The organism is Salipiger sp. PrR003, assembly GCF_010500785.1.
GTDB classification, from domain to species: Bacteria; Pseudomonadota; Alphaproteobacteria; order Rhodobacterales; family Rhodobacteraceae; genus Salipiger; species Salipiger pacificus_A.
This window is the reverse complement of record NZ_JAAGOV010000036.1, coordinates 1-53,895: the sequence shown is the minus strand read 5'-3', so window position 1 is coordinate 53,895 and position 53,895 is coordinate 1. Positions and strand designations below refer to the sequence as shown.

General features: G+C 59.5%; 62 protein-coding genes and 1 pseudogene (1 of these 63 only partly in view). 20 read left to right on the top strand and 43 right to left on the bottom strand.

Going from position 1 to position 53,895, the window contains the following annotated elements:
* Positions 1 to 133: the beginning of a hypothetical protein gene (locus G0D83_RS11035; protein WP_164193377.1), read on the bottom strand. Its footprint begins 635 nt before the window's first position; the window shows 133 of its 768 coding nt (coding positions 1-133); it begins with the start codon at positions 131 to 133; the stop codon falls past the left edge of the window.
* Between the two features lie 219 nt (positions 134 to 352).
* Between G0D83_RS11035 and G0D83_RS11030 the strand changes: the two genes are divergently transcribed.
* Positions 353 to 547, top strand: coding sequence for a hypothetical protein (locus G0D83_RS11030; protein WP_164193374.1), 195 nt, complete (start codon positions 353 to 355; stop codon positions 545 to 547).
* 106 nt (positions 548 to 653) lie between these two features.
* Here the strand turns inward: G0D83_RS11030 and G0D83_RS11025 are convergent, their stop codons facing one another.
* From G0D83_RS11025 to G0D83_RS10935, 19 genes are all read right to left on the bottom strand, one after another.
* A complete protein-coding gene (locus G0D83_RS11025) occupies positions 654 to 1,334 on the bottom strand; it encodes an Abi family protein (protein WP_164193370.1) in 681 nt (226 codons plus the stop codon).
* Positions 1,335 to 1,506: 172 nt separating this feature from the next.
* A complete protein-coding gene (locus G0D83_RS11020) occupies positions 1,507 to 1,737 on the bottom strand; it encodes a hypothetical protein (protein WP_164193367.1) in 231 nt (76 codons plus the stop codon).
* A 38-nt stretch (positions 1,738 to 1,775) separates the two neighbouring features.
* Entirely contained in the window at positions 1,776 to 2,015 is a 240-nt protein-coding gene (locus G0D83_RS11015; protein ID WP_164193364.1) for a hypothetical protein, read from the bottom strand.
* 168 nt (positions 2,016 to 2,183) lie between these two features.
* Positions 2,184 to 2,363, bottom strand: a complete 180-nt coding sequence (locus G0D83_RS11010; protein WP_164193360.1) for a hypothetical protein — start codon at positions 2,361 to 2,363, stop codon at positions 2,184 to 2,186.
* A gap of 126 nt (positions 2,364 to 2,489) precedes the next feature.
* Entirely contained in the window at positions 2,490 to 2,762 is a 273-nt protein-coding gene (locus G0D83_RS11005; protein WP_164193357.1) for a hypothetical protein, read from the bottom strand.
* 4 nt (positions 2,763 to 2,766) lie between these two features.
* A complete protein-coding gene (locus G0D83_RS11000) occupies positions 2,767 to 2,949 on the bottom strand; it encodes a hypothetical protein (RefSeq protein WP_164193354.1) in 183 nt (60 codons plus the stop codon).
* The gene (locus G0D83_RS10995) at positions 2,946 to 3,290 is read right to left on the bottom strand and encodes a hypothetical protein (protein ID WP_164193351.1); all 345 of its coding nucleotides are present in this window, start codon (positions 3,288 to 3,290) and stop codon (positions 2,946 to 2,948) included. The genes G0D83_RS11000 and G0D83_RS10995 overlap by 4 nt, the downstream gene beginning before the upstream one ends.
* Positions 3,291 to 3,300: 10 nt before the next feature.
* Positions 3,301 to 3,549 (bottom strand): hypothetical protein, encoded by a 249-nt coding sequence (locus G0D83_RS10990; RefSeq protein ID WP_164193346.1) that lies wholly within the window; start codon positions 3,547 to 3,549, stop codon positions 3,301 to 3,303.
* Between the two features lie 13 nt (positions 3,550 to 3,562).
* Positions 3,563 to 4,201 carry a hypothetical protein gene (locus tag G0D83_RS10985; protein ID WP_164193343.1) on the bottom strand — a complete coding sequence of 213 codons (639 nt, stop codon included), beginning with the start codon at positions 4,199 to 4,201 and terminating at the stop codon, positions 3,563 to 3,565.
* 299 nt (positions 4,202 to 4,500) lie between these two features.
* Positions 4,501 to 4,980: a uracil-DNA glycosylase gene (locus G0D83_RS10980; protein ID WP_203595592.1), complete on the bottom strand. Its 480-nt coding sequence runs from the start codon at positions 4,978 to 4,980 to the stop codon at positions 4,501 to 4,503.
* 337 nt (positions 4,981 to 5,317) lie between these two features.
* Positions 5,318 to 6,265, bottom strand: a complete 948-nt coding sequence (locus G0D83_RS10975) for a hypothetical protein (RefSeq protein WP_164193336.1) — start codon at positions 6,263 to 6,265, stop codon at positions 5,318 to 5,320.
* 81 nt (positions 6,266 to 6,346) lie between these two features.
* Positions 6,347 to 7,279 (bottom strand): IS5 family transposase, encoded by a 933-nt coding sequence (locus tag G0D83_RS10970; protein ID WP_038149006.1) that lies wholly within the window; start codon positions 7,277 to 7,279, stop codon positions 6,347 to 6,349.
* A gap of 74 nt (positions 7,280 to 7,353) precedes the next feature.
* On the bottom strand, positions 7,354 to 8,145 hold the full coding sequence (locus G0D83_RS10965; protein WP_164193333.1) for a hypothetical protein: 792 nt from the start codon (positions 8,143 to 8,145) through the stop codon (positions 7,354 to 7,356).
* Positions 8,146 to 8,202: 57 nt separating this feature from the next.
* Positions 8,203 to 9,000, bottom strand: coding sequence for a hypothetical protein (locus G0D83_RS10960; RefSeq protein ID WP_164193330.1), 798 nt, complete (start codon positions 8,998 to 9,000; stop codon positions 8,203 to 8,205).
* 87 nt (positions 9,001 to 9,087) lie between these two features.
* On the bottom strand, positions 9,088 to 9,468 hold the full coding sequence (locus tag G0D83_RS10955; protein WP_164193327.1) for a hypothetical protein: 381 nt from the start codon (positions 9,466 to 9,468) through the stop codon (positions 9,088 to 9,090).
* 99 nt (positions 9,469 to 9,567) lie between these two features.
* Complete coding sequence (locus G0D83_RS10950; RefSeq protein WP_164193323.1) at positions 9,568 to 9,825, bottom strand: hypothetical protein; 258 nt, start codon at positions 9,823 to 9,825, stop codon at positions 9,568 to 9,570.
* Between the two features lie 18 nt (positions 9,826 to 9,843).
* On the bottom strand, positions 9,844 to 10,080 hold the full coding sequence (locus G0D83_RS10945; protein WP_164193320.1) for a hypothetical protein: 237 nt from the start codon (positions 10,078 to 10,080) through the stop codon (positions 9,844 to 9,846).
* 29 nt (positions 10,081 to 10,109) lie between these two features.
* Positions 10,110 to 10,307: a hypothetical protein gene (locus G0D83_RS10940; protein ID WP_164193316.1), complete on the bottom strand. Its 198-nt coding sequence runs from the start codon at positions 10,305 to 10,307 to the stop codon at positions 10,110 to 10,112.
* Between the two features lie 40 nt (positions 10,308 to 10,347).
* On the bottom strand, positions 10,348 to 10,539 hold the full coding sequence (locus G0D83_RS10935) for a hypothetical protein (RefSeq protein WP_164193312.1): 192 nt from the start codon (positions 10,537 to 10,539) through the stop codon (positions 10,348 to 10,350).
* Between the two features lie 147 nt (positions 10,540 to 10,686).
* Between G0D83_RS10935 and G0D83_RS10930 the strand changes: the two genes are divergently transcribed.
* The 4 genes from G0D83_RS10930 (at position 10,687) to G0D83_RS10915 (ending at position 12,980) form a co-directional block, all read left to right on the top strand.
* A complete protein-coding gene (locus G0D83_RS10930) occupies positions 10,687 to 11,316 on the top strand; it encodes a hypothetical protein (RefSeq protein WP_164193308.1) in 630 nt (209 codons plus the stop codon).
* A 65-nt stretch (positions 11,317 to 11,381) separates the two neighbouring features.
* The gene (locus G0D83_RS10925; protein WP_164193305.1) at positions 11,382 to 11,945 is read left to right on the top strand and encodes a hypothetical protein; all 564 of its coding nucleotides are present in this window, start codon (positions 11,382 to 11,384) and stop codon (positions 11,943 to 11,945) included.
* A 75-nt stretch (positions 11,946 to 12,020) separates the two neighbouring features.
* On the top strand, positions 12,021 to 12,374 hold the full coding sequence (locus tag G0D83_RS10920; RefSeq protein WP_164193302.1) for a DUF2200 domain-containing protein: 354 nt from the start codon (positions 12,021 to 12,023) through the stop codon (positions 12,372 to 12,374).
* 81 nt (positions 12,375 to 12,455) lie between these two features.
* Complete coding sequence (locus G0D83_RS10915; protein WP_235958049.1) at positions 12,456 to 12,980, top strand: DUF6088 family protein; 525 nt, start codon at positions 12,456 to 12,458, stop codon at positions 12,978 to 12,980.
* 445 nt (positions 12,981 to 13,425) lie between these two features.
* Here the strand turns inward: G0D83_RS10915 and G0D83_RS10910 are convergent, their stop codons facing one another.
* Positions 13,426 to 14,670: an AAA family ATPase gene (locus G0D83_RS10910; RefSeq protein ID WP_164193296.1), complete on the bottom strand. Its 1,245-nt coding sequence runs from the start codon at positions 14,668 to 14,670 to the stop codon at positions 13,426 to 13,428.
* Positions 14,671 to 14,737: 67 nt separating this feature from the next.
* Complete coding sequence (locus G0D83_RS10905; RefSeq protein ID WP_164193292.1) at positions 14,738 to 14,878, bottom strand: hypothetical protein; 141 nt, start codon at positions 14,876 to 14,878, stop codon at positions 14,738 to 14,740.
* Between the two features lie 116 nt (positions 14,879 to 14,994).
* On the opposite strand from G0D83_RS10905, the gene G0D83_RS10900 reads away from it, so the two are divergent.
* Positions 14,995 to 15,354 (top strand): hypothetical protein, encoded by a 360-nt coding sequence (locus tag G0D83_RS10900; RefSeq protein WP_164193289.1) that lies wholly within the window; start codon positions 14,995 to 14,997, stop codon positions 15,352 to 15,354.
* Between the two features lie 8 nt (positions 15,355 to 15,362).
* On the top strand, positions 15,363 to 15,710 hold the full coding sequence (locus tag G0D83_RS10895) for a hypothetical protein (RefSeq protein ID WP_164193286.1): 348 nt from the start codon (positions 15,363 to 15,365) through the stop codon (positions 15,708 to 15,710).
* 15 nt (positions 15,711 to 15,725) lie between these two features.
* Here G0D83_RS10895 and G0D83_RS10890 read toward each other — a convergent pair whose 3' ends face one another.
* Positions 15,726 to 16,376, bottom strand: a complete 651-nt coding sequence (locus G0D83_RS10890; protein WP_164193282.1) for a hypothetical protein — start codon at positions 16,374 to 16,376, stop codon at positions 15,726 to 15,728.
* Positions 16,377 to 16,580: a hypothetical protein gene (locus tag G0D83_RS10885; protein ID WP_164193278.1), complete on the bottom strand. Its 204-nt coding sequence runs from the start codon at positions 16,578 to 16,580 to the stop codon at positions 16,377 to 16,379.
* Between the two features lie 963 nt (positions 16,581 to 17,543).
* Between G0D83_RS10885 and G0D83_RS10880 the strand changes: the two genes are divergently transcribed.
* Positions 17,544 to 18,938, top strand: a complete 1,395-nt coding sequence (locus G0D83_RS10880) for a sensor histidine kinase (protein WP_164193274.1) — start codon at positions 17,544 to 17,546, stop codon at positions 18,936 to 18,938.
* A gap of 30 nt (positions 18,939 to 18,968) precedes the next feature.
* Here the strand turns inward: G0D83_RS10880 and G0D83_RS10875 are convergent, their stop codons facing one another.
* Together G0D83_RS10875 and G0D83_RS10870 are read right to left on the bottom strand one after the other, a co-directional pair.
* Positions 18,969 to 19,433: a hypothetical protein gene (locus tag G0D83_RS10875; RefSeq protein ID WP_164193271.1), complete on the bottom strand. Its 465-nt coding sequence runs from the start codon at positions 19,431 to 19,433 to the stop codon at positions 18,969 to 18,971.
* Positions 19,434 to 19,566: 133 nt separating this feature from the next.
* Positions 19,567 to 20,493: a Fic family protein gene (locus G0D83_RS10870; protein ID WP_164193266.1), complete on the bottom strand. Its 927-nt coding sequence runs from the start codon at positions 20,491 to 20,493 to the stop codon at positions 19,567 to 19,569.
* Between the two features lie 243 nt (positions 20,494 to 20,736).
* On the opposite strand from G0D83_RS10870, the gene G0D83_RS10865 reads away from it, so the two are divergent.
* The 3 genes from G0D83_RS10865 (at position 20,737) to G0D83_RS10855 (ending at position 24,836) form a co-directional block, all read left to right on the top strand.
* Positions 20,737 to 21,561, top strand: a complete 825-nt coding sequence (locus G0D83_RS10865) for a metallophosphoesterase (RefSeq protein ID WP_164193263.1) — start codon at positions 20,737 to 20,739, stop codon at positions 21,559 to 21,561.
* A gap of 373 nt (positions 21,562 to 21,934) precedes the next feature.
* On the top strand, positions 21,935 to 22,237 hold the full coding sequence (locus G0D83_RS10860) for a helix-turn-helix transcriptional regulator (RefSeq protein WP_164193629.1): 303 nt from the start codon (positions 21,935 to 21,937) through the stop codon (positions 22,235 to 22,237).
* A gap of 1,450 nt (positions 22,238 to 23,687) precedes the next feature.
* Complete coding sequence (locus G0D83_RS10855) at positions 23,688 to 24,836, top strand: hypothetical protein (protein ID WP_164193260.1); 1,149 nt, start codon at positions 23,688 to 23,690, stop codon at positions 24,834 to 24,836.
* A 72-nt stretch (positions 24,837 to 24,908) separates the two neighbouring features.
* On the opposite strand, the gene G0D83_RS10850 is transcribed toward G0D83_RS10855, so the two are convergent.
* Entirely contained in the window at positions 24,909 to 25,307 is a 399-nt protein-coding gene (locus G0D83_RS10850) for a hypothetical protein (RefSeq protein WP_164193256.1), read from the bottom strand.
* 229 nt (positions 25,308 to 25,536) lie between these two features.
* On the opposite strand from G0D83_RS10850, the gene G0D83_RS10845 reads away from it, so the two are divergent.
* Together G0D83_RS10845 and G0D83_RS10840 are read left to right on the top strand one after the other, a co-directional pair.
* On the top strand, positions 25,537 to 26,232 hold the full coding sequence (locus G0D83_RS10845) for a hypothetical protein (protein WP_164193252.1): 696 nt from the start codon (positions 25,537 to 25,539) through the stop codon (positions 26,230 to 26,232).
* A 154-nt stretch (positions 26,233 to 26,386) separates the two neighbouring features.
* Complete coding sequence (locus G0D83_RS10840) at positions 26,387 to 26,899, top strand: hypothetical protein (RefSeq protein ID WP_164193247.1); 513 nt, start codon at positions 26,387 to 26,389, stop codon at positions 26,897 to 26,899.
* 114 nt (positions 26,900 to 27,013) lie between these two features.
* Here G0D83_RS10840 and G0D83_RS10835 read toward each other — a convergent pair whose 3' ends face one another.
* From G0D83_RS10835 to G0D83_RS10825, 3 genes are all read right to left on the bottom strand, one after another.
* Positions 27,014 to 27,634: a hypothetical protein gene (locus G0D83_RS10835; RefSeq protein WP_164193243.1), complete on the bottom strand. Its 621-nt coding sequence runs from the start codon at positions 27,632 to 27,634 to the stop codon at positions 27,014 to 27,016.
* Between the two features lie 292 nt (positions 27,635 to 27,926).
* On the bottom strand, positions 27,927 to 30,347 hold the full coding sequence (gene ligD, locus G0D83_RS10830; RefSeq protein ID WP_164193240.1) for a DNA ligase D: 2,421 nt from the start codon (positions 30,345 to 30,347) through the stop codon (positions 27,927 to 27,929).
* Position 30,348: 1 nt separating this feature from the next.
* Positions 30,349 to 31,218, bottom strand: coding sequence for a Ku protein (locus G0D83_RS10825; RefSeq protein WP_164193237.1), 870 nt, complete (start codon positions 31,216 to 31,218; stop codon positions 30,349 to 30,351).
* Between the two features lie 693 nt (positions 31,219 to 31,911).
* Between G0D83_RS10825 and G0D83_RS10820 the strand changes: the two genes are divergently transcribed.
* On the top strand, positions 31,912 to 32,235 hold the full coding sequence (locus G0D83_RS10820; RefSeq protein WP_164193233.1) for a hypothetical protein: 324 nt from the start codon (positions 31,912 to 31,914) through the stop codon (positions 32,233 to 32,235).
* On the opposite strand, the gene G0D83_RS32740 is transcribed toward G0D83_RS10820, so the two are convergent.
* Entirely contained in the window at positions 32,222 to 32,818 is a 597-nt protein-coding gene (locus tag G0D83_RS32740; RefSeq protein ID WP_370457225.1) for an H-NS family nucleoid-associated regulatory protein, read from the bottom strand. The two genes, G0D83_RS10820 and G0D83_RS32740, sit on opposite strands and share 14 nt — an antisense overlap.
* Complete coding sequence (locus G0D83_RS10810) at positions 32,815 to 35,073, bottom strand: FG-GAP-like repeat-containing protein (RefSeq protein ID WP_164193230.1); 2,259 nt, start codon at positions 35,071 to 35,073, stop codon at positions 32,815 to 32,817. Before G0D83_RS10810 ends, G0D83_RS32740 begins: the two co-directional genes overlap by 4 nt.
* Positions 35,074 to 35,656: 583 nt before the next feature.
* Here G0D83_RS10810 and G0D83_RS10805 point away from each other — a divergent pair.
* From G0D83_RS10805 to G0D83_RS10795, 3 genes are all read left to right on the top strand, one after another.
* The gene (locus G0D83_RS10805) at positions 35,657 to 37,798 is read left to right on the top strand and encodes a VCBS repeat-containing protein (protein WP_164193226.1); all 2,142 of its coding nucleotides are present in this window, start codon (positions 35,657 to 35,659) and stop codon (positions 37,796 to 37,798) included.
* 708 nt (positions 37,799 to 38,506) lie between these two features.
* On the top strand, positions 38,507 to 38,776 hold the full coding sequence (locus G0D83_RS10800; RefSeq protein ID WP_164193223.1) for a hypothetical protein: 270 nt from the start codon (positions 38,507 to 38,509) through the stop codon (positions 38,774 to 38,776).
* The gene (locus G0D83_RS10795) at positions 38,773 to 40,134 is read left to right on the top strand and encodes an APC family permease (protein WP_370457224.1); all 1,362 of its coding nucleotides are present in this window, start codon (positions 38,773 to 38,775) and stop codon (positions 40,132 to 40,134) included. Before G0D83_RS10800 ends, G0D83_RS10795 begins: the two co-directional genes overlap by 4 nt.
* A gap of 30 nt (positions 40,135 to 40,164) precedes the next feature.
* Here the strand turns inward: G0D83_RS10795 and G0D83_RS10790 are convergent, their stop codons facing one another.
* From G0D83_RS10790 to G0D83_RS10760, 7 genes are all read right to left on the bottom strand, one after another.
* The gene (locus tag G0D83_RS10790; protein WP_164193219.1) at positions 40,165 to 41,478 is read right to left on the bottom strand and encodes a cytochrome c; all 1,314 of its coding nucleotides are present in this window, start codon (positions 41,476 to 41,478) and stop codon (positions 40,165 to 40,167) included.
* Positions 41,479 to 41,490: 12 nt separating this feature from the next.
* Positions 41,491 to 43,260 (bottom strand): GMC family oxidoreductase, encoded by a 1,770-nt coding sequence (locus tag G0D83_RS10785; RefSeq protein WP_164193216.1) that lies wholly within the window; start codon positions 43,258 to 43,260, stop codon positions 41,491 to 41,493.
* Positions 43,261 to 43,263: 3 nt separating this feature from the next.
* Entirely contained in the window at positions 43,264 to 43,956 is a 693-nt protein-coding gene (locus tag G0D83_RS10780) for a gluconate 2-dehydrogenase subunit 3 family protein (RefSeq protein ID WP_164193213.1), read from the bottom strand.
* Positions 43,957 to 44,162: 206 nt separating this feature from the next.
* Positions 44,163 to 46,352 (bottom strand): xanthine dehydrogenase family protein molybdopterin-binding subunit, encoded by a 2,190-nt coding sequence (locus G0D83_RS10775; RefSeq protein WP_164193209.1) that lies wholly within the window; start codon positions 46,350 to 46,352, stop codon positions 44,163 to 44,165.
* Positions 46,349 to 47,320, bottom strand: a complete 972-nt coding sequence (locus G0D83_RS10770) for a xanthine dehydrogenase family protein subunit M (protein WP_164193206.1) — start codon at positions 47,318 to 47,320, stop codon at positions 46,349 to 46,351. Before G0D83_RS10770 ends, G0D83_RS10775 begins: the two co-directional genes overlap by 4 nt.
* A complete protein-coding gene (locus G0D83_RS10765; protein WP_164193202.1) occupies positions 47,317 to 47,817 on the bottom strand; it encodes a 2Fe-2S iron-sulfur cluster-binding protein in 501 nt (166 codons plus the stop codon). Before G0D83_RS10765 ends, G0D83_RS10770 begins: the two co-directional genes overlap by 4 nt.
* Before the next feature lie 311 nt (positions 47,818 to 48,128).
* The gene (locus G0D83_RS10760) at positions 48,129 to 48,614 is read right to left on the bottom strand and encodes a ferritin-like domain-containing protein (RefSeq protein WP_164193198.1); all 486 of its coding nucleotides are present in this window, start codon (positions 48,612 to 48,614) and stop codon (positions 48,129 to 48,131) included.
* A 165-nt stretch (positions 48,615 to 48,779) separates the two neighbouring features.
* On the opposite strand from G0D83_RS10760, the gene G0D83_RS10755 reads away from it, so the two are divergent.
* Positions 48,780 to 49,229, top strand: a complete 450-nt coding sequence (locus tag G0D83_RS10755; protein ID WP_164193195.1) for a LysE family translocator — start codon at positions 48,780 to 48,782, stop codon at positions 49,227 to 49,229.
* Between the two features lie 185 nt (positions 49,230 to 49,414).
* Here the strand turns inward: G0D83_RS10755 and G0D83_RS10750 are convergent, their stop codons facing one another.
* Together G0D83_RS10750 and G0D83_RS10745 are read right to left on the bottom strand one after the other, a co-directional pair.
* Entirely contained in the window at positions 49,415 to 49,597 is a 183-nt protein-coding gene (locus G0D83_RS10750) for a DUF3008 family protein (protein ID WP_164193192.1), read from the bottom strand.
* A gap of 207 nt (positions 49,598 to 49,804) precedes the next feature.
* The gene (locus G0D83_RS10745) at positions 49,805 to 50,212 is read right to left on the bottom strand and encodes a CBS domain-containing protein (RefSeq protein WP_164193189.1); all 408 of its coding nucleotides are present in this window, start codon (positions 50,210 to 50,212) and stop codon (positions 49,805 to 49,807) included.
* 617 nt (positions 50,213 to 50,829) lie between these two features.
* On the opposite strand from G0D83_RS10745, the gene G0D83_RS10740 reads away from it, so the two are divergent.
* The gene (locus tag G0D83_RS10740) at positions 50,830 to 51,324 is read left to right on the top strand and encodes a ferritin-like domain-containing protein (protein WP_255455836.1); all 495 of its coding nucleotides are present in this window, start codon (positions 50,830 to 50,832) and stop codon (positions 51,322 to 51,324) included.
* 154 nt (positions 51,325 to 51,478) lie between these two features.
* Positions 51,479 to 52,897, top strand: a complete 1,419-nt coding sequence (locus tag G0D83_RS10735; protein ID WP_164193185.1) for a dihydrolipoyl dehydrogenase — start codon at positions 51,479 to 51,481, stop codon at positions 52,895 to 52,897.
* Positions 52,898 to 52,906: 9 nt separating this feature from the next.
* Here the strand turns inward: G0D83_RS10735 and G0D83_RS10730 are convergent, their stop codons facing one another.
* Both G0D83_RS10730 and G0D83_RS10725 read right to left on the bottom strand, forming a co-directional pair.
* Entirely contained in the window at positions 52,907 to 53,176 is a 270-nt protein-coding gene (locus G0D83_RS10730; RefSeq protein WP_164193615.1) for a cytochrome o ubiquinol/quinol oxidase subunit IV, read from the bottom strand.
* Between the two features lie 440 nt (positions 53,177 to 53,616).
* Positions 53,617 to 53,895 (bottom strand): annotated as a pseudogene (locus tag G0D83_RS10725) (siderophore-interacting protein); the annotation flags it as partial.

Below are 53,895 nucleotides of genomic sequence, written 5' to 3'. Positions count from 1 at the left end.
GCGGATGCTTGAACCACCATGTCGTCGTCCCCGTCTCTTCGGGCGACTGGCAGTAATGCCGCAAGCTCACGGGCAGGTCGCTGGGCGCCTCGTATAAGGTCAGCTTCAGTTCAGGTGCTGCGAGTTCGGTCATCTAATTCTCTGCTCTTGTGCTTCCCTTTTACCATTCGCCCAGCGGACGCGAAACTGGGTTTGTGTGATATCGCTGCAATGCAGCAAGCGCAAAGCGGGTCTTCGGCATCGTCGGTGGTCCCGCGGCAAGGACGTCCCTATTTTCAGCGATGTAGCACGACGGGGCCGAAGAAATGGTCCCACACCGGCAGATGGGCTGCCGAACAGAAAGGACCAAGCTATGACCGCAACTGCAACGAACACTCCGAGCGCATCCACCACCCATGGCCTGGGCGCTGCTCTTCGCCGCTTCGGCCGCAAGCTGATGATCACCCGGGAACTGACCGTACTCAGCTCGATCCCCTCGCACCTGGTGGATCGCGAGGTGATCACAGCGCGCCAGAAGGCGCTCTGCGACGAGTTCCAAGCTCTCTGATTTTTCGCTGGTCGTTTCGAGCCCGTTTCGGTCCTCCGAACACCACACATGGAAAGGGCCGGCGCAAGTGCCGGCCTTTTCCATGTGTGGTGTGGTAGCGAAAAGTTCAGATCACTACGGGAGGTGACATGTTGCGCAGACTGGCGATCTGCCCAGAGAGCCGCCGCTGATACCAGGCAGCACTTTCCGGCGTGATCTGTCTGAAGCGATCCCAAATTATGTCTGCCCGTCCATGCCAGCCGTCGGCCACGATTGGCTCATGGTGGGCGATCCGGTTTCTCAGGTCGCGCACCTTGATGAGGTCTCGATGCACCGACTTAATGTTCTCCCCCGGCGGCCAGAGCTTGTGGAGATGAGGTGTCCATATCAGGTCACGATACTTCTTCTCGTGCATCGAGACCCAAAAGTGAAACGTCAAGCCCGCAACGACCCGACCTGGCCGCTCCGGCCGGGAGGCTGCCTTGAGCCGGTCTCTGACCTCGCGCACATTGGCCCGGCGATCTGAAGAGAGCTTCATCATGAAGCGGCGGCACCGATACCAGTCATCACGCTTGAGATGGCTCGCGAGGGACTTCGCTACGAGGTTGCGCAGGGCAATCTCGAACCCGCCGATGACTTCGTGAACATGCTTCGAGAGGTCACCGTTCACTTGGTACAAGGAAAGTGCCTCACGGTCCGAGTCGGTTTGTGCCAAGTAGTAAGTCAGGCGTTCCCGTCCGATGGTCTCAATGATCGTCGCAACTTCGGTGTCAGACAGACCGGACGAGTATTGATTCAACAGGACCATTAGACTATATCTCAACTCGAATGCCCCGGTGCGTCCCTGTCAGTTCTCTGACATATGCCCGGGGCGAAGCATTTCTGGGGTTATGTTTCAAGCAACATAGGTGCCCAACTGGTTGACCCGCAACAGTTCTGGTGCGGTTTTTTCTTGTCTCGCCGGTCCTGTTGCAGCTGTCCTAGACCGCGACACGATGCGCGAGGCTTTGCGCTCCGGCCGTCGCGAGTTGACCGTAGTTCTGCGCGCCTGCCGTCGCCTTCTTCGCCCCGACCGCGGCCGCACGGCCCGCAGCACTCGTGACCGTCCTTTTCGCGGCCATCGAGGCGAGATCGCCGGCACCAGCGGCGGCCAGCGTGGCTTGCGTATCGACCGAAAGACCGCGCTGGCCGCCCTCAAGGGGGGCGCTCAAGTTGCTTTCTGAGGTGTTTGAGATCAGGCGGCCCTAAGTCAAGCTCCAGGGCGCGGCGGCAGGCTCGCCGTCACCCGGGACATTCGAGCCTCTTGGAGAAGCTTCTCCAGCTTCTCCGCATCGGTCCCTCCCCCGTTTACCGTCTCCTCGATCAGTTCGATCATTTCCTCGAGGTGGAACGCCCGTCGCGTCAGAAGTTCTAGCGGGCCTTCGAGGTTGTCGATCTGCTCACGGATTTCCCGCGCGGCTGCGCGGCTTCCCTTTTTCACGGTATTCATTGCCTTTTTGGGCTCCTCTCTCGTTCCTTTGTGTGAAGCTCCAACTGAAACTTCCTGATTTCTGTATTCCCGCTGTTTTCCAGTTTGCTATGGGTGCGCACCGGTCCGGCTTCTCCGCGCCAAGTGAACCTCACGGGACGCAGATCGCGGGGCTCCGAAGAAGACTTTCTACGCTTCCGACTTCCAGGCAAGAACCGTGCGCATTGCCAGGTCAGCAACCTCTTCTCGGCTCAGCAAGCCGGTCTCCATCGCCTCATCCAGGTCCTCTCTGAGCAGGCGCTCCGTGGTCTCTTCCGCGGTCTCCCGGAGCCGACGTGCGGTTGCCTGCTCGCGAATGTAGTCACTCATGTCTTCTTCTCTCATATTGGTGGCCTACTCACCGGCAACAGTGAACGATTGCCAGCTGACTGCCCTTTTCAGGACGCCCGCACCGATTTCTCGGCTGCACAGTGCCAGCGGTTTCGGCCGTGATCTCTATTCAGATGCCGGTCGCGATAGCTCTCCAGCATCGGGCTCGTCTTGCGAATGGGCCTGCGATGCCGCCCTGGCTTCATCATCTGCAACGTCCCGGCGGATCGATGCCGCCGCCCGCTCAAGCCGCGATGCAGCATCCAGGGCCTCGAAACGCATCACATCAGCGTGCCGACTGGGATATCCGATAGCCCCACCGAGCGCGCCGCACGCGCCCAAGGCTTCCTGGAGATCACGCGCAAGTCGGTGGTGCAGGGTTTCGCTCGCTTTCGTCATTGGCTCACTTCTTCTTCTCGTTTTCGGGGCGCAGCTCGCTCGCCCGGGTCTGAGCAATCTCGAGCATTTGACGCTTCGTGGTTCCGCCTCGCATGAGGTGAAAGACCTCATCCCATACTGCTGCCTGCGCCTCACGCCGGTCGCGTCCGGCTGCAGAAAGCATCTCGCCGACATTCGATCCGATCATCTTGTCGTCACTCCGTCCTTTCGTGCGTCCGGCAATGTCGGCGGGATAATCGGCATGAACCAAACGCCGCCGCAATGCTTGGGGTCCCGAGAGAAGCCGTGAGGAATGACGTCGACGGATGGACCGGAAGGAGTCCGCTTCCCATCCACCCATTTCCACGCCTGCTTCCCCTCCAAGGCAACTGGCACGTTCGAGGCCTCGATCCAGCCACTTTCGGCCTCATCATTCTGCAGACGCTCAAGCTCGTCTGCAATGTCCTCCAAGTCATATGCTTCGATGGTCGCGGCGCCCATCGAGCGAATAGTCTTGGCCTTCTCTCTCAGTTGTTCAACAGAAAGCATCAACTTCTCCTCATTGGCCGTGCTGCGGCGCGTTACGCTTCGCCGGGCCAGAAATCGCCGGGGCGATGAAGCGGATGGCTTCTACCCCGGCACGCCAGGCATCACACTCGGCCATGGTCCGCAGGCACGCCGACTGCGGCATGTCGCGGGACTCGGGCTCGGTGATCTTCCACAGTCCACCTGTCCGATCGATCAGGTAACCAAGGTCAAGCAGTTCACTGTGAATGCAGATCGCTTCTGCTTCTTTCTTTGCGTCCATGGTCTCCCCCTATTCAGTAGACGTAGGTTTTCAGGGAGGCATACTCACCCGTAAAGATACCGCCGGTTTCCGGATCGTAGGGAGAGAGCTTCTTCACGATATCGGTGTGACACCCACGTTCGTCCTTGCCATCTTCGATCTCGGCGACGACCAGTTCGGCCGGCATCCGCGTCGGGCCGACAGACAGGTCGATTGCCCCAGTCCTCGAGGCGCGATCCCAGTAGTCCCGCGGAAGCAGGTTGTCGGCAGCATTCCACAGGACGTCTCGGGGCTCTTTTTCCCAGCCATCCTGGAAGCAAGGCCAGTGGCTGCCCGTCATCTTCCAGTTCTGGTCCTCTCTGGCCTCGGTGATCGAGGTCCAGTGCGTTCCGCTTGGCGTGAAAAGCGTGTCGACATAGAAGGTCTTGTGGTTGGCGTCCCACAGCTGCTCGTTGCCGTCGTCGCCGAAGCCCCAGAAGCTCAGACGGAAGTCAAAGCCGAGCCAGGCGCAGACGGGTTTACCATCGACACCTTTGCCGGAGTACGCTGCCCGGTGCGCAAGCTGCAGGCGATGCATGACCATCCCGATCAGGCGGAGCTCGTCGTTGATGCGGTGCGCGAGGGGTTCCCGGATCTTGAGGCGATCGGGGATAGTGGCTTGTGCTACGGTCACGTGCAATCCTTTCTGTTATGGATAGATTGCCGCTCAAGAGGAGCAGTGTCAACATTAAAGAATAGTTTGCACTCTCCTATTTCTTGAGCATACCCGATGGCTGCCACGATCGGTGCCCTATCCGGTTTGGCGAACATTGGAGAGATGCCTACAACTGAGCGGGTTTCTAGAGCCACCACCTGAACAGGACCTTCTCCCCAAGTTCTCAACGTGGAGTTGCTCACTGGCGCTTCTGACTACCAGTGAGCGGAAATTCAGAGTTTTCTGAAGCCACCAAGATAGCGATCGGCTCGGAGAAACTAGAGGTAGCGCTTCGCTTCTGCCCATTGGGCCGGGATGCCTTCCCAGACCGCCGGGCGCGCCGCACGATTGATTGGGGATGGGTGCGCGGAAAGGATCAGATGCAGGCCTCTCGATTTGACGAAACTCGAAGCTTTGGATGCTCTGCCTCCGACCGCGACCACTGCCTTGAGCCCGGGCAGCAAATCCAGAAGTGAACCCAGCCGGTTCAAACCCGCAGTCATCTCCTCCCCCGCGATTTTCCTCGTACCGTTCCACCAGGGAACGGTGTTCCATAGAATGCTCTGCCGCCGATCTATGCCCGCTTGTTGCATAAAGCTAAAGGTGGCAGCCGCAGTCGGGTCGTCATTGTCGCGAGAGATGAACCCTGAACCTACCCGTCCGGCGATGGCGGTATCGTCTGTCATAGGACCAGGCTTCTCCATGAGGAAAAGGATGGTTGCCTCGATCCCGCCGTCCAGCGGATCAAAGTCTGGCACCGCGCCCCTCCCTTCACCTCTGAGCGTCTCAACAAACTCAGTGAGAGGCGCCATGTGAGGGGCCGTGAGAAGCTGACGGCGTTCTGTGATTGCTCGAGGGTTACTTAGTGAACGGGGGGCGGCCGGCGTCATCTTCACTCCTCTGTCGCTTTAGGCAGCTTCGAAGCTACCATTGCGGTCGAGCATACCGCCAGAGCCGAACCACCGCGAGCTTACGGTCCTGATAGCAAGATCGCTCCTACTGCGACTGAGCGGGATTTTCACAGACTCGGAACACGAAAGCCGCGCCCAAGACAGGACGCGGCTGACCGTTACCACGGTAACGCTTGCCAGAGGATCACAGTCCGAGGCTGCTTTTGCTTTCCGCCGCCAACCGGTTTGAGGCTTCCGTCACCGCCTGGGACAGGGCTTCACTGAGGGGATTCATGGGAACCTCTTCCCCCGCCCCCATGCGAATGCGCTCTAGTGGCGTATCGGCAGGCATCTTGTCTCGATTGGAAATTCTGATCCTGACGTTGTCGATCCAATCACGGACATCTACGCCGGAGGCGGGAATATCGATGCCATCACGCAACGTGATCCCTGTCCTGTCCCATTCGGAGTTCAAGCGAACGCGCTGGAGGGCAACGCCGGCTTCGATTGCCCGGTCCAGCACGCCATCGAGGTGATCTTCGAGGATGCGCGGCGGGTTGACCGACAGCGTGCTGTCACAGAGTGGCGTGCCGTCAGAGACCATCACTAGCGCTGCCGGTTCCTCGTCCCCATCTGCACGAGACAGTGCCCATTCGAGAGCCTCGCCGTCCACGTTCTCCTTCAGTGCGCCGTCTTTCAGTACGACACCCAGAAGATCGCGGCAATCGGACCAGGCTTCATCCATCCCCTTGAAGACCACATGCATCAGGTCGCTTAGACGTCCGGGGTTCTGCGGCCGACCTGCATTTTGCCAGTCTTTGCGGGACTGCCCTCCTTTCCAAGTCGAAGTGGTGAACCCCAGGATCTCGAACGGGATGCCCGCAGCATCGAGGCGATCGCCCTCCGCCCTCATGGCGGCGATAAGAGAGAAGATCGGGTTGCCACGTAGGGACCCCGACAGATCGAGGAGAAAGCGGGTAGGCTTTGCCCCTTCTGTTGGCGCCGCCCCGACGGCTTCAGGTCCCCATTTGTCCAAAAAGTCTTCCAACCCCGCCTGGGTCTCATGAGGTAGGGTCACCATGATATCTCGCGCATGGATGACCTGATCGTAAGCCGTGGTGAATGCCTTGTAGCTGGTTTGGTTGGTTTTCATGTTGTTTTCCTATTTCGGCTATCTTGCGGCGCTGTTGCGCAAATCAGCTGATGATCGCACTTGCCCTTTCCCCGGACACTCTTATCCCGCGGCCACGGTCATCGGGATACCGAGTGCCGTGAAGCGGTTGAGGACCGCCGCGCGGATCTGGACCTCTGCCACTTGGCGGTCAAAGTCCCGCGACATCAACCGCTGGCCGAGCAGCTTCACGCAGTTCATTTTTGTTTCGACCCTGCTGCGGCGGTGATACCCGCTCCAGTTCCGCCAGAGCGCCCGGCCCAAGTGCTTCGATGCTCGCAGGATCTCGTTGCGCGCGCGGGCTCCGGCTGTGTCCGGCTTCCATGGCCTGGCATTCCGTCTCGGCGGGATGATAGCTGCAGCATCGCGCGCGGCGATGGCGTCGTGGCAGGCGCGGGTGTCATAGGCACCGTCGGCGGTGACGGTGGCGATCTCCTCCTCCGCCGGGATCTGGGCAAGCAGGTCCGGCAGCATCGGCGCATCGCCGACATTGCTGGACGTGACCTCGACGGCCCGGATTTCCAATGTTTCCTCGTCGACTCCGAGGTGGATCTTGCGCCACACGCGCCGTTTCGAGCCGCCATGCTTGCGCGTATGCCACTCACCTTCACCTTCCACCTTGATGCCGGTGCTGTCCACGAGCAGGTGCAGCTGCCCCTTCGAGCCGCGATACGGAATGATCACGTTCAAGGTTTTCTGGCGGCGTGACAGAGTGCTAAAGTCCGGCACGGACCAGTCGAGCCCAGACAGTTCGAGCAGGCTCGCCACGAAACCGGTCGCTTGGCGGAGCGGCAGCCCGAGGAGGATCTTGAGGGTGAGGCAGGCCTGGATCGCCGCGTCGCTATAGGCCTGCTGACGGCCGCGACGCCCCGACGGAATGGCTTCCCACTGCATCGAGGGATCGAACCAAACGGTCAGTGATCCCCGCTGCCTCAGCGCCTGATTGTAGCTTTGCCAGTTGGTGGTCTTGTAGGTCGTCTTCGGAGGTCTGCTCATGCTGCCCAGCTAGCATGCCGGATTCACAACATGAATCCTCCCGGATTTGCGCAACAACGCCCTATCTTGCAACATCAGAACATGGCCAGCTGCATGCCCGACGGCGTCATCTCTTCACGGAAAATCAGGCTCTCCGGGTCCAGATCGAACTCGTAGTCGAGCTCCGCTTCGAACGCCGCACTGTCGATCTCAACGTCGTCGACACCAGTGGTCCGGAGGAACTCCTCGCGTGTCGCGAAGACGTACATCGTCGTCAGAGACCCATCTGCTTCACGCGCCGGGGTAATCGTAGAGAGCTGCTGGGCGGTCGCGAAGGCCTCCGGAAGCGAGGTTCCCTCGAGAATGACGGTGTCCGCGACTTCCTCTCCGCATTCGATCTCCACCCGCGTCACGCGCCAGGTCTCGGCGCCGGCAGAGATGGAGCCCACCTCCTCACCACTCCAGACTTCGTTGGTGATCGACAGACGATGGCCCTCCTCAGTCTTGCTGAATTCGAGCTCGCCGTTGGGGTGCTGCAGAAGGCTGTAGCCTTTCCGGGCCGCCGCCTCGTAGACCGCTACCGGGCACATGGACGAGACAACGCGGTCCTCGCCGGTCATCTTCATGTGCTCCCGCTCGAGAATGAACTCGTCGGCGACGTCTTTCATCCAGGAGCCCACCCGCCCAGCGCAGACCATGCGAGGCGCCGTGCCATCTTCCGGCAGGAATACGAGGGCTTGGGAGACGAACTCTGTCCCCTCCTCCTCGTCGCCGAAGTGCATACCCACCAGGCGCAGCTCTCCGAACTCGTCTGCCAGAATTTTCCGGTGTCGCCTGAACTGGCTTGCATCCAGGTTGCTCTCCGATGTGAGCTCTTCAATATTCATTTTCAGAATGTCTCCTTAAAATCACTTCGCAAGTTGCCGGCCGGCCGCATGCGTCAACTACATTTCCATCGCTGGTTGGCTGTCCGTCGCGGCAGCGGGATCAGAAAGGACCATCAGGGCGCCGAGCTTCGCATCGGCCATGATGACGACCGGCCGTCCTTCGAGATCTGACATCTGGATGAGGCAGTCTTCCTCGCTCCCAGCTCCGCAGAGGTCGGTTGAAATCATGAAGTTCGTCAGCTCACGGTCGATCGCCTCGGCAGCAGCCGCGGGCGCTTCTCCGCTCTGTGCGGCCACCTCTTCGATCACTGATTTCAATGCCCATGGTGAGGGCTGCAGCTCCGCGCTGGGCGCAGGGAGGTTCTCAATCCGGTACCCATCGCCGTGCTTGAAAACGCCCCAGCGTGCGAGCGCATCCTGCACCGCGAGGCTGGTGATCTGCTGTTCATCGAACCATGGGAGAACATCCTGAATTTGCGCGATGCGATCATCTTCCCTCGGGACCGGCCCAGCAAAGGCCGATACCGCATCATGACCGTAGCGGCGCTCGATCTCTGCCTTTGCCGTCATCGTTGTGAAGCCGAGATCCACCGCGGACGCGACCTCGAGCAGAGCTTCATCGAAGGACACATCCTGAAATTTACCGGACATCCGATGCTCCACGGCTCCGTAGACCGCGGCACCGCTGACGATGCCGCAGAACAATGCTCCCTTGCCCAGCGCCCAGCCCAGTCGAGCCATCGGCGTCGGCGCCCCTTCCGGGCGGTCTGCTGACATGACGGTGAATGAGATCACCGCCACGTCGAAAAATCTGAGAAGTCGATCGACGACCTCGGAACCTGGAAATTTCACCATTGGGGGCCTCCTGAGGCCCAAGGTGCGCGAGGTGACGCAAGGAAAGACCTGCGTCAGTCAACGTGCACCCTATCGCAATGATGGAAGTCACCCCTGATCGTCCGTGCTCGCCACAGGTGCCAGTCCGACTTCAGGACCAGTCCAGAAAGGGATCGACATGTCGAAGTGGCGGTCTGCATCCTTGGGGCGCTCCCAGAACGTCACGGCAAAGCCGTAGTACCCATCCGAGACCGCAAAGCAGTCTTCGGGTACGATCACGCCTTCATGGGGTCCCTCTGGAATGACCTGTCCAGCTTCGACGTACTTGGCCAGTTCGTCGTCCGACATATTCTCACGCTCCAGCATCCCCACGTAGTGAAGGCGAGCGGAAATATGGTTCTTGAAGCATGGCTCCAGGGGCTGGTTGCGCGCGATTTCGACCCAGACAGCACCTGGCGAGCGGGACGCCACCGCCAGATATGTCACCATTCCGGACGTTCCTGCAACTACCGCTGCCGCGGCAAAGACGCTCGCCCAAAACACAATTTTACTGGTACACTTGGTCATAGGAGATGTGCTTGCTTGCCTTTATTCTTTGTCGGTCGTGCCGAGGGGTTCAACGTCCACCATCCCAGCTGCTTTCTGCTGCAGCGCTTGGCTCTTCGCAACTTCGACCCTGCTTCGCCCATCGGGAGCGGCATTTGACATACTGAGCGTAGTCTTCACAATAATAATGAAGCCGAGCGCCAGAGCCACGTAAATTAGCAGCATTCCTGTGACCAGCGCCAACTTCAGAACTTTGTTGGAATTCCACTGCACGAGTTCAGCTTGACCTTCTCTCATCATTATTCCGCTTCCTTGTCTTTATTCTTTGCCGAGAGCTTCCGAGATGCGCTTACTCCCAAGAGGATCACTGCTGACGATCCCAGCCGCCTTCTGATAGCGATATTGTTTCAGCGCGCCCCACATCTCTTGCATGTACCAGACAGCTCGATCCGCTTTGAAGCTCTCCGCTCGCCGCTGAATGCTGCTGTCGACAGCCATGGCGGCCACTTCGCTCGGTGATAAGTTCACACCCTTCCCAAGCTTGGCAGCTTCCATGATCCGGTTGTAAGGGTCAGGCGTCAGCTTTATTGAGAGCCTCCTTGTGGGTGCATCTTCGCGAACAACACGCAGGCGCGGTTGATCGAATGAACCAGAGCCTCCGCCTCCTCGCGGCTTTTTCCCGGAATGCTTACGCCCGAGGCAGGGTCGTAGGCGCTGAACCAATTCGCTTCCCCATTGGAGGTTTTCGACAGGTGGAAGGGGCCTTCTTGTTCTTCAGCCATAGAACGCTCTATTGCTCGAGGCGCCACGACGCCGTTGTGGTCAGGAAACGCCGCAGATGATCTGTTCGGCCGCTTCTGCGGGTGTCACCTGCTCGGCACCGCAAGGCATCGTCGACAGGAAGCCATCAAGCCGCTTGCTGATGGCGCAGACGCCGTTCGCGTCGATCTTGCCGTCGAGGTGGTCGCGTACTTGGTTGACGACAGAAGCTTTGAAGGATTGCTGTTCAGGCATGGCAGTTCTCTCTTTGCGTATCCTCAGTCAACAACATGGAAAAAGAACAGTCAACACTTTATTCATCAATCCGGCAGCGCCCCAATGGATAGATTGAGTTTGCCCGATGCCAAGCCTCTGCAATCTAGCGATCGAAGGAGAGGCTGCATGCTTGAGTGTACGGAAGAGGTCATCAACCCGTCTGAAGACGACCTGGAACTCATAGCCGAGTTGGCGGAAGCCATTCGCGCGTACCTGAAAACCCAGTGGGTGTTGAGAAGATCGCTGCCCGGGGCGTGGCAGCACTGGCGCCTGGATGATCTCGATGAGACCTCACCCCTTCCGGCCATCCTGTCGACGAGCCTCTGCAGAGAAAGCTCACTGCTCGGCCTGGAGGCTTTCAACGAAGCCGGACTTGAAGGCTGGCGGACTTATGCGGGCGCCTTTCTCTTCGACCCGGATGACGACATCCCATCAGACGTGTGGGATACCGAACTCACCGGAGCCGCTGAGCGCGACAAAGATCGGGTGGCTCACACCTGGCTCGTAAACTCTGAACTCGGGATCCGGCTCGACCTTATGGTTGACCAGTTCGGTCTGATCGAAGGCCCCCTGGTTGAGCCGGTCCACTATGAAGGGCGATACATTGGCAACGGGCACTCTCCGAACATCGACTGGATGGATGACCCGGCCATCGAATGTGCCGTCAAGCAGTGGGCGTACGACCCAAAGTTCGATGCTCTCGTTGAGAGGCTGAAGGAGATCATCATGCGACCTGCTGCGCCTGTGCCCGGCTGAGCATGATCGCCATTTGCCGATTGCCGCACCCCGTGCATCTTCCGGCCATCAGCAGGAAGCCCAATATGACCGATCCCGACGACGACATTGCCCGAACTCTGAAAATCGCGGAGACCCTGCGTGCTCACTTGGCACCGCTCTGGCAGGCTTACTGGGATCAGTGGAATGGACTGCACCCACTCCCATCAATTCTGTCGACGCATCTCTGCCGGGAGAGTTCCCATGCTGCCCTGAGAGCACTGGAGGCAGCCGGTCATGAAGGCTGGCAGGTACAAGCCGGCGCGGTCTCCTTGTTCAACTATGTCGATGTCCCTCTCGACGTCACTAACCTGGATGGCGCCAACGAGGATGACAGCATCGAAGAGGCCGCACACACTTGGCTTGTGAATGAAGCCTTGGGCATTCGCCTAGACCTCACGGCCGACCAGTTCGGCCAGGTCGACACTGTTGTCATTGAACCCCTCGACGCTGGAGAAGATTACATTGACCTTTTGGACGAGGTCGATTGGATGGACGACCCAGACATCTCCGATGTGGTGGATCAGTGGACAACCGGCCCTTCCTACGATGAGACGGTAGAGGTCCTGAAATCGCTCACCCCGGCTCAAATGGTCTCGCTCGCACTCTGAAAATTTTCAGAGATCTTCCCTGCGACATGCGCTGGGCGATATAGAAGTTGAGATCTCTCAAGTACGGGCAGCGCCATGGCAAAGCACAGGATTTACACGACGAGCTTCTCGTCAGTCTACCCGCTCTACATTGCGAAGGCTGAGCGGAAAGGGCGGACCAAGCAGGAAGTCGACCAGATCATCCGCTGGCTCACTGGTTACTCGCAAGTAGACCTCGAGGGCATTCTGATGGGTGTGACCGACTTCGAAACCTTCTTTGCCGAGGCACCCGCGATGCAACCGGCGAGGGCGAACATCAAAGGCGTCGTCTGTGGTGTCCGGGTGGAAAACATCGAGGAGCCGACAATGCGTGAGATCCGGTACCTCGACAAGCTCATCGACGAACTCGCCAAGGGGAAGGCCATGGAGAAGATTCTCCGGGCACCGTAGCGGCTCCTATCGAGAGCGACAGAATGCGCTCAATCTCCCTGCCGGACTTCGTGTGAAGGTTCCCAGGCTAGAGCCCAGAGTTTGCGGGCGCCAAGAGTCTCATCAACAGGCCATTCACCGCCTATATATGCCGAAGTTGCGCCACAAGGGGTCACATGTAGCCTACTCTATGACTACCCTAGGAAAAGCCCGAGGTTTGGGCTTCTGGCGCCATCCGCCGATGATATTGCACGTGCTGTGGCCCGAAAGGACAAGCAGGTTCTTCAGCCCTCCCCGGCAATGGCTGCCAATCAATTAGGCTTGTCTACCCAAGTGCCCTCCATTCCGACCTACATGACAGACGGGCCCACCCGCACGAAGACGGTCGGGCAGCAGGTGATCCAGTTCCGAAACGCTTCTCCGAAAACATTGGTTGGGGCTGGGTCGAAGACAGGCATGGTCTTTCAAGCGCTGCGCTATCTCGGCAAAGATCGCGTGGACGATCAAGTCATTGGCAAGATCGCCCGGGCGCTGGACGCCAAGTATCGAGCACAGCTTGCAAAGCAAAGCACACAGGTCCCCGCCTGGATGCATCCGGTAATCGGACAGATCGTAGCCCACGCCTGAGCATGGATCAGTTCGCAATGACCTCAATGGTCGAGCATCGAATGAATAACGGGGAACCCCCAAAAAAATCGGCACCCGGAGTCTCCCCCGGGTGCCCTCGTACTGAAAAAGAAAAGGGCCGGTCACTCACTACCGCCTCCCCCCTGAATGCAAGGCATAGCCTCAAAATAAAGGCCAGCTGCGACCACCAGGAGATCAATCTCCAATCTTACTCGATGCGCACGCAACTTCAGTAAGGTCAAGCTACACGAAATCGAACCAATTTCAGCCTCATTCTCAGAATGAGAAGTTTGATTCGCACTAAGTCCCTATCAGATCGCCATATATTTTTTTGTTATGTGAGTTTGCATACACTCATAGGTAGACCCCAGAGGTATGACTGAAATGCTGGCGAGAATGAGTGTCTTCTACCCGATAGAATCACACTCATTTGTCTTTCAATACGTTACAAATGCGGAATATTCTCTGATCCAGGCCCCACCCACCCCAGAACGTGTGGGTATCCGGCTGTCTCGCACATTATGAAGTGTGTGCCCCGGAAAAATGGCCCACTTTTTACATCCCACATGACCGAATGCGCCTCATCGATGCGTGGAGGCTCCAGCTTGCTCAGCATCCGGCCGAACGCCTTGGGAGGAACCTGGGCTTCCCGTCCGCGGTTCTGGGCGTAGATCGTGTCGAGCTCCGGCTCGATGTAGACGATGCACGTGTGGGCTCCGTAGTCCCGGAACAGGGAGAGGAGCTCTGCGCGCTTCTGGCGGGTCAGGTTCGTGGCATTCCAGACAAAGTCCTCACCCGCGCGCAGATGCTCCCGAGCCCGCTCCTTGGCAGCCTGAAGAACCACGCCTTGGTTTGCCTCCGGGGAGATACCCATCTCTGCACGGAGATCGTCAAGGCTGACCTTGTCCCAGTTTTCGCAGTGCTGACTGATCCAGGTGTCCTTCCCGGCCCCCGGCAGCCCACACATCAGGATCACAAATGAGCGGAAGGTCTCATGCGCTTCGAACCCGAGGTATCGATCGTGCTTCTCGAGATACTCGATGCGGGTCGTGTCGTTCGGGAAGTCCCGCGGCACACCAAGGCATTCGGACTCTGAAAACAGCATTTCTGCGAGATCGATATTCTCGAGAACGCGCTGGGCGTCCTGGCAAATCCGGCCGTGGATGTCGTGCCGTGCATGAAGGCAGAGGTCAGCCGTATTGCAGGTGAGCGAGATCTCGATCGCCTTCTTCTCGGGGTCGTCCCGCTCGAGGAGCCAGAATGGTGCCTGGTGATGCTCCATCAGACCGCAAACTTCCTCACGCCAGCGGAACGGGGCCCCAACTTCCATCAGGAAACGGCGAGCAAAGTACACACCGGCGCGCGAGTGACCCCGGGAGGAGATGCGGCCGTATTCATCGAAGACAGTGGTTGCCGGCTTGCCGACATCGTGCAGCACTGCGGTCCAGAAGAGCATCTCTCGCCGGTTTTCAGGAAGTCCGCGCCAGGCGTCATCTGCGACCAGGCTTTCGACGACCATCTTGGTGTGCGTGAGGACATCCCCCTCCGCGTGGTGCAGAGGAGACTGCTCGGTCGAGCGCATGGCAGCGAACTCATCGGTAAGAATGGCCTCAATACCACTCCAGTCGATCGCATAGTTGTTGCCGGCTGACGGGGCCAGCGCGCGCAGGTGTTGGAAGCTCGGTCTCATGTCTTGGATATCCTGAATTCTGGACGAGCCTACATCTATCCTTTGAAGAAGTCGAGCCTGGCTGGCCTTATCCGGCCATCTTTGCGATCAGCGCGCCCCAGGTTGCACACCAGATCGCAAGAAATCCGCACGCCGCAAGTGAGAAAGACGCCAGTGATCGTGCATCTACAGGGCGGGTGATCACATCAATGGGCGTTTGGGTGCTCATGGTCGTTATCCTCTTCTCGACAGTCTCGAGAGTACTCGAACCTTATTAATCTTAAATTAAGGGCGCCAGTTGCAAAAGGGCGCACACTTTCTTCGCGTTGAATAAGGAAAGAAGATATGAACGACGACGTCACGGCACACGAGACCGCGCAGGAAAACACCGAGCGCTTGGGGGAACTCTTCGAGATGCTGCGTGAGGTGCGCGAGAAGGGCCTGATCTACTGGGAGCCGAACACATCCCGCGGGGCCGACAACCTTCGTGAGATGCTCGCCGGCATCGACAGGTTCATGGTCGCAGCCGTCCACGATGTCCCCGAGGCAATCGAGAAGACCACCGAGCTTCTTCGTGATGCGCGGGACAAAGGGCTGATCTATTGGGAGCCCAATACGGACCGCGGCGCCGAAAGGAAGGCTGACATGGTGGCTCGGATCGACGCACTGATCGATCCTGCGCCGGCGCCTGGCCCGAGGATGTGAGGCTGCCAATGTCCGACAAAAAGACCCCCGCTCAAACCCACGAGGCGATGATCGACTGCTGTCATGGCCTCAGGGACTCCGAAGTCCTTGAGATGGCGCTCACAGGCCATGGTGTGACTCTGAATTCACTCCTGCATCGCCTTGACCGCCACATCGCAGAAGAGGGCGCCGAGCCGACCGACTATCGCCTGAATGAGATCACCGACACCCTGATGGAGGCGCACGAGGTGCTCGAGTTCTGGGAGCCAGAAGAGCAGTCTATGGAAGCCACGCTGCGCCATATGGCCATCTTCCTGATCGAGACCTCCAACAAGCCTGCGTTCAGGCCACAACTGGCACTGGCCCCCGCAATGTAGGGGCCGGCATCATTTTCAGAATTTAATCTCGGGCTCCGCATCCCTTGCGGCCGCACGCTCACGATCCCGCTCCATCTCGGCAAGAGCCTCTTCCCGCGTGCGAGGTTTGCACTGAATGAGCGCTGGGCCTCCTTCTTCAAGGGCGTCGAGAAGGTGTTGGAGGAAAGGCAGACGGTCTTCAAAGGAGTCGATCCCGTACTCATTGGTTTCCTTACGGTTGCTTGTGATGATCCTGACGGTCTGCCTGATGATCTTCTCACACAATTCCCGCGTCACTCCCGGTGCCCAGCGCGTATAGCCCAGGGCCCGATCAAGGTCCCCGCGTACGCTTATCGGCTTATGGCCCACCTGCAGACGCATGTCCGCGATCTTCTGAAAAATGTCTGCGCGAACCTCATTGCGTATATCGTTGCTCTCATCCATGGTGAACTCGGCAAGCGTCTTCAGACGCGGCAGGAAGAAGTCACCATCGCCTTTGTCCGCGATCCCCTTCGCCAGATGGTGAAGAGCACTTGCTCTCTGCTCATCGTTGTCCGCCACCTCAAAGGCCCGCATGTAGGCCGGCTCAGCCATGACGTAGTCATCCTTCACCTTCTTGGCCTCAGCCTGGAGCAGTGCGAACTCGAACTTCTGGTCGGGTCCGTCCCCCAATAGCTTGGTGATCACCTAGATGCGGGCGAGTGCAGGCGCAACGACCGGGACCGGCTCTTTGATCTCTCCATTCAGGGTATAGCTATCGAGGATGACGAAGCGGCCGGACTTCTTGCGCACGATCGATACGTGGGTACCAACGTTGAGAATGCCGCCGATTTTCATCGTTAAACGCACATTCCAGAAGCCGTGTCCCAGGTTTACAAGCCTGCGTGTCATCTCCTCATCTCCCTCCCCACAGCCGCTTTTTCGAACGCTGCTACCTCAATGAGATAGAGCTCAACGCTCTTTGGACGACTTTCCGAGTGTCCTTGGAGCGAAACCTTGGGATCGCGACATCGGTTCCGTGCGCCCCTGCTCACTGGTAGTTCGGCGAATATTTGCCTGCTGGTTTGCCCGGTGGCATGAGAACGCTACCTCGAAACGTGAGCGTGTTTCACCGCCACTCACGGGACCGCTCTGGAGAGAGCGCCCATATTTGTTAAGGAGCTCTCTCCTTTAGCTCTCGCGTCCGCTGCGTCGTAACGTGCAATCTCGACGCTTCACATCAGATTGAAACCGGGCGCCGGAGCAATGTGCTATCTCTTTGCTCAAGGGCGGCGCTGCATCCCCCAGATGATCGTGGCTTCCGCGATTTCAGCGTCCCCTCGAAGCGCGCTCATAACTCTCTTGCTGGGCGCGCTTCACAGGAATGGGCTGAACCTCTTACGAAACGGCATCCTTGCTCGCTGACTCTTGTCGAGATACCCGCGGCCCCGAGCTTACTACACCACTCCGGAACGGCTCAGAGGGGCCTCGCACCACTAGATCCCCAACGGTGCGTGCCCCTCTCTTAGCTTCTCGGCGGGGCATCAGAGCTCTTCGGGGAGTATGCCCTGACTCGCTGCTTGGCGCGTTCATATACATCCCGCCTGAGTGAGATCAGAACTCTCCCTCCCGGCAAGCGTTGCTTACGGAACACCTTTCGTTGCCGTTCCCGTCCTGATTGCGCTCTGAAAAATACCATTTCTGCCCATGCCTTGTATTCGCCTTCGTTGTGGACGAAGGTAGCCCACCAATGTGAAGACAGCTTAAGGACGTCAACGTCACCTGACGCACTTCTGACACTTGGCAGAAACTCAGAGCTTGTTTTATCTTCAGAGGTAAGGAGGCACCGCATCAGCAAAGTCAGGGGGCTATCTCTTGGATACTGCAAATGACGCGCAATGGGCTGGCATAGCCGGCGTAGGTAACTACACATGGTGGATCGAAGAGGACACGCTCGAGTGGAGTTCCGGGCTTCTCGCACTCTACGGTCGGACATCTCCACCTGAAAATATCGCTGAGTTCGTGGAGCTCATTCATCCCGAAGACCGACCGCGCATCCACGAAGAGCTTGAGAGCGTGCTCGCGTCCGATCGCGACTACCAGTCCGAATTCAGAATCCTTATTCCCAATGGCCAAGAGCGCACCGTTCTCGACCGCGGCGTGGTCCTACGGGACACGACAGGTAAGCCAGTCGCCGTAAAAGGCCTCGAGACCGACACGACTTTCGCTGGACGCCTTGAGCGCCCTCAGTCTGCTGACAACGACGCATTCAGGGCACTCGAGATGCGGATCACGAGGACCGATGCGGTCCTCAAGGCAGTCTTCGATGCGGCGCCTGTCGGCCTGGGCGTTTGGGATCGAGACTTCCGCTTCGTGCACATCAACCGGAAGCTCGCCGAGATGAACGGGCTGCCGGCCGAAGCTCACATCGGGCGCACTGTTCAAGAGTTGCTACCCGATTTGGATGATCACGCGGGTATCCGCGAGATTTGGACGCAGGTCTTGGAGACTGGCGAGCCCAAGTCTGACATCGAAGTCAGTGGAACAACTCCAGCGAACCCAGGCATGACACGCCATTGGCGAGAACAGTTCTTTCCGGTTACGTCCGCCGATGGCGTTATCGGTGTGGCGGCGATCGCAGAGGATGTGACCGAGAGCAGGCGGGCTACTCAGCAGATCGACACGCTTTTGCGAGAGCTGAACCACCGCTCGAAGAACATGCTCACCTTGATCAGCGCGATCGCGCGTCAAACTGCGCGTAGCCATCCCGACGACTTTCTCGAACATTTTCAGGGTCGGCTATCTGCCATGGCTGCCGCCCAGGACTTGTTGCTGACCGGAACAGCTGGCGTTGTCGACATGGAAGAGCTCATGCACTCCCAGCTTCGCCCGGTCATCGAGGCGGCCGAAGCCCGTGTCAGCCTCGCCGGCGATGGCCAAGTCACAGTCCCCGCGTCTAAAGCGCAGACCCTTGGGCTGGCGTTGCATGAGCTGGCAACCAACGCCATGAAGTACGGATCACTATCTGAAGAAGGTGGCGAACTCGCGGTGTCCTGGAGCCTGGCCCTAGACGGAACGGTCACAGTGGAGTGGAAGGAGCGGCTCGGTCCGATCGTATCCCCGCCGAAGGCGAAAGGGTTCGGTACAAAGCTCATCGAGACGATGGTGCCCAGTCTGGTCGACGGCAACGCTGTCACCAACTACGATCCCGAAGGTCTCAGCTGGACCTTGACCTTCAACGCTGCTTCGACAGGCCAGAGTCATTCTTGATTTTTAAGCCCGGGAACGCCGCTAGGAGGCCTATTCGCAGTAGGTCTGAATATAGCTGCTGAGTTCGTCGAACACTGATTGCCCAACCAGCTCTGGGATCGAGAAGGTCGCTTCACTGAGCGACGACCGATGATGCACCTCGCCCCCGCAGAGGGAGAACGTCTCCGACGTGAGGCTGGAGATGTCTGGGCGCCCCGAGAGAATGAATTCGGTAGAGTCTCCGACAACATGCGCAGATAGCTTCCCGACGCTACGCAGGTTGATATCCGCGGTTTCACTCTTCAGATCGCCGGAAGCCTCACAAGTCCCCATAGCTTGAAACACATAGGACAGTTTGCACTCATTGATCGTCACCATCGATACAGACGACTTGCCACGCGTCGTCAGGCTTCGGCCAATCTTTGTAGAAGCGAGGTAGTCAGCACCGAAGTCATCCGCAAGAGCCGGCGCCATCATGAAGGAAAAAATTGCCGAGATAGCGAAGGCTCTATACATGTGTAACCCCCGAACACTTTATTATTGTCATTGAGTGCTGCTACTTCGCGTCACCCAAAGAGTCAAAGGCGAACTCGGGTCTCGCCATGCAACCAATGGTGTTCGTGGCGTGAGGGCGACATTCTATGACAATTTACTCAGCGGCAGCTTCGACAAGGTTCTCCGGAGAAGCATGGCCGGTCCCGATCGTGTTGCTGATCTCGCAGATCATACGCTCGAGGAACCACTCAGTAAAATGCTCGAGGTAGCGCAGGGATAGATTTCCGCGGCCGTCACGGTCGCCTTGGCGCGGAGTGTCCGCCAGCGCCATCTCCTCATGATAGCTCCGGTGCTCATTGTGGGCCTCCGAGAGCGCATAGGAGATCGACCACGGGTTCTGATCGGACAACCCTGCTCGCAAGATCATCGCGTGCGTCATCAGGCGCGCCACGCGTCCATTGCCGTCCTGGAATGGATGGATGTAGCTAAAACGGTGGTGAGCGGCCGGGAGCGCCAGGACGCGACCTGTGGCGCCGGCAGCCAGTCCCCGGTACCGTCTCTGAAAATGATCCATGAAGGCGCCAACGCGGTCCGGAGATGGGGGAACGTGCTGACCCACACTGACATGGGTGTCTCTGAAATTTCCCGGCACGACCTCCCTGCCCTCGAGATGTCGCATCGATCGCGGCATCCCCTCATAGAGGCGCCGGTGGATTTCACGCAGGAACGCAACATCCGTCGGGACAGGAAGCAGACCTTGATCGTGTAGGCCGTCGAGCCAGGTCTCCACTTTGATGTGCGCCAGTGCTGCCTGGGCGAGGTCTGCTTCTTCCCCATCGAGGGGCTCTCCGCTCAGCGCGCGGGAAATCAGGAAAATCGGGACGTCGATCCCCTCGAGCTTAAGAGAGAAGTGGGCGTTCATCACGCGGACTTCATGGCGTTCATGGTGGATTTCCGTCACGGTCCGACGGCCGCGACCCTCGCGCTGCAGCTTGAGTGCCAGTTCCACGGCAAGCCGCAGTCTCGCAGGAATGTTCTCCTCGATCCCACACGGCTCCAGCCGACCTGGTGTCTCGCTCATTGCTCTCCGCCCTCGTCGTCGCGCCCCTGAACATAGGGCAACTCGTTTTCGATCGTCTGAACGTCACCTCCTCGTCACAAGAAGGTAGCGGAGGCATGGGGTGTCTTCAACGCGAAGGTGAGAGCTCTCACAGCGATCAGGCAACAATCAGCCCTTCATCATTGGCGACCATATACTTCGATGCTACCAAGACTTCACATCATTCTCTGCCCGGGGAGACCGCCCCCTTCGAGGCCCCAAAATATGACTACCGTCAGACCTCAGATTTCAGAAAGGCCGCGGATCACGGCGATCGCGGATCTCCATCTCGACCTGTGGGAGCAGGACGGGAAAGACCCTCTGAGGCAACTGCATCCTGATCTCTGGACTTCCGACATCATCGTTCTGGCTGGCGACATCTCAAATCACGGCGCCAAGAAATGGCGGAGGCTGATACCGCGTGTTCTCGAGCATGTCGATCCCGCCAAGGTCTATGTCCTGCCAGGCAACCATGACTACTACGGTCATCACCTGGATCGCGAAGACAAGCTGCAGGCTGCGTGCGACGAGCTCGGGTGCCACTTCGCCCAACAGAAAGAGGTCCGCATCGATAACCGGGCTCGTGTATTGATGTGCACGCTGTGGACTAACTTTGAACTCGGCGGCGGCCACCTCGGAATTAACATGCATACCGCCCGGAGCCGTATGAACGACTACCGGGCAATCCGGCTGAGCTGCGATGGCTACCGCAGGATTCAGACTGCCGACCTCAGAGCACTCCACAAGCGGCACCTCAGATGGCTCGAGAGCAAGCTCGAGGACGGCTTTGACGGCGACACCACTATCGTAACCCATCATGCGCCACATCCGAATGCCATCCCGCATCCGGATAGCGATCTCGCCGGCGCCTACGCGTCTGACCTCAGCTGGCTCATGGACCGCCATCGTCCTCGGCGCTGGCTATATGGCCACACGCACACATCCGCAGCCTTCAAGATCTCCGGCTGCGAGGTCTCGAATGTCTCCGTGGGCTATCCAGGCGAACGCGATCTCGCGAACGATCCGCTCCAGCTCGTCTTCGAACTCTAGCCGCAACCTGGTTGCCGAGCCGAGGAAAGTCGGGGAGCGCGACGACATGATAGCTTGGAAGGAAGGGGGTTCATCATGCCTCCCGCAAGGAGACCTCCGTCAAAGTGGCTCCACCATCACGCTCTCTCGCCACAACAGAGTGTCGCGCTCATTTGAACGGTAGCATCCCTCAAAGCTCTCTGCACGCCGCGTTGCAGCGAGGCTTCAACACCACACCAGCTGGAGCCTGAGACGAAAACCGTTGACACATTCGGTGTTCAGCATGACGGTAATGGCATGCTGAAATTTTCTCAGCACCCGTTCTTTTAGTTATTGTGAGGAATCCATTGTGTCTGACGTGCCGCTAGTCGTCCGCCCATCACTCTCCGAAGACATGTCACGCAGCGCGGCCGAAGCTGTCCGATTTCTCAAGGTCGTAGCACATGAGCGGCGTCTGATGATCTTGTGCCATCTTTGCTGCGGAGAGAAATCTGTAGGGGAACTCACGGGGTGTGTCGGCACACCGCAAGCAACGACCAGCCAAATGCTTGCGGTGCTCCGCGAACAAGGTCTCGTAAACGCAAGACGTGATGGGCAGAGGGTTTTCTACAGTCTCGTGTCAGGAGATGCCAGAGACCTCATTGGACTTCTTTACAAGCTGAATTGCGGAAATCAACAGTCCACCGCAGACCTCTGAAAGCACGATCCCCAGGCCGGCGTCTTGAGCTTTGGATCAACCAGAAGGTCGAACTTGCCATTACAGTTCCCCCTCACCCTGAAAAAACTGTGGACCAGGTCACGATGACCTGCAGCGAAGGCAGATCAAACTGCACGGAAGTCAACATACTTTGCCCGCAAGTCAGCGTATCTTAGGACAGGTTGCCTTTTTTTGATACTTATCCTGACATCCGCGATACCTATCTTGTTTCTTGCGATACCTAACTCAATATTTTCCTTACGCCTGAATTTTTCATGGCCAAAGACTCCCCCTCGGAGAGGAGTTTTCAGAGTTTTCTTGGTGAGGAATAGATTCAGAGTTTGTTTTCCTGGTGGCCAAAGCTGAGGGCGCCTGCATTGGCCACCCAGCGCCTCACCCTCCGATGGGCCGGAGGCCGCCGCCGACGGCTGCAACAGCCGGGCATGGCCCAGCAGAAATCGGTCCAGGGTGGTGCACCCTCGGATGCGTCCTCGAGCGTGTCAGAACGCCGAAGAGGGCTGGTAGGGCGCTGGGCAGATCGTGTTGAGGACTTCCCTGTGAGAGCCCCTTATTTTTATGGAGATGCCACCGATGTGTAAGACTTTTCGAGGAAAGAGTAAGAAAAATATTGAAATCAGACCATCCACTGTCAGGCGTCCGCACCCTCGTGTGACCTTTCCAATATTTTTGTTACTTAATTAACCATCCGCGATACTTAGTTAGGAAGTAATGGGGAGAGACCTCAAAAAATAGATTTTTAGAAGCCCACTGGATAAACCCAGTTTTCCATCTCCCCTCAAAAGGGTTCCAGCACATCGTGCGGCCCTTTCCATGACAGAAGTCATTCCAAGACCCAAAACGATTTCACCCCCAAGGAGCCCAGACGATGTCTGACCACCAGGACAGGGACAGGCCCCAGTCCCACCGCCCAAAGGACGCACACGGCAAAGCCCAGCAGGCCCCCGCCGCCGCCAGCGCCAAAGGCACCACACCCAAGCCCAAGCTTGGCGGCCTCACCCTCCGGCCGGCCCGGAAGGCCCCGCCCTCCTCCAATGTTGACACCTCCCGGCCCGCCGCCGCCAGGCCCCCAACATCTTCCAATGTTGACACCTCACAGGCACACCCTGACGGCCGCACCTCAGGCTCCGCCAATGTTGACACCAAGGCGCCAGGTCGCCCCTCCGCCAATGTTGACACGTCGGCAGCCAAACACTCCGCCCCGTCAGGCTCCGACGGACCCAATGTTGACACCTCTCGCGCTGGGCGTGCGGCCCCGGCTGCAAATAATCGTGCGGCCTCCTCTCCATCGGCCAAACCCAAGGCCCCGTCCCCGGGAGTTCAGAGACCTGTCCTCTCGAGCCTGACGTTCCCTGGCAATTCCCCGCAGGCCGGCCCCAAAGGCAAAGCCTCGATCGACCCCTCAAAACCACCCGGTCCGGACCCCGAGATCGTGGCACGGGTGAAGGCCTCGAAGAGGAAACTCCAGGACGAGAACAAGGAACTCGACCAGAACGTCGGCGCTAAGCCCTCCCTGAAGTCACCCAGCGCACTGGCCCGGGAGAACACCACCGTCTCGAAGACGACGTCCTCTCAGTATCTCAACCGCGGCCGCATGCTGATCAATCGCTACAAGCGCCAGCAGGGCATCGAGCAGGACTACGATGATTTTTCCGCAAAGGAATTCGTGGCCTGGCTGATCTCCACCAAGCCGGAGCTGAAGTCGTCGACCTGGCGGGTCTACCGGCAGGCCGCCTACTACACGCTTATGGGTAAGCCTGATCCGGACATCGATGTCGCTCTCTATATGCTCGACAAGGACATCGTCGAAGGAGATGAGACCTCTGGAAAGCGCACCGGTAAAGATGACCGCCTGGCAAAGAAGACCTCTTCGATGAAGGAGAAGAAGTTCCCCAAGGCGGACCTGGACATGGTCTTCGCGTACCTGCAGTACAAATCGCGCTCCAAGATGGCGCCGGTTCTCCGGGACTGGCTCGAGGCGACCGTACATACTGGGCTGAGACCGATCGAATGGCGGGCGACAGCTTTTCAGACTTACCGGGACCCTAACACCGGACGGAACTACAGCTGGCTCTATGTGCTGAACGCAAAGGCGACGAACGCCCGCGGCAATGGCGTGGTCCGAACTCTGGATCTTTCAGATCTTCCGACCTCGATCCTGGCAGCAATCAAACGCATGTCCGAGCGAGGCCTCGAGTGGCAGGAGGCCGGCCGGTTCGACAACACCAAGTCTCAGGTCAGCCAGCTGCTCTATGCCGTCGGAGAAGATATCTTCCCGCGCCGCAAGAAGCACTTCTCACTCTACAGCTGCAGGCACCAGTTTGTGGCCAATATGAAGTCCGTGCTCGAGCCGGCTGAGGTCTCAGCCCTGTCCGGACATGTGGTCACTAAGACAGCACGGGAGTCTTACGGCAGGGCGCAATCTGCATGGAACCTTGAGGACATCGGACCACACGCGCGACCGATCCCCGAGGAGGTGGCCACGGTTCAGCAATCGGCTGACTTCTATGAAGATCGCATCGAGAACCTGAAATTGGCCGGCGTCCTGCATGGGAACACGAACTCTGAATTTCCGAGTTGAGACAGGCTCTGCGAACGCAGGCTCACTGCGGGTAAAAGAAGAAGATGCGCCGAACCACCGGCGCCTCGTTGTTCAGAAGATATCGTCCCTGAACTCTTCAGCACGATGTCGCCAAGGGTTGTTGTAGTACCACGCCCGAATGTTTGTTCCCGTGCCGCTCTTGCTTAGCTCGAAGCGAAGATATGTCACGGGCGCAAGCGGGTTCCCTTCCATTTTGACCTCCAGGTCGGCCCCTTCTTCCATCCCGTAGAAGTCGCTCCTGACCCGTAGTCCACCACTCCAGAGAAAATCGCCCCCGCTGAGGTTCTTCTCGGCATGGTCTTTGTAGGCCTTGTAGACTTCTTGTATTGGCTGGTTCACAGTCCAAGAAATCGGTGGATACTTATCCACCTCTTTGAGGTCTTGGCCCGTCTTCGTCGCACAAGATGTCAACGTGAACGTCAAGAAAAGTGCAATCAAAATTCTGGTCATTTCGATCTCTTCGGTTCTTCCATCCTTTTACGAGTACAGCTTGCGCTCGGATTTTGACATCCTCCTATTTCTCACCGACTGACAAGAGATCCACGATGGAAGCTTGATGTCGGACACTGATCCGCGTCCCGTAACGGAGCGATCGACTGACCCCGAGCAGAACTTGCCATTGATCAGCCACCGCCTTTTCAGTTTTATGTCCTCGATATCGTCCAACTGGAGAAAGCCCTTGAGCATCTACGATCCCTTGTGTGAACGCTTGTCGTCGCTGCCTGTCACTACGGTGAGGATGAGCTTCAGAGACATCGAAGAGATCATCGGTAGGGGTCTCCCTCCGAGCTCAAGGAAATACCCAGCCTGGTGGGGAAACAACGATCAGGGCGGGAAAAGGCACTCAACTGCTTGGCTTAACGCTGGATGGCGAACGGAAGATCTCGCTTTGGAGATGGAAGAAGTCAGCTTCGTTCGGGTGAATGAGCCGAGCTCTCCCACTATCTTCAGCACCGGGATTGCGATCTCACTGACCGCTGACTGGGTTCCCAGCGGAGATGTCACGCTTTCGCAGGAAAGGAAACTGGTTTTTCCGGAAGCGCCAAAAGAGGCGGGGGTCTATCGCTTCCGCCTTACAGGTGAGGAAAAGTCGCGCTGCTATATCGGAGAGAGCGCGAACTTACGCGGGCGTTTCGGCTTCTATAGAAGCCCAGGGTCGACACAGGCAACCAATATCCGCCTGAACACATTGATGATCGAGCATCTTGAAGATGAAGGTTTAATCGGGCTCGATCTCATCACCCATCTCGGCGCACTGGTGGAAGGTAGCGTCAGGAAACAGGGAAGCCTAAGCGACAAGGCCGTCCGCAGATTACTCGAACAGGCAGCCATCGTAGCGGACGACGCCACGGAAATAGAGTCCCTCAATCGATGATCGAAAGTAGGGGTTCGGCCTCTGACACGTGATCACCTCCGCGGGAGCGGGCCAATGGCAGCAGCCGTCCCTCCCCCCTCCTCGACTTGCATCCCTCTGCCATTTCTTGGCATACGGCCGACTTCCAACTCCCAGCGGCGGACCGCAGACCAATATGCCACAGACCGACCTGTTGAAGACCGATTGCTCGAAGTGCTCTGCGCTCTGCTGCATTGCTCTCGCCTTCGACAAAGGAGACGACTTCGCGTTCGACAAGAACCCTGGTGAGCCGTGCCCTAACCTCTCAGCTCATAAATGCACGATCCACGACAAGCTGAGCCAGGAAGGCTTCTCAGGTTGCGTAGCCTATGATTGCCTCGGCGCCGGCAACCGTGTCGTGCAGGAGGTCTTCGCCGGCCGGTCCTGGCAGAAGGACCCTCGACTTACGCGCCCGATGATGGAAGCCTTCGCAGGCATGCGTGAGGTCCACAAGCGGATCGATATGTTGCGTGCCGCGGAGACCTTCCCGTTGAGCCCGCGCGAACATCAAACACGTCGGGAATTCCTCGATCGCCTCGAGCAACATCACTGGAGCGGGGCCGAGCTCAACGACTTCGAAGTGGGCCTGGGCCTGGAGATCGACATTTTCTTCCACGGGATCAGAAAGTACGCGCCCATAGATCTCTGACTTCACTCCCACGCCTCCCACAATACGCAACGAGGACTGCGAAAAGTCTAAGGACGTCAGAACGTCGCTGAATTTACAGATGCCCATCGCAGATGGCCGAGTGCGCGTAGCGTGTCACTTTCTCCCAATGCTGATTTCATCACTGACGAGACCTTCGATCCAGTCCTCCTTCTGCAAGCGCTCGAGGACCCTTTTTATTTTCTGTCGCGTGCGTCTGGACCTGACCTGCGATGCTTCCACTTCGACCGGGGTAACGCGCCCATTCTGGATTTCGAAAGACCTGTGAGCTGCAATGAGCCCTCTGGCCTGATTGGTAGCCGCCACGGCAATGATCCGGAAGTGGTCGAAGTCCTCTGCCTTGTGGTTGAGCTGCCGTTCCGCTCGCGAAAAGATATCCTGAAAGCTACCTACGTCGACATGGCCACCACTTTGAACGGGCCCATGCGCAGAGCTGGCATCTGCGGAGCCAGTGTCCTCAGGGTCTGCACTAGGTTGAAAGCCTATGCGGTCGGTCACACTCATCGATAGGTTGGTGCCGTTCTGTTCCAGCTCAGCTATAACCTCGACCAGGAAGGCGGGTTCTGAACTCATGTTGGAGACGATGCACCTGGCTCGAGATGTTTTCCCCCCGGCCATAGTGATCAACAAGCTCGCTCGGGTTTGCCGGAGGTAGCTCATCAAGAAAACCTGCAGGTAGAAGATCCAGATGATCGCGGTCGCAATGCTCACGATCACTTGGATTGTCCCGGAGTTTTCCTCCACCCACCCCCACATCCTTGGCCTCCGTGTTGCCGCTTCCATAGACCCGAACGTTTACCACTTTTCGGTGTTCCGAAGCGTGGTATGGCCGGCAAGTGTCCGCTTGTTTGCGAGTTCAGCGATGACCGAAGAGCGGTGGCCACCTCAGTTCGCTAGCGACTATGCCTCCTTCAAGCGTGAGCTCCGATATTCCTGCCGGGCCCGACCCATCTCTTTCTCTCCCAAGAAGGTTCTTAGTGTCCATTGGAACTGAACGCACCAAATTTTCTCAGTCCGACTTATTAGCGAGCAGTGCTTGCTCTAAAGCGGCTATCCGATCTTTCGTCAGGGAGACCGGAGCCGGATATCGAACGTCGGGTATACCTTTTCGAAGGACACTGCGTATGTCAAAGGCTTGGGCTTGGCGGTAGCTGGCGAGATCGTCCCACCGCACTGGCACGGCGATGGGCGCCCCTGGACGGGCTCGCAGCGAGTAAGGGGCTATGGCGGTTGCGCCACGTTCGTTGCGTAGCCAATCAATGAAAATCCGACCCGTCCGACGGGCCTTCGACATGCTTGCAACGAACCTTTTCGGCTCCTGCTCTGCAAGCATCGTCGCGAACACGCGCGAATACAATTTCACGGTATCCCATGCTGCCACGCGGCGAAGAGGAACGACCACGTGCACGCCCTTACCGCCTGAGAGAAGCGGCCACGACGGGAGGCCGAGTTCCTCTAGCCTGCCCCGGATATCAAAGGCTGCCGAGGTCACAGCGCTGAAGTCCAGTGCCTCGTCCGGATCGAGATCGAACACCATGCGATCTGGGTGCTCCAAGCTATCGCGCCGGCTTCCCCAGATGTGAAATTCAAGCGTGCCCATCTGCGCCGCGGCAACCAAGCCTGCAGTGTCGGATACATACATGTAGGTCGCGTCTCGGCCCGCGGCCTCTTCAATTGGCAGCGTCTTGATCTGGTTTGGGAAGCCCTTGCCCGCATGTTTCTGAAAGAAGCGCTCACCCTTGAGACCCTCGGGCATACGTAGGAGCGAGAGAGGACGATCGGCTACGAAAGGCAGGATGCGCTCCGAGATCGCAGCGTAGTATTCAGCGACCTCGCCCTTTGACACCTCCGCTCCAGGGTAAACCATTCGTCCGGCGCTGCTAACCCGCACCCCTGCAACGTTTAACTCGCCATCCTCGCTCGGACGATCATTGTCGAGCTGGACTTCCCTGGCAGGCTTGTCTTCCCTCAGACCAATGTATCGCGAGTGCCGTAGTAGCCCCTTCGAGGTCCGCTCGGCATATTGCACTTCGGCAACCAGACGAGGCGTTATCCATTGCGCACCCTTGGTCTCCCTGTCATCAACTTCCGCTGCCGGCGTCTTGCGAGCGAGCGGCCGCATCGCGACCATGAGTGCCTCCATCTCCTCATTGTCGAACCCGGTCCCGACCTTACCGACATACCGGAGTCCGCCCTCCTCCCCAGTTCCAAGAAGAAGCGACGAGAAAGGACGCCCACGCTTCTTGCTCTCCTTCCACCCAATGACGACGAACTCATCCCTTCGTTCGCATTTCGTCTTGAGCCAAGCCTGCGTTCGCGTCCCGCGATAGGGGGCATCCTTCAGCTTCGAAATAAGACCTTCGCCTCCCGCTGCGCAAATATCTCTGAAAACGCGCCCCGGTTCCCTATCTATGATCGGCGAGAGCTGCGCGGGCCCGAGCGGAGGCAGTTCCCGCCAGATGCCTTCAAGTGCAATCCGGCGATCCGCAAGTGGGAGGTCTGTCAGGTTCCGGTCGTCCAGCTCGAGCAAGTCGAAGGCATAGAAGCGGTAAGGGCCGCCAAATTTCAGAGCCTTTTGCAGCGCGGAGAACCCCTGTAGGCCCGCGCCAGCCACGATTTCACCGTCGATCAGTGCGCTGTCACAGGCAACGTCGTCAAACGCAGGGACCAGACTTTCGAACCGCCCAGTCCAGTCGTTACCCCCGCGGGTGTAAATGCGAGTGCCACCTTTTCCGAGTGCCACCATACCGCGGTAGCCATCGAACTTGAGCTCATGCCACCAGGCGTCGTCCTCTGGCAAATCATCTCGCAGAGTTGCCAATTGCGGCTTGCGAAATCTCGGACGCTTCCCCTCGTGCGATGAAGGCGATTCAATATCCCTTGAGATTTCTGCCATGGTTCTGCGGCTGGACACGCTTCGTCGATACCGCGCGACAGGATCCCGGCGCCCTGCAGCCTCGTCTTCGTCCTTCGTAAGAAGCCAGTTTTCTCGCTTTTCCTGGGTCTTCATACGCAGAAGATGCCACGCTCCGGACAGCCGGACGCCATGCAGACGGAATTTCAGATGCCCTTTCCTGAGCCCCGCTGAGATCGGAGCGAGGGGCTCCCAATGTCCTATGTCCCATAGCATCACGGTTCCGGCGCCATAGTTTCCTGGCGGGATAGTTCCCTCGAAATCGAGATATGAGATCGGATGGTCTTCCGTGCGTACAGCCAGGCGCTTATCACTTGGCTGCAGAGAGGGTCCTCGAGTCACGGCCCAGCTGAGAAGGACGCCGTCATGCTCAAGCCTCAGGTCGAAATGGGTCCGGGTGGCAGCATGTTTCTGGATACTGTAGCGCAGGGCGAGCGCGGGAGAGTGGTAACCCAACGAGGGTTCTGGCGTGTTGCTGAAATCTCGGCGCTCAAGATACCGCTCCAGCCCTCCCATCTCAGGCCGACTTCTTTGAGCTGGAGCCGCGCTTGGACGGGGTGCGTTTATTCGTAGACTTTGTGCGCGAGCCAGACTTGTCGCGGTCCAGACTTTGCTTAAGAGCCGACATGAGATCGATGACGTTGCCCTCATCCGAACCGCCCGTCCGGTCACCCCCAGTCTTTGCGCGGGGTGTCGACTTGCTGCGCCGCTTGCGTTCGATCAGATCACGCAAGCCAGCGTCATAGCGGTCTTCGAACGCGGCGGCATTGAAAGCGTCAGTTTTTCGGTCGATGAGCTCCATGGCGACCGAGAGGAGTTCTTTGTCGGCTGGATCGTCTTCGATACCGGAAAAAAGTGGATCGGCCTCCCGAATTTCATCTGCATAGTGCAGTGTCTCGAGCAACAGTCCGTCACCACAAGGCTTCAAGGCACACAGGTGCTCCTTCCCCCGCATTGTGAGTTGCCCGAGCCCTACCTTTTCGGACTGCCGTAGCGCATCCCGAACGACCCGGTAGGCATCTTCGGCCAGATCGTCTGTGGGCACGACGTAATAGGGCTTGTCGAAGTAGAGCGGCGGGATCTCGGTGGCGCCGACGAACTGCACGAGCTCCAAGGTCTTCTTGGTTTCGAGCTTAATGGCGTCGATTTCCTCTGGCTGCAGCAAGAGATATTCGTTGTCCCCGTACTCATAGCCTTTGAGAATATCTTCCTTCTTGATGGGGCCGACACCAGCCACAGTCTTTTCATATCGAACCGGCTTGCCGCTGGGCCCATGGATTTGGCGAAAGCTCACCCGAGCTCCAGACTTTGTAGCCGAGTGAATCTCCACTGGAATTGAAACCAACGAAAGCCGAAGTTGCCCTTTCCAGACTGCGCGCGAGGCCATGGGTCGCTCCTTGTGATGACATCCAACAACCTAAAGACATTTATCAACGCGGAAACGACCAAATTGGTTCTACCCTTTGTCGTCGACGCGTCTCACGCGGCGCATCCCCGCCGAAAAAACTCGCGAACGTCATGAGGCCGACGACCAAGCGATCGATCAGCGAAGCTAGCAGATCGACCCGGCCGGCCACCACCGCACTGGCCTGAATGAAAACGCAAAAGGGTCCATGATGCAGTCGTTCCGAGAGATGGCTTTCAGAAGACAATCGTCTGAGGTTCTCGACTAAATTTCTCAGGCTGCTTGTTTTCGAGCAAGAGTTGCTCACGAATAACTCACGTTTCAGTGATCGTAATCTTTATGCGTCAGGCATAAACTCTCTGAAAAAATGGTACCTACGGTTACCCACTTTCAGGATCTGGGTAACCGTAGGTACCATTTTTTCAGAAGGCGGATTCAGAGTTCGTGATCTGGCTTGGGCGCCTCTGGAGGAGCTCGGACACTCAAATTAGGGATCGAGCACATCCTGAATTTCACATAGGGCAGTGATGTCACAGCTCGACGTCGATCTCCTCTACGCATTGACCGCAGATATTCCCCTTCCCCATCCTGACCCAGCGCGAGCATGGCACGGTGGGCTCTCTACAGATGGCGGAAGCATAAGCAAGACTGATTAGCTCAAGCAAGACGCAATGCGTGGTGATAGACCGCCATCACTCCGTCATCGACATCTACCGATACGAAAATCAAGAAACCTGGACCCTCGAAGTGGTCGATCCCGACGGGACCAGCCATCTCTGGGAGCAGAAGTTTTCGAACGACGAGATCGCGCTCGAAACGGCCTTCCGAGAGATCGGCACCACGGGAGCGGAAGTCTTCATGCGGCGTGACAACGTGATCTTGTTCAGGAAAAGCCAACCGTCCCGAAACGAAAGACCCGCCCCGCAGTCTGCTGCGGGGCGGGTCCTATCGCAAGGCAAATCAGCCTGCTCGGCAGCAGGCCAGCTTACGATGCAATAGCCAGTTCTTCCAGGTCGTGACCAGCTTCCAAATGCGCTTCCACCCATTTGGGCTTACGGCCGCGGCCGGTCCACGTGTTCGCTTGGTTTGCCGGATCCGCATATTTCGGCGCGCCTTTGGAGCCTTTTGTTCCACCGGCTTCGAGAAGTTCGGTAAGAGTGTAGCCATGCTCCTTGGCCAGAGCTTCGGCGGCAGCGCGAGCTTCGACCTTCTTGCGGGCATCGTAGTCCTCAAGGGCCTTGGTCACTTTCTTGCTCAGCTCTGTGAGCTCGGCTTTGTCCATTTCCTGCAGGTTGATATCGAGGGCCATGATCGTCTCCGTTTTCTTTTTAGGCTTGATGTACACTATTGACCCCATATTCAACCCACGATTGCGTGAAAGTTGATATGAGTCAACTTTGACTGAAAGGAGACGTAGCTCAATAATGCGCCCGAAAAGAGCGCTGACACAAATAAAGTTGGTTCCACGAATGGCCAGCGCAGTCACGCGTGAATTTTCACGCATCTGGACCTCGAAACCGTCATCATCAAGATACCTCAGTTCTATTGCAAGCGAACCTCCGCTGAGCTCCGGAGCCATCATGCGATGGTCATCGCATCGTCCATGTAAGCGGTCCTGATAGAGCCGAAAGCATATGCTCCGCTATTTGAGTAGTAGGGCTGATACTCGTGCCAATTATCCACGCCCTCGATCAGCAAGCCTGACATCGAAAAGTTAGCATTACCATCATTCAGCAGTAGATAGAGATCGCTCGTACCCGGGTAACCCCCTGACAGGTCACGCACTCCAAGGATGACATCCAAGTCGCCGTCGCCGTCGAAATCGCCATTTCCGACGATGTCGCCCGTGATCGTTTCATCCAGGGACTGGACCTCAAAGAGGAAGTCATCACCCTCCCTTGACAAATCGATCACACGAAGGCCTGCACCCAGTTTAGAGTTCTCAATGCTTGCATTCACGATTTCGACCCATGGGTCATCATCAAAGTTGGCAACAGCGCTTGGTCCAACATTGTACAGAGAGTCACGTCCTGACGGCCAATGGTCGTGATTTATGCGATGCCCAGATGGCGTGTACCGCTCCTCTGAGACGCCCGTGCCTCCATTCACGAAAATACCTATGCCACCACCTTCGCCTTCGGTGTTGGAGAACACATCCATGTCCCCATCGGCATCGATATCAACAATCTGTTCGAGCACATTCCCATCGTTTGCCGAGTGCGCTTCCAGGAAGTCGAAGTTCCCAGCTCCATCGTTCAGCAAGATATAGGAATAGGAGATGTTGCCAGCGGAACTGAAGAGGAGGTCGAGATGCTCATCTCCATTGAAGTCAGCGAACTTGACGACGTTTCGCAGGTCATCAAGGAAGTCGATGGTGTATGGTGTATTGACTACCCAGTCCTCAGAGATGCCGGGGAAAGCGGGCGGCTTCATCTCGAATGTGCCGTCGCCGTCGTTCTCAAGAATGAAGAACCCTCCAGCCGCCTTAGCGACACCCACCAGGTCGACATCGCCATCCCCGTCGTAGTCCGCAGCATCTTGGATATCGATTAAGTTCCTGAGAAGCAGCTCCCGTCTGTCATCGCTGGCTATCACGTAGGGTGCCGACGTGTCCTCCGGGTATTTGCTGGCCTGCTCGACCCAGAACGGATCGAGATCGTGCGTAATGGACTGAGCCTCAAGGATTGCGGATGTGAAGTTTCCAGAGCCATCGTTCAAATAGACAATCGTCTGAAGTTCGAACTCGTAGGTTGCTGGATCTGAGTTATACGCCGGTAGTGGGAAGGGGTCCGATAGGATCTTCCAGGTGAGGAAGTCGATATCACCGTCGCCATCGAAATCTGCCGCAAGCACGCGGGAGTCCCCCTCATCGATACCGGTGTTCTTCTCAGAGAAATTTCCGTCTCCATCATTGAGAGCCAACACCACCTGTCCATCACGCAAGAACCAGAAGTCCAACGATGGGGTTGGCTCCGGTTCGGTGGCATCCACGGCATCAAATTTCAGGAAGTCCAAACGCAGAGGCTCTCCGCCGTCACCATTGCCCTCGAGCGTGATGACATCCCCCTCGCCCAGCGCGAGGTTCGCAAGCACCTTCTCGGTTCTGCTTGCTTTGCTCGCGATGGCGGCACCGGCATCTGAATCCCAGGTCCAATCGGCGATCTCAACTCCATTCAGAAGCACCCGCATCGCCGAGGCGCCATCAGTTTCGTCGAAGTAGCCGATGGTGACGTCAAAGGTGCCGGCCTTCTCAACTGTGTAGGATGCACTCGCCAGCGCCCCGTGTGTGTGCTGCAGATTAAGGCCACCTGAGGCAGCCCCATTACGAACGACCTCGAAGCCCTGTCCGATGTCCAGGTCCTCGGCCTCCACCATGAAGCTCTCGCTGGCGGGGGCGCCTTCTCCTGTCGCGAGATCGAGGTAATCGATGCGCAGCGGCTCCCCGCCGTCCATTGTCCCGCGGAGCTCGATGGTATCGCCAGCGGTCAGTGTGATACCGGGGAGCCTGAATTCAGCTTTGGAGGCCTCCGTCACGGTGGCGTCGCCGGACAAGGAATCCCAGTTGAAGGAGCCTACGATTGTGCCGTTGACCACGATCTCGAGATGAGAGACGCCATCGGTCTCATCGAAGTAACCCAGCGTGAGATCGTAGGTTCCAGTCGCACCAGTGAAGGTGCCGCCCGCTACGGAGCTCGCCGCAGTTGCCTGGAGGTACTCTCCTCCGGAAGGGTGCGGGTTCTTGCGAACTCCGAAGCCTGACCCGATCGAGAGGTCCTCAGCTTCGGTACGTCCTGATGTGATCGACGCGGAAAACGGGGCGACGGGGAAGAGCGCCATCGAGGATGGCAGCGCCGAACTGGGCATTGCTAAGCTCCAATAAATTATAAAAATGGCCGTTTTGGAATGCTAAGCAGGCTGCCTGCGCGCGCCGCCAACGTCAATGGATCTCTAGTCCGTGGCTCCCGCCAATCGGCGGCATTCAGCCCAATCAATACGCATTTGAAATCTGACCTCATGGGGATGATCCTGACACGCGCGCGGCGCTCCCCGGAAAAAGACCACCTTTTCAGCTTAGAGCGATTGCCGACCTTGAATATATAAATGGGGCGCGCTCTAGCTCCCAATAGATAGCCCAGACATGACCGCACCAGTTCGGCGAGGGATGTCGCCCACTGATCAATGTCTCATGTCCGATCTGCCGGCTAGAGACTTTTCGCAGCACAAAACGAGAACTCGGAAAAGGTATTTGGCTGATTTCCGCAACATGCACGACACCGCTGTCATGACATGCCCGCCAGCGTAGTTACGTCCGCCAACATACTCTGCTTGACGTAGAGAGCCAGATGGTCAACCTTCGTGCATATCATTTAAGCAGATTTGAGTCGCATCCATTTTATCCTTGATATTAGGGGGATTTGATATGCCTGCCACCAGCTCTTCGATCTTCGATTTTCCTGAATTCGCTCCCAGCACCCCGATCGTCGCAGCGGGGCGAACCGAAGCCGAAACATTGACGGTGGGCAGCGGTTTCGCGGCCAAAAGCAATCCGCACCCATCTGGGGGCCGGTACCTGGAAGCCACATCAGCCTCCTCACAAGCAGGGGGCGTCTTTGCCGGCGCACGAGGATATTACGACCTAACCGTCGGCTACTTCGACGAGACAGATGGCCAATCGATCATGGAGGTCCTCGTCAACGGTGAAGTCGTCCACTCCTTTGAGTGGAACGCGACCAACGGAACGAGCATAGTCACTGCAGCTTCCAAGGCGGAGGCGTTCATTCCTCAGGTTCTGCTCAAACCAGGGGACGTCATCGAGCTGCGAGGGGCCGCGGACGGAGGGGAACCGCTTCGGACCGACTACCTCGATGTCAGTGAACGAACCCCTGTTTCAGATCCGCAGGACTTTTCGCTCGAGGCCGAAGACCTCAATGTAATCTCCGGCTTTCAGGTGGTCAGAAACGGCGCAGCCTCCAACGATCATGTTCTTCAGCACTCCAGCGGAAATCTTGCCCGGGCAAATTTCACAATGGACCAGTCGGGGACATACGATCTGACCATCAACTTCTTCGACGAGCATGATGGGGTCTCTGAGCTATGGATCAGTATCAATGGGCAGGAGGTTGATCGCTTTTTCTGGGATAGCTCCACGGGAAGCTCGATCGCCAACCATTCCAGCAAAGCAGCCCACGTCATTCAAGGCCTCGAGCTCGAGGCCGGAGATGTGGTTGAGTTTGCCGGACGCGGTGACGGGGGCGAGCCGCTTCGTCTCGACAGTCTGAATTTCAAAGTCTCTGAAAATGGAAATCCCCCGACACAACAGCCACCCGATCTCTGGTACGAAGACGGCGATCACATCGTGGTCGCTTTGAACGATGGTACCGGAGCCTTCACTGAGGTCGTGACCAACATCACTACCGATGTGACCCACAGCCAGAATGGCTCAGTGTCGGGTGGATCGGCCTTCCTGAGTGCGGACTTGAATGGGGACGGTTACAACGATTTCCTGAAGGTCTTCCATAGCGCAACATCGGTTCCTGAAATTCCAAGAGACCTTGTCTCTGTCCCCTTCAGCTACGACGTTACAACGGAAGTCTACCTCAACGATGGCCATGGAAACTTTTCGCTCGGGGCATCTTCTACTGAGCGTATGGATGTAGAAATCTACGGCTACGCGGCAGAATTTCCCAGGCTGCCAGATGACCTCTTCAAGGCGTTTGATGCTGGAGACATAGACGGTGATGGGGATGTCGACTACCTTGCCGGCAGCTATCATTCAGAGTCGATCTACGTGTTCGAGAATGACGGTCAGAACAATTTTTCACTCCAAGCCAGAAGCTATCTGGAGTTGGGTTCTAACAGAAATGAAGCCAAGCTCGGAGACATGAACGGAGACGGTTTGCTAGATGCTGTTGTCCTCAATGGGTATGATCGAAACTCCGTTATTGTCATGACCAACGACGGCAGCGGAGGCATGACATATGTAGATTCCATTATGCCTAGCGAGGCACCGGCCGGGAATTCGCAGTTGATCGATCTCGACGGCGACACGGATCTTGATGTCCTGGTAATTGCTGGCGGCGACGCGAGGGGGATTCACACCTACCTCAATGATGGAAACGGCTACTATGTGCGGGACTGGCTGGGTATCATTGTCAACGGAGAATACTACGAAGGCGGCGAGATCGGCTCGGTAGCGGCGGGGGATTTTGACGGCGATGGCAAAGTTGAAGTGGTGACGGCCGCCTACATGGACGAGGAATACGGAGTGCCCCGCGGCCTGCGTGTTTTTGACATCGTCGACAGTGGTGGAGATCTAGAGTTTGAGGAGGCCTCTTACGACGCCAGTATTGTCGGCTCTGTCCTCGCTCCCGAGGACTATGATGCCGATGGTGATCTTGATCTTCTCATTATTTCAGATGGTGTCCGTATGCTCGTCAATGACGGGGCTGGGAATTTTGTGTTGAGCGATCCGGTAGTCGAAGACTTCGTAACATCAGAATATTCAGGGGCCCCTCAAGTCGGTCGAGGAGTGTTTCATGCCCTCGATGAGTTCGCTTTATAATTTGCATATAAAAGGGCCTTGTTGCGCACATGCGACCGGGCGCTCACTGGTGCGAGCAGACTAGCGAAGGCCGCGTACAAGACCACCAACTGGCATAGCCAAGCGCCCAAACGCCCCGAACACGAGTGAACACTATTAGCAATAGTGTTCACTCCGCAGCCGCGCCAGGCCCCGCGCCCGGCGGCGGCTTTTAGGCTTTGCGAGTAAACAGAATTCGGGCAATCTGCTCATCATGTCAGAAATGCGCCTGCATGATCCCGCCGGAAGGCGCCTCTACCTCGACGCCGAGGAGCGCGCCGCCTTCCTTGCCGCGGCCCGGCGCCAGCCCGCCCGCGACCGCACGCTCTCGGCGCAGTTCGCGACACGCTGTTCAGGCGCGAAGCCGGAAGTTGACGTTGCGGTAAAGGCGCCGGACCTGTGCCACGCTTTGCGGCAGTCTCCTAGGGGCGCGTCCCGTCAGATAACCGTGGTCACTGGCACGCCTGGCGGTATTGGCCCCGATTGCCAAGGATGCGTTTCCCGAGAATGGGGTAAATTCCGTCTCGGTCACTGTGCGGGATTCCGAACGCAAACCGATCTTTCATGCCCAGCCTTGCCCTTGTCGAAGACTGGATAGACTGAGCGGAAAGACGCCGCATGGAGGCAGGGCGCGCGCCGGGGGGAACTGCTTCGGTCACAGGCCGTTTCTCCTGCAGGAGGATTGGGGCCATGACGCAGGGAAACAGCCGTAAATTGCGAACGCGGGATGGGAATTGGATTTCCCCCCAAGAGCTGCAAGAGGTCCTTGCCGAAGAAGGATACTCCGGGACCGGAAGAGCGAACTTCCTGAACTCGGTCCTGACCGAGTTGGCGGCGGAGAGCGCGGACCATGGCGAACCCGAAGGCAGGGCTGCCGCATTGCTCGCAGAAGTCCGGAGGATACTCGAACATGAGCAGGACAAGCATGGGCGACGCCCGATCGCGGAGGACTTGCCGTGACCGATGCCCTCGAAAATGGCACCTTGCAAGCTCCAGGTGACGAAAAAGGCAAGCTCAAGCGCGCGATCGGGCCCGGTCTGCTGCTCTTGTTCATTGTAGGCGATGTCCTTGGCACCGGCATCTACGCTCTGACCGGGAAAGTCGCCGAAGAGGTGGGTGGCATCGTCTGGCTACCATTCCTGGTAGCCTTCGTCGTCGCGACGCTGACGGCCTGCAGTTACCTGGAACTCGTCACAAAATATCCCAAGGCCGCCGGGGCAGCGCTTTACACGGAAAAGGCTTTCGGAATCCATTTTGTCACGTTCCTCGTTGCCTTCGCCGTCATGTCCTCTGGCTTGACATCCTCGTCTACCGCCGCCCGTGCCTTTGCTGAGAACCTCTCGACCGGGTTCGGTCTGGACCTTGGAGCTTGGGCGGTAACCCTGATCGGCCTCGTTTTTGTCGGCGCGATTTCCCTTATAAACATGCGTGGTGTGGGAGAAAGCGTCATGGTGAACGCGGTCTTCACGTGTATCGAATTGACCGGGCTGATCATGATCGTGGTTATCGGCATGATGGTTTTCTCCAACGGCGAGGCCGACATCGGCAAGGCCTTCGAATTCGGAGACAACGAGAACGGCGTTTTCTGGCCGGTCATCGCCGGCACGACGCTGGCCTTCTTCGCCATGGTCGGTTTTGAGGACTCCGTGAACATGGCTGAAGAAACCAAGGCGCCGAGCCGCACCTTCCCAAAGATGCTCTTTGGTGGCCTGGCCATTGCGGCGGTTCTTTACCTTGTGGTGTCGATTGTCGCAATCTCAATCGTTCCGATTGACGATCTGGCCGAGGGCGACACGCCGCTGCTGAAGGTCGTGGAAGCGGGCGCCCCCGGGTTCCCACCATGGGTTTTCGGCCTTATCACCATGATTGCAGTGGGGAATTCCGCGCTGATCAATCTGCTCATGGCCAGTCGCCTCGTCTACGGTATGAGTGAGGAGGGTGTGCTCCCTGCCGTCCTTGGAAAGGTGAATCGGGCCCGACAGACGCCGGTGACGGCGATCATTTTCACGACGCTTCTGGCGGCTGGGCTGATCACCTTCGTCGGCGCCGTGCCGGAACTGGGCGGCACGACAGCTCTCCTGCTGTTGGGTGTCTTCACCGTCGTCAACGTGGCTGTGCTGGTGCTGAAGCGTGACAAGGTCGATCACGACCACTTCCGCACACCGGTCTGGGTGGCCGTGGCTGGCGCGGCGACCTGTGCCTTCCTGGTCGGCCCATGGACGGGCCGTGACCCGGCTCAATACCTCATCGCTGCCGTGCTAATCGGGATCGGTGTGGTGCTTTGGGTGGTGACGCGCCTGTGGATGCGCCAGGCATGAATTGCTGCGCATCCATCGGGCCTCCGGAGGTCACTCGACCTTCGCTTCCGCCTCCCCGCGCAGGTCTGCAACGTCATCGGCACTGACGGCCGCGGCGTCGTTGGACCAGGCCTGTCGGACGAAACTGGCCAGTTCCGCCACCTCTTCGTCCGTCAACCGGCCTGCAAATCCGGGCATCCTCAGCGAGTAGGGCCGCTTGGGTGTCGAGGGCAGTTCCGATCCCCCCAGGATCATGGAGATCAACCCCGTCGGGCTTTCCGCCGTCACAAGTGAATTGCCATCGAGTTCGGGAAAGACCTCGTCGGCGCCGCGCCCGTCGGCGAAATGGCAGGCGTTGCAGTTGTCGATGTAAAGCCGGGCCCCCAGAGGCATGTCCGGGTCGGCCGAGGCAATCAGGGCCTCGGTCCCGGTGCTGTCGCCGGAGCGTTCAGGTGTCGCGCCGCCATCGTTCAGCCCCACGAGGAAAGCCGACATGGCGGCAAGGTCATCTTCGCTCATGAATTGGGTCGAGTCCCGAATGACCAGTTGCATCTCGCCATTGACCGCCGCATGGGCGTTGCGTCCGGTCGAGAAGATGGCGACCAGGTCCTCTTGGCTCCAACCGGCAATGGCGCTGCCAGCGCCGCGCAAGGCAGGGGCCGTCCAGCCTGCGATCTTGCCTCCCGAGAGGAAGGCCTCGTCCGACGCCTCGACTGCCGCCTCGGCCATGATGGCGTTGCGCGGCGTATGGCAGGCGCTGCAATGGCCCGGCCCTTCGACGATGTATTCCCCGCGCGCCAGAACCGGATTCTCGGCATCCGCGCGGAAGCCCGGTTCGTCAAGCGCCAGCCATTTCCAGCCCCTGAGCGTCCAGCGCTGATCGAAGGGGAAGGGAAGGTCCGCTTCCCGCGTGTCGTTGCGGATCGGCTCCACCTCCTCGGTGAAATAGTGGAAGAGCGCGCGCACGTCCTCTTCGGTGAGCTTGCGATAGTTCTCGTAGGGCATCGCGGGATAGAGGTGCGTGCCGTCCGGGCGCACGCCGTCATAGAGCGCGGCGCGGAAGTCATCGAGGCTGTAGCCGCCGATCCCCGTTGCGTCGTCGGGTGTGACGTTCGACGAATAGATGGTGCCGAGCGGACTTTCGATAGCCCGCCCGCCGGCGAACATCTCGCCGCCGGGCGTCGTGTGGCAGGCCGCGCAATCGGCGAGGCGCATGGCGTATTCGCCTTGGCCGTCTTCGGGTTGCCAGTCAGCCGCCACCTCTTGCTGGGGGGGCGTGCGCTGCACCGGGACCGCGATAAATGCCAGCAGGGCGACGCCCCCCAGCACGACCAGTCCGAGCACGATGTTGAGAAGGGTTTTCATTTCATTTCCTCCTCAGACCAGCGGGCCGGGGTTCGGCAGGTAATCCTCGCGGATCGCCCGGGCCGCCCAGTAGGCCAGCGCCCCGACGGCGCCGGTCGGGTTGTATTGGATGTTCTGCGGAAAGGCGCCCGCGCCCAGCACGAAGACATTGTGCTGCCCCCAGGCCTGGAGATAGCGGTTCACGGCAGAGGTGTTCGGGTCGGTTCCCATGATCGACCCGCCGACGTTGTGGGTGGTCTGGTAGGGCCGGATGTCATAGCGTGCGCCTTCGCCCTTGAAGCTGGACTGCCAGCTGTCGGGGTTCATCGATTGTGCGATTTCGTCGATTTTTTGCTTCATGAACTGCGTCATGCGGATGTCGTTCGGCTTCCAGTCGAAGGTCATCCGCATCAGCGGTCGTCCGTGACGGTCGGTATAAGTCGGGTCGAGGTCGAGATGGCAGTCCCGATACGACAGGCAGGACCCGTGCGAGCCGATGCTCATCGAATGACCATACCACTCGCCGATCCCCTGCTTCCACCCGGCGCCCCATTCGGGCGTGCCCTCCGGCAGCGAGATGCCGCGGATCGGCTGGCCATTTGAATTGCCAGCGACGATGTAGCTTCCGCCGATGAAGCCTTCGGCGCCGAAGTCGATCTGGTTGATGGCGAAGTCGTCGATGGCCATGCCCACGGACCCGGCCCCGGCGAAGGGGTTGAAGTCGACATCTCGGAAGAACATCGTCGTGCCGCCGTTCATCTGGTAGGAATAGTTCTTGCCCGTCACGCCCTCGCCGCTCTGCGGATCGTAGGGCTCGCCGATGCCCGACAGCAGCATCAGGTGGACATTGTGCAGCTGGTAGGCCGCCAGAATCACCAGATCGGCGGGCTGCGTGACCTCTTCCTGCGCCTCTTCGTCCCAGTAGGTGACTCCGGTGGCGGTCTGACCGTCCGGTGCCAGATCGACGCGCAGCACCTCGGAATTCACCCGGTAGCTGAAGTTCGGATAGCGCTTCAGCGCGTCAAGGATGCAGGTCTGCGGCGAGGACTTGGAATAGTTGATGCAGCCATACCGTTCGCAAAAACCGCAGAAGTTGCAGGGACCGAGCTGCATTCCGTATTCGTTTGTCCAAGCCTCTGACGCGTTGGCGGCAGGACGCGGGAAGGGATGGTAGCCCATGGACCGTGCGGCCTCGGCGAACATTCTGGCATCGACGGTCTGTTTCAGCGGGGGCAGGGGGTAATCGCGCGAGCGGGGGGCCTCGAACGGGTTGCCGCCCTCTATGATCTCGCCGTTGATATTGCCGGCCTGCCCGGAAATCCCGGCCATGTATTCAAAGCGGTCATAGTAGGGTTCCAGCTCTTCCGCCGTGACACCCCAGTCTTGGATCGTCATGTCTTCGGGGATGGCATCGGCGCCGAATTCCTCTTCGACATAGGACCGCAGGCGATATTCGTTCTCCATCGGGCGCCATGTCTGGCCGTTCCAGTGGATGCCCGCGCCCCCCACTCCATCACCGGGTAGAAACGACCCCAGCCGCCGCATCGGTTGGGCCACCTCGTCGCCGGTGCGGCGGACCGTGATGGTCGAGTTCTTCGGCTTCTGCATAAAACCGAAGCGGATGCCGTATTCCAGTTCGTCTATGACCTCGGGATACTTGAAATCCGGCACCGTCGAACGGTCTGGGCCGCGTTCCAGCGCAAGGATTTCCAGTCCCTCGCTGGCCAGCTCGATCCCCATGATCGCGCCAGTCCAGCCCAGGCCTACGATGACGACGTCTTTCTTCGGATCTGTCCGCGCCATGTCTCAGGCCCTCTCGCCAGCGATATCGACAGGACCCAGGGGATATGCCTCGTCCCGGCCGGCCCATTCGTGAAAATTCGCTCGCGCGCCGGGGAACCCGATATAAACCCAGGCCTGCATCCCGGCGTTGCCGCCGTGTCGGGGATCGGCGAAGTAGCCTTCCTTGGTGTTCTGCAGAAGCAGCGTCCAGAATTCGCGCAGCTCGGGCTTCAACCCGACCGCGTCATCGGCCAGTGCCTGAAGCGCGGCGTCCTGCGCGTCGGGGTCCAGATCACCAAAGGCGGCCCCCTGTTCCGAGCGACACCAGGCGTCGAAGGCGGCGATGCCCTGGCGGTAGATCTCGGCCGGGGTCAGCGGCGATTGCGTGCCAAGGTTCATGTCGGCTTCGGGCGCAAAGGGGCCTTCCATGTAAAGATCGCTGGCCGCCCCGAAATCACCCGCAAGCTGGCGGTCGATGAAGACGGGCACGCGGGCCTCGATCGCGCCGGGGCCGTCGCCGTCAGAGGGGATAATCCGCGCCACGGCGGCCATGACAAAGGCCCATTCGGCCGCGGTCAGGTAGACTGGTTCGTATTGGTCCAGCGGCGGCTGGTTCCGCTGCGCCAGCGCCGGTTCGCTGAGGGCGCTCAACGCGGCCGCCGCCGCGGACCCGCCCAGGAAGGCACGGCGAGAGGTTTGAAGGAATTTCGGTGTCATTTCGGCTTGCTCCGGTCTGGCGTGCTGCGTCTGTCGGTCTCACAGTCTCGACAGCGGCGGTGCACGATCGCCGTGGCAGGGCCGGATGGCGGGGCAGAGGCGCACGAAATGTCTGATGGGTCGAATTCTCCTCATGTCGACAACGGGCTGGCTTGCCCTTCTGTTCCTTGGGGCGCCGAAAAGCTGCCGGAACCCGCCCTTGCAGATCATGTCAGCCCGGACAGGATCCGGTCAGGCGTCGCGGGAAGGTCGCGGATTCTGACGCCGCAGGCGTGGTGGATCGCGTTCAGGATCGCTGACCCCGAACCGCAGATGCCCAGTTCGCCGATGCCCTTGGCCGCCAACGGGCCGGCCCATGGGTCGAGATCCTCCAGCAGGTGGACATCCAGATGCGGCACATCGGCATTAACGGGCACGTGATACTCGGCCAGGTCGCGGTTGACGATGTGACCGTCGCGCCGGTCGTGCACCATTCCCTCGGTGAGCGCCAGGCCGAGGCCCCAAGTCATGCCACCCTGCGCCTGCGAGCGGGCGGTGCGCTGGTTCAGCACGCGACCCACGGCAAAGGTGCCCTGCAGCCGGCGCACGCGCACTTCGCCAGTGACATCGTTTACGGCAACTTCCGAAAACACCGCTCCCCAAGTTGCCTGGCGCACCTTCTCCAGCGCCTCGCCGGGTTCCAGTTTGCCCCGACCGGACAGCGGCTCGCCGGCCAGCACTTCGGGCAGGGAACGGCGGTCGTTTCCACAGGCGGCATGGCGGTCGGAAAGCGTCAGTTCCTGAGCGTCGCAGCCCATGCGCCCAGCGATCTCGCGGCGGATTTCTTCACAGGCAAGCCAGACGGCCGTGCCAGTCGAGGCCGCCCCGAAAGACCCGCCCGAGCCGGAGCCCGCCGGCAGATCAGTGTCGCCGAGGCAAACGTCAACATCGTCCACCGCCAGCCCCAGTCCCTCCGCGGCAATCTGGCCGAGGATCGAGTAGGTGCCCGTTCCGATGTCGGTCATGTCCGTTTCCACCACGGCGCGCCCATCAGGGGTCAGCCGGACGCGGGCCTCGGCCGGCATCACCATGTTGACGCGGACCGCCGCGGCCATGCCCGTGCCGATCCACCACTCGCCCTCGCGCCGTTGGCGCGGCTCTGCAGGTCGGTCGTCCCAGCCGAAACTGTCGCGGCCTTTGGTCAGGCAATCCGCCAGGCGGTGCGACGAGAAGGGCCGGTCGCTGTCCGGTTCGGTCTCGGGCAGGTTGCGTAGGCGGAGTTCGACCGGGTCGATCCCGCACTTTCCCGCAAGCTCGTCCATGGCGACTTCGAAAACGGTGACACCTACGGCCTCGCCCGGCGCGCGGACCGATCCGGCGGCAGGGCGGTTCAGACGGACGAGATCGTTGCGCAGCAGCCGGTTCGGCGCGGCATAGGCGAAGTAGCTGCCCTGCAGCACCGGTTCCGAAAATTCCTCGCCCGGCAGGTTGGAGACGCGGGCTTCGTGGCCAAGTCCGGTGAGCCTGCCGTCGTGCCCTGCAGCGAGGCGGATGCGCTGTCGCGTCTCGGAGCGCCTTGTGTTGATTTCAAAGACCTGCCGGCGGTGCTGAACAACCCGCACCGGCTGGCCCAGCTCGCGCGCCGCAAGCGCAGCGGCGACGCAATCTGCCGAAATCCCGAGCTTGGAACCGAAGCCGCCGCCGACGAATGGCGCGCGCAAGCGGACCTTTTCCGGCTCGATGCCGAGGCTGTCGGCCAGTTCGGCGCGGTTATAACGCAGCATCTGCAGCGAGCCGTGCAGGGTGAGACGGTCCCCGTGCCACTCTGCCACAGCGGCGTGCGGCTCCATCGGGGCCGAGGTGAGGGCGGGGGTGGTGTAGGTCTCATCGACTAAAACCTCGGCATCGGAAAAGGCGGTCCCGGGCTCTCCGGTGATCGCCTCTTCCTGCATGTCGTCATCCACTTCACCGTTCTCCGGCAAAACGGGCAGGCTGGCCCCTTCGCAGGAGATTTGGAGCCGGTTGGCGGCGTGCCAAGCGGTCTCGAAGCTTTCGGCCACGACGAGCACGACGGGCTGGCCGACGTACTCGGCCTTGCTCACGCCCTGGACCGGGGCCTCGCCCGCGGTTCCCTGAGCCGCATTGCGGATCATGCGTTCGTCCTGCAACACCAGCCGGACGCCCGGTATTGCCCCAACCTCTTCGGCATTTGATAGTCGCACGGCGCCAAGCCCGGGCGCGCCTTTCAGGACGCCATGCAGAAGCCCTGCCGGCACGTGCTCGGCGGCATAACGGGCAGCCCCGGTCACCTTGTCGCGCCCGTCCCGCCGCTCCATATCGGCACCGAGGGGGCCGCCCGGCGAAGGTTTCGTCAACCCGTCATTCTCCGGGCCGTCGATCTGATACTCGAGCGTCATTGTGTCACCTCCGTCAGCACCGCCTTGAGCACCCGTTGTGCGAGCGGTTTCTTGAATTCCAGACCCTCGCGCAGTTCGGCGTCCCTCATCAGCAGTTCGCCCGCTTTGTCGAAGAGTGCTTCGGACGGGGCCTCTCCCGTCAGAAGCGCCTCGACCTCGGGGTCGCGCCAGGGCTGGGTGCCAAGGCCGCCGAACGCGAGGGAGGCGCTGGCGATCTTGCCGTTTTCCATCCGCAGCACGACGGCGGTGGAGACCAGTGCAAAGGCGTAGGAGGCGCGGTCGCGCACCTTGCGATAGATTTGGCGGTCACCGGCAGGTGCGGGCAGATGGACGGCGGTGACAAGCTCGCCAGGGGCGAGTGTGGTTTCGATATGCGGCGTGTCTCCGGGCAGGCGGTAGAACTCGGCCAGCCCGGTCGTGCGGGTGCCGCCGCCCGCGTCGCGGATGATCACCTCTGCATCCAGCGCCCGCATCGCCACGGCCATGTCGCTGGGATGCAGTGCGATGCATTGATCGGAAGTGCCGAGCACGGCGTGGTTGCGTAGCTCGCCGCCGATCGCCGCGCAGCCCGAACCTGGCACACGTTTGTTGCATGGCGCGTCGATGTCCTGGAAATATGGGCAACGGTTGCGCTGCAGCAGGTTGCCGGCGGTGGTCGCGCGATTGCGAAGCTGCGGCGAAGCACCAGCCAGCAGGGCCCGGGACAGGACCGGCCAGTTGCGGCGGATGCGCGCATCGTCGGCGAGATCGGAATTGCGCACGGTGGCCCCGATTCTTATCCCGCCGCTTACCTCGTCGATCTGATCGAGACCAAGACGATTGATGTCGACCAGTTGATCGGGGGTCATGACCTCCAGCTTCATCAGGTCGAGAAGATTGGTGCCGCCGCCGATGAAGGCGGCCTCCTCGCCGCCGAGTTTCAGGGCGTCATCGGACGTGTCGGGACGGTGATAGTCGAACGGTCTCATTCCGCCGCGGCCTCCTCAATGGCCGCCACGATGCCGGAGTAGCACGCGCAACGACAGAGGTTGCCGCTCATGCGCTCAGTGATCTCGTCGCGGGTCAGCCGGGTCGTGCCTTCAAGGTCTTCGGTCACGTGGCTGGCGCGCCCCGCCCGCGCTTCCTCCAGCATGGCGGTGGCCGAGCAGAGCTGGCCGGGGGTGCAGTAGCCGCATTGCATACCATCGTGGTCGAGAAAGGCCTGTTGCATGGCCGAAAGGGTCTTGCCTTCGGCCAACCCTTCGACGGTTACGATCTCGGCGTCGTCGTGCATGACGGCGAGGGTGAGACAGGCGTTGATGCGCCGCCCGTCCGCGATAACGGTGCAGGCGCCGCATTGGCCATGGTCGCACCCTTTTTTCGCGCCGGTCAATCCGATGTGATCGCGCAGGGCGTCGAGCAGGGTCACCCGCGGGTCCAGATCGAGCTGGTGGCGGGTGCCGTTCACGGTGAGTGTGGTTTGCATCGGTATTCCTTGCTGTCGGAGCCACCAGCGCGAGGGCGCGGGGCAGGGATGGCGCGAAGGGCCGCCGCGTGGAGAGGCCGCGAGTCCGGTGAGACACAGCGCTTTGATGTGTCGTGGTTGTGATGGAAAAACAGGTGCGAGAGCGGTTTGTTCCCCTGATGCCTCAGACTGCACGCTCCGGAGACGTGCGATGACGGAGATCGGGCAATCGCACGAACCGGGTGGCCCTCTGCCGAAAGGTGGCGAACGATGCGACTGCCAGGAAATTTGGTGCCGCCGAAAATCGTCTATAGGGCCATTTCTGCCCCCGCTCACGCGGCCTTGCGGTTGACGAGCTCTTGGGCGATCTGGGTTAGGCGGGCGTCAACGCGGCGCTCTTCCTCGACAGCGTTTTCGAGGATTTGCCTGTCTTCAAGGTCCAGTTGACGAGCCCATCCGGCCAACGATCCATGGACCGCCATACCATAATGCAGCACCCTTTGGAGGGAGGCGATGAGTGCCGCGTCGCGCACGGCCGGACTGGCGATGGCCTCGGCCCAGTCCCGCGCTTCGCGCAAGATCGCCTGCATGGATCCATCGGTGTGGTTTTCATCTTTGGCATCGTGCACTTCGAGCAGCCCGCAAAGGTGTTCGCCGCGCTTCTGCATGGTGGCGATTTCCTCAGACAGGTGATTGCGCAGATTCAGGTGCTCGGCCTTTTCGGCGAGGCGGGGAAGCGCGTTGGTGAACTGGGCCTCGAAAGAGCAGGCTTCCTGCAGTTCCGTTCGGTAAAGGGCTTTCAGGTCGTCGGGTTGCATTCGGGGCACCTCCATTCGGTATTCGGGGCGGGCCGCGGTTTGCACGGCGCCGCCCGTCCTCATCTGGGAACAGTGCAACGGTTCAGATGTTCCTGAAGGGTGGCATTCCCGTTATTGCGTGTTACGCCTCCTCGTGACCTTGCCCGCAAAGGAACAACGCCCCTCATGATGCTCCATCACATTCTGGTTTTCCTGCCGGCAGCGCTTGCGCTGGGTGCCTCGCCGGGCGCGAACAATCTGTTGGCCTTCACCTCGGCAGCCAACTCAGGCTGGCGGCGCGCTGCCATCGGTGTTCTTGGACGCATCGCGACCTGGACGGTTCTTGTCGTCCTCGTTTCACTCGGGCTGGACGCGATCCTGCGGACGTCGGAGTTCGCCTTCGTGACCCTGAAGTGGCTCGGTGTCCTCTATATTCTGTTTCTCGCCTGGCAGTTCTGGCGGGCCGATTTTTCCACCGAGATCGTGATCCCCACCACCTCGCGCCTCATGCGCCGCGAGTTCTGGACCCTGATGGGCAATCCCAAGGCCTACCTGCTGCTGACATCATTTCTTCCGCAGTTCGTGGATCACACCGTGGCGGTGACACCCCAGTTCCTCACGCTCGGCGCGCTCTAACTCGTTGCCGAGGGGCTTGCGGCGCTGTTTTGGGTCAGTGCCGGGACCGTGTTCGGAACTCATGCCCTGACGCCACTCAAACGACGCATCCTGAACCGCGCATCTGCAAGGCTCGTGGTTGCCGCTGCCATCTTGCTCGCGAGGTCCGGAAGATCAACAGCAGTCTGAGCGTGACCTGAGCCAGGTCATCCCTTGTGCTCGGGCTTTCCTTTCCGGTCGCTTCCCGCGAAGTCTTCAAGCTGATTTTCCGACATGGAGTCGTACATCTCGCGGGCTGCACCCGTCAGGTCGCTTTTCTTCATTTCACCCCGTTTCGCGGCAAGGGCGGCCCCTGCGGCCTTTTGCTGAGCTTTCGATTTTGCAGGCATGGTGGTTCATCCTCATCTGTGTTTTAGGGGGGCGCGAGAATGTTTCCCGCCCGCGAATTGTCGCCGGTTCGGCGCGATCAGCTCTGTTTTAGCGGGTCATGGTCCGCCCGCGGATGGTTCTCCAGTGTCCCGGTTCGCCGGGGACGAGGAGAGAGGCAACGCCGCCTCCGCGCACAGGAATGCACGTGGAGGCAGCGGCGTCGCCGATCAATTCGATATCTGTTCGAGAGCGACGCCGGCGGCGGATGGATCTCCGTCGGTGGAGAGGTCGCCGAGCGACACGATGCCCACCAATCGCTTGTCGCGATCAACCACCGGCATGCGGCGAACCTGGCTCTCACCCATGTTGCGCGCGACCTCGGCGACTTCCTGATCGTCGAATACGTAGAGCACGTCGCGCGACATGACCTCGCCGACCGCTGCGTCGGTCGATTTCCCCTGTGCGAGCCCGTTGATGACGATGTCGCGGTCGGTAATGGTCCCGACCAGACGTTCGTCCTGCCCAATGGGCACGAAGCCGGTTTCGATACGCTGCATGATCTCGGCAGCGTCCTTCAGCGTTTGCTCCGGAGTCAGCGTAACCGTGTGCGGTGTCATGACTTCGTTGACCTGCATGGTGTCCTCCTTCGGTTGCAGTTGCGGAATATCGGCCCGCATCGCATCAAAGAACAGGCAGGCGGCGCAAATGTTCCTGAGCCGGTTTCAGCAAGTCTCGCTGCATCGGACGATGATCCGGAATCGGCGACAACCATGACGCCACCCGGTGGGCAGTTAGGGTTCTCGCTGATCACGCCTCACGCGCCCGTGGCCTTTGTCAAGGAGACGGCGAGCCGGTTCGGGAACTGAGGCTGGGCCTCGGATCAATAAGTGCCGGGCGGGTCGCTGGCGGGAAAGGATTCATCCGCCGTCTCGTCGACCAAATCCCATCGGCGGGGCGGGTTGCGCATCTGGGAGGGACCCGCGTCACGCACCTCGCACGGCGGCGACGGCCGGCTGTGTTTCCAGACACGGTAGGCGAGCAGACCGACCGCGGCGCCGAGTAGAAATCTGACCATGTCGTTTCCTTTCCGATGCCGGCCTGGGCGGCGGCCCTGCGGTTGTGGGTGGAGATGGTAGGAGAACGGCCGACCGTAGCGGATGTTCCGCGCTGCGATGCGCGGAGTCGGGAACATTGCTCTACGGGCCCTGTTCAAAGGCAACCTTCACTCAACGCAAAGGAACGAACAACGGCACTGTTTTCCAAAGATATCGAAACTCTCGAAGACCTATATCTGCACATGGTGCAAGACATCTACTACGCCGAGAGGCAGATCGAGAAATCACTGCCTGACATGATCGAGAAGGCGAGGAATCCCGATCTGAAGAAGGGCTTCGAGGGGCATCTCGAAGAAACCCACGGCCATGTGGAACGGTTGGAAGAGGTATTCCGTCGTATCGGCGAGGAGCCGAAGGGCACCACCTGTCCGGCAATCGACGGGATTATCAAGGAAGCCAACGACGTAGCCGGCGACATCGCCGACCAGAACGTGCTGGACGCCGCTCTGGCTGCCGCCGCGCAGGCGGTGGAATACTACGAGATGACCCGCTTCGGTACCCTCATCGCATGGTCCGAAGAGCTTGGGAGATCGGAGTGTGCCGGGATCTTCAAGAAGACCCTTGAGGAAGAGAAGGCCGCTGACGAGAAGCTCACCAATGTTGCGGAGATGCGCCTGAACCAAGCTGCCTGACGCTGCACCACCGGCGGCCGTGCGACGTCTTCGCGCCGCCGGTGTCCCGGGAGCTTGGGGCGCCCGGGGCACCCCAGCCATTGCACAGCCTTGGCCCAGCCGGGGAACTCCGCCCCGTGCAGGGGGTTGGGCGTGCAAGCGGAAGGAGAAGGGAATGGCCACTTACACCACGGATGTCGCGGTGATCGGCGCGGGAACCGCGGGTCTGGCCGCGGAGCGCCACGCCCGCAAGGAAGGTGCAACCACGCTGTTGATCGACCCGGTCTTTGCGGGAACCACCTGTGCAACGGTTGGCTGCATGCCCTCGAAGCTGTTGATCGCTGCTGCGGACGCCGCCCAAGCGGTGCGACAGGCAATAGATTTCGGCGTCACAGCCGAACCCGTAATAGACGGGCGGGCCGTGCTGGAGCGGGTGCGTCTGCTGCGCGACGATTTCGCCCGAGGGGTGCGGCAGTCCATAGAAGAACTGCCCAAGGGCACCTGCCTGACGGCCCGAGCGCGCTTTGAAGCTCCGGGCGTTCTGGCGCTTGATACTGGCGATCGCGTCGAAGCGCGGGCCGTGGTCATCGCCACGGGGGCCAGTCCGGCAGTGCCCAAGCCGTATGAGGCGGTGAAGGATCACATTCTGACCAACGAGACAATCTTCGAGCTTGAGGATCTGCCAGAGAGCGTTGGAGTCATCGGGGCGGGTCCACTGGGGCTGGAATTGGCGCAGGCAATGCACCGGTTGGGTGTGCGGGTGGAGGTGTTTGACGCGGGCGACCGGCTGGCTGGGCTGCCTGCGGAGGCCAGCGATGCGCTGCACCGGATACTGACCGAGTCATTCCCGATTCATCTGGACTGCAAGCCTGACCCTTCCGCGAGCGATACGGGGGCCGCCCTCACATGGGACGGGGGAAAGACGCGGTTCGAGAAGCTGCTGATTGCCGCCGGCCGCCCGCCGAACCTTTCCGCCCTCGATCTGGAGAAGGCCGGGCTGGAGCTCGACGATCACGGCACACCAGTCTTCGATCCGGGCACCCTGCAATGCGGCGATGCGCCAATCTTCATCGCAGGAGACGCCAACCATGACCGGCCGTTGTTGCATGAGGCGTCCGACGAGGGCACGGTGGCGGGACGCAATGCAGCGGCCTGGCCCGATGTGCGCAGAACGTCCCGCAAAGTGCCGCTGAGCATTGCCTTCACGCGGCCGGAAGCCGCGGTCATCGGCGCGATCCCGGACGGCACGGAGTATGTATGCGGCGAGGTGGATTATGGCAATCAGGGCCGCGCCAGGGTGGAAGGCCGGGCGCAAGGCCTGGCCCGCATCTATGCCAGCGCCGAAGACGGGCGGCTGACCGGCGCGGCGCTTTGCGCCCCGAGTGGCGAGCATCTGGCGCACCTGCTGGCCTGGGCGATCCAGTGCGAGATGACGGCCTCTGACATGCTGGATCTGCCGTTCTATCATCCGGTGATCGAGGAGGGGCTGCAGATGGCGCTGCGGGACGTCTGCCGACAGGCCGGACTATCGCGACCGTGGCAGCGGAATGACGAACCACTGCCTGGCTCGGATGGGGGTGCGTCCGAGGACTGAACCCGGGGATCACATCATCCTCGACCATTGGTCGAAAAGGATCCATTTCGTTCCGCCGACCATCAGAAGGATGATGAGCGCCGTGAAGAGGATCAGCATCAGATCGTCGCGGTGCGATCTCCACAGGTCGATGTGCAGGAAGAAGCGGAAATGTGCCGCGATCTGCGCCAGTGCCAGAACGGATACGGTGATGAGTGTGGCGGCCCTCTCGAAGCTCCCGAAGGCGACCACGGCAAAGGACACGAGTGTCAGCAGGAGCGTCCACGCCGCGCCAAGCAGATATCAACGTAGTTCTTCCCCGCGCCCGAGGTCTTCGCTCTCGGCAAGTTAGTATTTGCGTTTGCCCTCGCTCACTGGACTACTGCGAACAGGTACATTCCAACGCAATGGCGCTTATACGAATCCAGAGTAGGGTAGGGTGGCAGCCTGAGCATCATCCTCGGCTCCACAAATCGGCCCTCAGGCGTGCTCCTCGCAGTAGCTATCGACCTTCTCGCCATCCTGGTGATGCAGTATACGGAGGAAGCCGACCTAGCGGGACGGCGCACTCCAACTGACCCTTCGAGCACCGCTCCGCGCGGCGCCCGTCCCAGATCAAGGCGCTGGCAGTCACCAGGTTCGTTGCCCCTAAGCGCGAAGGATAGGCACGAATCGGATTTGACGGGTCATCTCTGCCGAGATGAGAAGCCTCTCCCTAGGTGACGCGAGGCCGCGGGCTTTTATGTCTTCTGCCAGAAGGCCGAGATATAGGCGTCTTTCGGACGCCGGCCCGAGGCGCGCCAGGCGGAGCGAACAGATGTGGCCAGCTCCCGCTCTCCCGCGAAATAGAGGAAGATATGCCGCTCCTCGGCAATCGCGTCCTTCGCGTCCTGTCCCATGTCCTTACGACGTGCCGGCGCGGCGTAATCGATCTGCAGCCGTGGATGATCGGGCAAGGGGTAGGCTATGCCCTTGGCGTCGGTGTAGAGCGTGATGTGTCCCGTTGCCTCTGGGTTGGC

What these genes read in the sequence shown, in the direction of transcription:
- G0D83_RS11030 (WP_164193374.1), top strand. Translation starts at nt 353, where the DNA reads ATGACCGCAACTGCAACGAACACTCCGAGCGCATCCACCACCCATGGC.
- G0D83_RS11025 (WP_164193370.1), bottom strand. Translation starts at nt 1,334, where the DNA reads ATGGTCCTGTTGAATCAATACTCGTCCGGTCTGTCTGACACCGAAGTT.
- G0D83_RS11015 (WP_164193364.1), bottom strand. Translation starts at nt 2,015, where the DNA reads ATGAATACCGTGAAAAAGGGAAGCCGCGCAGCCGCGCGGGAAATCCGT.
- G0D83_RS11010 (WP_164193360.1), bottom strand. Translation starts at nt 2,363, where the DNA reads ATGAGTGACTACATTCGCGAGCAGGCAACCGCACGTCGGCTCCGGGAG.
- G0D83_RS11005 (WP_164193357.1), bottom strand. Translation starts at nt 2,762, where the DNA reads ATGACGAAAGCGAGCGAAACCCTGCACCACCGACTTGCGCGTGATCTC.
- G0D83_RS11000 (WP_164193354.1), bottom strand. Translation starts at nt 2,949, where the DNA reads ATGATCGGATCGAATGTCGGCGAGATGCTTTCTGCAGCCGGACGCGAC.
- G0D83_RS10995 (WP_164193351.1), bottom strand. Translation starts at nt 3,290, where the DNA reads ATGCTTTCTGTTGAACAACTGAGAGAGAAGGCCAAGACTATTCGCTCG.
- G0D83_RS10990 (WP_164193346.1), bottom strand. Translation starts at nt 3,549, where the DNA reads ATGGACGCAAAGAAAGAAGCAGAAGCGATCTGCATTCACAGTGAACTG.
- G0D83_RS10975 (WP_164193336.1), bottom strand. Translation starts at nt 6,265, where the DNA reads ATGAAAACCAACCAAACCAGCTACAAGGCATTCACCACGGCTTACGAT.
- G0D83_RS10970 (WP_038149006.1), bottom strand. Translation starts at nt 7,279, where the DNA reads ATGAGCAGACCTCCGAAGACGACCTACAAGACCACCAACTGGCAAAGC.
- G0D83_RS10965 (WP_164193333.1), bottom strand. Translation starts at nt 8,145, where the DNA reads ATGAATATTGAAGAGCTCACATCGGAGAGCAACCTGGATGCAAGCCAG.
- G0D83_RS10960 (WP_164193330.1), bottom strand. Translation starts at nt 9,000, where the DNA reads ATGGTGAAATTTCCAGGTTCCGAGGTCGTCGATCGACTTCTCAGATTT.
- G0D83_RS10955 (WP_164193327.1), bottom strand. Translation starts at nt 9,468, where the DNA reads ATGGTGACATATCTGGCGGTGGCGTCCCGCTCGCCAGGTGCTGTCTGG.
- G0D83_RS10950 (WP_164193323.1), bottom strand. Translation starts at nt 9,825, where the DNA reads ATGATGAGAGAAGGTCAAGCTGAACTCGTGCAGTGGAATTCCAACAAA.
- G0D83_RS10945 (WP_164193320.1), bottom strand. Translation starts at nt 10,080, where the DNA reads ATGGAAGCTGCCAAGCTTGGGAAGGGTGTGAACTTATCACCGAGCGAA.
- G0D83_RS10940 (WP_164193316.1), bottom strand. Translation starts at nt 10,307, where the DNA reads ATGGCTGAAGAACAAGAAGGCCCCTTCCACCTGTCGAAAACCTCCAAT.
- G0D83_RS10935 (WP_164193312.1), bottom strand. Translation starts at nt 10,539, where the DNA reads ATGCCTGAACAGCAATCCTTCAAAGCTTCTGTCGTCAACCAAGTACGC.
- G0D83_RS10930 (WP_164193308.1), top strand. Translation starts at nt 10,687, where the DNA reads ATGCTTGAGTGTACGGAAGAGGTCATCAACCCGTCTGAAGACGACCTG.
- G0D83_RS10925 (WP_164193305.1), top strand. Translation starts at nt 11,382, where the DNA reads ATGACCGATCCCGACGACGACATTGCCCGAACTCTGAAAATCGCGGAG.
- G0D83_RS10920 (WP_164193302.1), top strand. Translation starts at nt 12,021, where the DNA reads ATGGCAAAGCACAGGATTTACACGACGAGCTTCTCGTCAGTCTACCCG.
- G0D83_RS10910 (WP_164193296.1), bottom strand. Translation starts at nt 14,670, where the DNA reads ATGAGACCGAGCTTCCAACACCTGCGCGCGCTGGCCCCGTCAGCCGGC.
- G0D83_RS10905 (WP_164193292.1), bottom strand. Translation starts at nt 14,878, where the DNA reads ATGAGCACCCAAACGCCCATTGATGTGATCACCCGCCCTGTAGATGCA.
- G0D83_RS10900 (WP_164193289.1), top strand. Translation starts at nt 14,995, where the DNA reads ATGAACGACGACGTCACGGCACACGAGACCGCGCAGGAAAACACCGAG.
- G0D83_RS10895 (WP_164193286.1), top strand. Translation starts at nt 15,363, where the DNA reads ATGTCCGACAAAAAGACCCCCGCTCAAACCCACGAGGCGATGATCGAC.
- G0D83_RS10885 (WP_164193278.1), bottom strand. Translation starts at nt 16,580, where the DNA reads ATGACACGCAGGCTTGTAAACCTGGGACACGGCTTCTGGAATGTGCGT.
- G0D83_RS10875 (WP_164193271.1), bottom strand. Translation starts at nt 19,433, where the DNA reads ATGTATAGAGCCTTCGCTATCTCGGCAATTTTTTCCTTCATGATGGCG.
- G0D83_RS10870 (WP_164193266.1), bottom strand. Translation starts at nt 20,493, where the DNA reads ATGAGCGAGACACCAGGTCGGCTGGAGCCGTGTGGGATCGAGGAGAAC.
- G0D83_RS10865 (WP_164193263.1), top strand. Translation starts at nt 20,737, where the DNA reads ATGACTACCGTCAGACCTCAGATTTCAGAAAGGCCGCGGATCACGGCG.
- G0D83_RS10860 (WP_164193629.1), top strand. Translation starts at nt 21,935, where the DNA reads ATGTCACGCAGCGCGGCCGAAGCTGTCCGATTTCTCAAGGTCGTAGCA.
- G0D83_RS10850 (WP_164193256.1), bottom strand. Translation starts at nt 25,307, where the DNA reads ATGACCAGAATTTTGATTGCACTTTTCTTGACGTTCACGTTGACATCT.
- G0D83_RS10840 (WP_164193247.1), top strand. Translation starts at nt 26,387, where the DNA reads ATGCCACAGACCGACCTGTTGAAGACCGATTGCTCGAAGTGCTCTGCG.
- ligD (WP_164193240.1), bottom strand. Translation starts at nt 30,347, where the DNA reads ATGGGAGGGCTGGAGCGGTATCTTGAGCGCCGAGATTTCAGCAACACG.
- G0D83_RS10825 (WP_164193237.1), bottom strand. Translation starts at nt 31,218, where the DNA reads ATGGCCTCGCGCGCAGTCTGGAAAGGGCAACTTCGGCTTTCGTTGGTT.
- G0D83_RS32740 (WP_370457225.1), bottom strand. Translation starts at nt 32,818, where the DNA reads ATGATGGCTCCGGAGCTCAGCGGAGGTTCGCTTGCAATAGAACTGAGG.
- G0D83_RS10810 (WP_164193230.1), bottom strand. Translation starts at nt 35,073, where the DNA reads ATGGCGCTCTTCCCCGTCGCCCCGTTTTCCGCGTCGATCACATCAGGA.
- G0D83_RS10805 (WP_164193226.1), top strand. Translation starts at nt 35,657, where the DNA reads ATGCCTGCCACCAGCTCTTCGATCTTCGATTTTCCTGAATTCGCTCCC.
- G0D83_RS10800 (WP_164193223.1), top strand. Translation starts at nt 38,507, where the DNA reads ATGACGCAGGGAAACAGCCGTAAATTGCGAACGCGGGATGGGAATTGG.
- G0D83_RS10790 (WP_164193219.1), bottom strand. Translation starts at nt 41,478, where the DNA reads ATGAAAACCCTTCTCAACATCGTGCTCGGACTGGTCGTGCTGGGGGGC.
- G0D83_RS10785 (WP_164193216.1), bottom strand. Translation starts at nt 43,260, where the DNA reads ATGGCGCGGACAGATCCGAAGAAAGACGTCGTCATCGTAGGCCTGGGC.
- G0D83_RS10780 (WP_164193213.1), bottom strand. Translation starts at nt 43,956, where the DNA reads ATGACACCGAAATTCCTTCAAACCTCTCGCCGTGCCTTCCTGGGCGGG.
- G0D83_RS10775 (WP_164193209.1), bottom strand. Translation starts at nt 46,352, where the DNA reads ATGACGCTCGAGTATCAGATCGACGGCCCGGAGAATGACGGGTTGACG.
- G0D83_RS10770 (WP_164193206.1), bottom strand. Translation starts at nt 47,320, where the DNA reads ATGAGACCGTTCGACTATCACCGTCCCGACACGTCCGATGACGCCCTG.
- G0D83_RS10765 (WP_164193202.1), bottom strand. Translation starts at nt 47,817, where the DNA reads ATGCAAACCACACTCACCGTGAACGGCACCCGCCACCAGCTCGATCTG.
- G0D83_RS10760 (WP_164193198.1), bottom strand. Translation starts at nt 48,614, where the DNA reads ATGCAACCCGACGACCTGAAAGCCCTTTACCGAACGGAACTGCAGGAA.
- G0D83_RS10755 (WP_164193195.1), top strand. Translation starts at nt 48,780, where the DNA reads ATGATGCTCCATCACATTCTGGTTTTCCTGCCGGCAGCGCTTGCGCTG.
- G0D83_RS10750 (WP_164193192.1), bottom strand. Translation starts at nt 49,597, where the DNA reads ATGCCTGCAAAATCGAAAGCTCAGCAAAAGGCCGCAGGGGCCGCCCTT.
- G0D83_RS10745 (WP_164193189.1), bottom strand. Translation starts at nt 50,212, where the DNA reads ATGCAGGTCAACGAAGTCATGACACCGCACACGGTTACGCTGACTCCG.
- G0D83_RS10735 (WP_164193185.1), top strand. Translation starts at nt 51,479, where the DNA reads ATGGCCACTTACACCACGGATGTCGCGGTGATCGGCGCGGGAACCGCG.